The organism is Planifilum fimeticola, from assembly GCF_003001905.1.
Lineage (GTDB): Bacteria > Bacillota > Bacilli > Thermoactinomycetales > DSM-44946 > Planifilum > Planifilum fimeticola.
The window spans coordinates 57,672-114,013 of the sequence record NZ_PVNE01000008.1 but is presented as its reverse complement, the minus strand read 5'-3'; the positions used below and the strand labels follow the sequence as shown (position 1 = coordinate 114,013).

Annotated in this window: 60 protein-coding genes, 1 riboswitch and 1 other annotated feature (2 of these 62 cut by a window edge); of the genes, 47 read left to right on the top strand and 13 right to left on the bottom strand. The window is 59.3% G+C overall.

Translation table 11 applies throughout. The annotated features are described in order from the left end of the window. Positions 1-275 carry the 3' end of an acyl-CoA dehydrogenase family protein gene (locus CLV97_RS07020; RefSeq protein WP_106344815.1) on the top strand. 922 nt of this gene lie to the left of the window's left edge, so 275 of the gene's 1,197 nt are visible here — the last part of the coding sequence; the start codon falls outside the window, past its left edge; its stop codon occupies positions 273-275. 147 nt (positions 276-422) lie between these two features. Further along, positions 423-761 (top strand): DUF3870 domain-containing protein, encoded by a 339-nt coding sequence (locus CLV97_RS07015; RefSeq protein WP_106344814.1) that lies wholly within the window; start codon positions 423-425, stop codon positions 759-761. 121 nt (positions 762-882) lie between these two features. Here CLV97_RS07015 and CLV97_RS07010 read toward each other — a convergent pair whose 3' ends face one another. The 3 genes from CLV97_RS07010 to CLV97_RS07000 form a co-directional block, all read right to left on the bottom strand. After that, complete coding sequence (locus CLV97_RS07010; RefSeq protein ID WP_106344813.1) at positions 883-1,101, bottom strand: hypothetical protein; 219 nt, start codon at positions 1,099-1,101, stop codon at positions 883-885. A 461-nt stretch (positions 1,102-1,562) separates the two neighbouring features. Beyond that, positions 1,563-2,756, bottom strand: a complete 1,194-nt coding sequence (locus CLV97_RS07005; protein WP_106344812.1) for an ornithine--oxo-acid transaminase — start codon at positions 2,754-2,756, stop codon at positions 1,563-1,565. A gap of 200 nt (positions 2,757-2,956) precedes the next feature. After that, positions 2,957-4,309 carry an FAD-binding oxidoreductase gene (locus tag CLV97_RS07000; RefSeq protein WP_106344811.1) on the bottom strand — a complete coding sequence of 451 codons (1,353 nt, stop codon included), beginning with the start codon at positions 4,307-4,309 and terminating at the stop codon, positions 2,957-2,959. Between the two features lie 369 nt (positions 4,310-4,678). Beyond that, positions 4,679-4,788, top strand: a riboswitch (SAM riboswitch). A 74-nt stretch (positions 4,789-4,862) separates the two neighbouring features. Here CLV97_RS07000 and CLV97_RS06995 point away from each other — a divergent pair. From CLV97_RS06995 to CLV97_RS06955, 9 genes are all read left to right on the top strand, one after another. After that, positions 4,863-6,164, top strand: a complete 1,302-nt coding sequence (locus CLV97_RS06995; RefSeq protein ID WP_106344810.1) for a homocysteine synthase — start codon at positions 4,863-4,865, stop codon at positions 6,162-6,164. Positions 6,165-6,238: 74 nt separating this feature from the next. Continuing rightward, complete coding sequence (locus tag CLV97_RS06990; RefSeq protein WP_106344809.1) at positions 6,239-7,438, top strand: aminotransferase class I/II-fold pyridoxal phosphate-dependent enzyme; 1,200 nt, start codon at positions 6,239-6,241, stop codon at positions 7,436-7,438. Then, positions 7,401-8,564, top strand: a complete 1,164-nt coding sequence (locus CLV97_RS06985; RefSeq protein ID WP_106344808.1) for a trans-sulfuration enzyme family protein — start codon at positions 7,401-7,403, stop codon at positions 8,562-8,564. Before CLV97_RS06990 ends, CLV97_RS06985 begins: the two co-directional genes overlap by 38 nt. Positions 8,565-8,800: 236 nt before the next feature. After that, positions 8,801-9,358: a dCTP deaminase gene (gene dcd, locus CLV97_RS06980; RefSeq protein ID WP_106344807.1), complete on the top strand. Its 558-nt coding sequence runs from the start codon at positions 8,801-8,803 to the stop codon at positions 9,356-9,358. Positions 9,359-9,621: 263 nt separating this feature from the next. Beyond that, positions 9,622-11,127 carry a carboxypeptidase M32 gene (locus tag CLV97_RS06975; RefSeq protein ID WP_245891416.1) on the top strand — a complete coding sequence of 502 codons (1,506 nt, stop codon included), beginning with the start codon at positions 9,622-9,624 and terminating at the stop codon, positions 11,125-11,127. Between the two features lie 155 nt (positions 11,128-11,282). Beyond that, positions 11,283-11,975 carry a DNA/RNA nuclease SfsA gene (gene sfsA / locus CLV97_RS06970; protein ID WP_106344805.1) on the top strand — a complete coding sequence of 231 codons (693 nt, stop codon included), beginning with the start codon at positions 11,283-11,285 and terminating at the stop codon, positions 11,973-11,975. 382 nt (positions 11,976-12,357) lie between these two features. After that, positions 12,358-13,605: an MFS transporter gene (locus CLV97_RS06965; protein ID WP_146130426.1), complete on the top strand. Its 1,248-nt coding sequence runs from the start codon at positions 12,358-12,360 to the stop codon at positions 13,603-13,605. Between the two features lie 150 nt (positions 13,606-13,755). Next, entirely contained in the window at positions 13,756-16,185 is a 2,430-nt protein-coding gene (locus tag CLV97_RS06960) for a DNA internalization-related competence protein ComEC/Rec2 (RefSeq protein WP_170070393.1), read from the top strand. Between the two features lie 25 nt (positions 16,186-16,210). Further along, the gene (locus CLV97_RS06955) at positions 16,211-16,405 is read left to right on the top strand and encodes a hypothetical protein (protein ID WP_106344802.1); all 195 of its coding nucleotides are present in this window, start codon (positions 16,211-16,213) and stop codon (positions 16,403-16,405) included. A gap of 66 nt (positions 16,406-16,471) precedes the next feature. Here the strand turns inward: CLV97_RS06955 and CLV97_RS06950 are convergent, their stop codons facing one another. Both CLV97_RS06950 and CLV97_RS06945 read right to left on the bottom strand, forming a co-directional pair. Further along, complete coding sequence (locus CLV97_RS06950) at positions 16,472-16,987, bottom strand: DinB family protein (RefSeq protein ID WP_170070392.1); 516 nt, start codon at positions 16,985-16,987, stop codon at positions 16,472-16,474. A gap of 14 nt (positions 16,988-17,001) precedes the next feature. Next, on the bottom strand, positions 17,002-17,418 hold the full coding sequence (locus tag CLV97_RS06945) for a RidA family protein (RefSeq protein WP_106344800.1): 417 nt from the start codon (positions 17,416-17,418) through the stop codon (positions 17,002-17,004). Positions 17,419-17,629: 211 nt separating this feature from the next. Between CLV97_RS06945 and CLV97_RS06940 the strand changes: the two genes are divergently transcribed. From CLV97_RS06940 to holA, 3 genes are read left to right on the top strand one after another with little or no spacing between them, the layout of a single operon-like run. Next, positions 17,630-18,172, top strand: coding sequence for an RNA polymerase sigma factor (locus tag CLV97_RS06940; RefSeq protein WP_106344799.1), 543 nt, complete (start codon positions 17,630-17,632; stop codon positions 18,170-18,172). Further along, the gene (locus CLV97_RS06935) at positions 18,169-18,942 is read left to right on the top strand and encodes an anti-sigma factor family protein (protein ID WP_170070391.1); all 774 of its coding nucleotides are present in this window, start codon (positions 18,169-18,171) and stop codon (positions 18,940-18,942) included. The genes CLV97_RS06940 and CLV97_RS06935 overlap by 4 nt, the downstream gene beginning before the upstream one ends. After that, positions 18,939-19,985 carry a DNA polymerase III subunit delta gene (gene holA, locus CLV97_RS06930; RefSeq protein ID WP_106344797.1) on the top strand — a complete coding sequence of 349 codons (1,047 nt, stop codon included), beginning with the start codon at positions 18,939-18,941 and terminating at the stop codon, positions 19,983-19,985. Before CLV97_RS06935 ends, holA begins: the two co-directional genes overlap by 4 nt. Positions 19,986-20,038: 53 nt before the next feature. On the opposite strand, the gene CLV97_RS06925 is transcribed toward holA, so the two are convergent. Then, on the bottom strand, positions 20,039-21,052 hold the full coding sequence (locus CLV97_RS06925; RefSeq protein ID WP_106344796.1) for an MBL fold metallo-hydrolase: 1,014 nt from the start codon (positions 21,050-21,052) through the stop codon (positions 20,039-20,041). A 136-nt stretch (positions 21,053-21,188) separates the two neighbouring features. Here CLV97_RS06925 and CLV97_RS06920 point away from each other — a divergent pair, with 136 nt between their 5' ends. Further along, positions 21,189-21,683 carry a 2-thiouracil desulfurase family protein gene (locus CLV97_RS06920; protein WP_106344795.1) on the top strand — a complete coding sequence of 165 codons (495 nt, stop codon included), beginning with the start codon at positions 21,189-21,191 and terminating at the stop codon, positions 21,681-21,683. 50 nt (positions 21,684-21,733) lie between these two features. Here the strand turns inward: CLV97_RS06920 and CLV97_RS06915 are convergent, their stop codons facing one another. Together CLV97_RS06915 and CLV97_RS06910 are read right to left on the bottom strand one after the other, a co-directional pair. After that, complete coding sequence (locus CLV97_RS06915; RefSeq protein WP_106344794.1) at positions 21,734-22,243, bottom strand: CcdC family protein; 510 nt, start codon at positions 22,241-22,243, stop codon at positions 21,734-21,736. 251 nt (positions 22,244-22,494) lie between these two features. Continuing rightward, positions 22,495-23,100: a nitroreductase family protein gene (locus CLV97_RS06910; RefSeq protein ID WP_106344793.1), complete on the bottom strand. Its 606-nt coding sequence runs from the start codon at positions 23,098-23,100 to the stop codon at positions 22,495-22,497. Positions 23,101-23,295: 195 nt separating this feature from the next. Beyond that, positions 23,296-23,528, top strand: a binding site (T-box leader). 55 nt (positions 23,529-23,583) lie between these two features. Between CLV97_RS06910 and trpS the strand changes: the two genes are divergently transcribed. Together trpS and CLV97_RS06900 are read left to right on the top strand one after the other, a co-directional pair. Then, positions 23,584-24,573 (top strand): tryptophan--tRNA ligase, encoded by a 990-nt coding sequence (trpS, locus tag CLV97_RS06905; RefSeq protein WP_106344792.1) that lies wholly within the window; start codon positions 23,584-23,586, stop codon positions 24,571-24,573. Positions 24,574-24,618: 45 nt separating this feature from the next. Continuing rightward, entirely contained in the window at positions 24,619-25,077 is a 459-nt protein-coding gene (locus CLV97_RS06900) for a PaaI family thioesterase (RefSeq protein ID WP_211295696.1), read from the top strand. Positions 25,078-25,263: 186 nt separating this feature from the next. Here CLV97_RS06900 and rpsT read toward each other — a convergent pair whose 3' ends face one another. Continuing rightward, positions 25,264-25,530 (bottom strand): 30S ribosomal protein S20, encoded by a 267-nt coding sequence (rpsT, locus tag CLV97_RS06895; RefSeq protein ID WP_106344791.1) that lies wholly within the window; start codon positions 25,528-25,530, stop codon positions 25,264-25,266. A gap of 151 nt (positions 25,531-25,681) precedes the next feature. On the opposite strand from rpsT, the gene gpr reads away from it, so the two are divergent. From gpr to CLV97_RS06880, 3 genes are all read left to right on the top strand, one after another. Next, entirely contained in the window at positions 25,682-26,812 is a 1,131-nt protein-coding gene (gene gpr / locus CLV97_RS06890; RefSeq protein ID WP_106344835.1) for a GPR endopeptidase, read from the top strand. A 96-nt stretch (positions 26,813-26,908) separates the two neighbouring features. Further along, complete coding sequence (spoIIP, locus tag CLV97_RS06885; RefSeq protein WP_106344790.1) at positions 26,909-28,081, top strand: stage II sporulation protein P; 1,173 nt, start codon at positions 26,909-26,911, stop codon at positions 28,079-28,081. A gap of 38 nt (positions 28,082-28,119) precedes the next feature. Then, a complete protein-coding gene (locus CLV97_RS06880; protein ID WP_106344789.1) occupies positions 28,120-28,479 on the top strand; it encodes a DUF3679 domain-containing protein in 360 nt (119 codons plus the stop codon). Between the two features lie 142 nt (positions 28,480-28,621). Here CLV97_RS06880 and CLV97_RS06875 read toward each other — a convergent pair whose 3' ends face one another. Together CLV97_RS06875 and CLV97_RS06870 are read right to left on the bottom strand one after the other, a co-directional pair. Beyond that, a complete protein-coding gene (locus CLV97_RS06875) occupies positions 28,622-29,344 on the bottom strand; it encodes a Crp/Fnr family transcriptional regulator (RefSeq protein WP_106344788.1) in 723 nt (240 codons plus the stop codon). Between the two features lie 201 nt (positions 29,345-29,545). Continuing rightward, entirely contained in the window at positions 29,546-30,709 is a 1,164-nt protein-coding gene (locus CLV97_RS06870) for a radical SAM/SPASM domain-containing protein (RefSeq protein WP_106344787.1), read from the bottom strand. A gap of 250 nt (positions 30,710-30,959) precedes the next feature. Between CLV97_RS06870 and CLV97_RS06865 the strand changes: the two genes are divergently transcribed. From CLV97_RS06865 to deoC, 23 genes are all read left to right on the top strand, one after another. Next, positions 30,960-31,154, top strand: coding sequence for a cytochrome c oxidase subunit 2A (locus tag CLV97_RS06865; RefSeq protein WP_342749776.1), 195 nt, complete (start codon positions 30,960-30,962; stop codon positions 31,152-31,154). A gap of 15 nt (positions 31,155-31,169) precedes the next feature. Then, the gene (locus CLV97_RS06860) at positions 31,170-31,637 is read left to right on the top strand and encodes a cytochrome c oxidase subunit II (protein ID WP_106344785.1); all 468 of its coding nucleotides are present in this window, start codon (positions 31,170-31,172) and stop codon (positions 31,635-31,637) included. 36 nt (positions 31,638-31,673) lie between these two features. After that, positions 31,674-33,344 carry a b(o/a)3-type cytochrome-c oxidase subunit 1 gene (locus CLV97_RS06855; protein WP_106344784.1) on the top strand — a complete coding sequence of 557 codons (1,671 nt, stop codon included), beginning with the start codon at positions 31,674-31,676 and terminating at the stop codon, positions 33,342-33,344. A 73-nt stretch (positions 33,345-33,417) separates the two neighbouring features. After that, positions 33,418-33,783, top strand: coding sequence for a c-type cytochrome (locus CLV97_RS06850; protein WP_245891415.1), 366 nt, complete (start codon positions 33,418-33,420; stop codon positions 33,781-33,783). A gap of 148 nt (positions 33,784-33,931) precedes the next feature. Then, positions 33,932-34,690 (top strand): hydrogen peroxide-dependent heme synthase, encoded by a 759-nt coding sequence (gene hemQ, locus CLV97_RS06845; RefSeq protein WP_106344782.1) that lies wholly within the window; start codon positions 33,932-33,934, stop codon positions 34,688-34,690. Between the two features lie 256 nt (positions 34,691-34,946). Further along, entirely contained in the window at positions 34,947-35,480 is a 534-nt protein-coding gene (locus CLV97_RS06840; RefSeq protein ID WP_245891414.1) for a Rieske (2Fe-2S) protein, read from the top strand. Between the two features lie 232 nt (positions 35,481-35,712). Next, positions 35,713-35,967 carry a hypothetical protein gene (locus CLV97_RS06835; RefSeq protein ID WP_106344781.1) on the top strand — a complete coding sequence of 85 codons (255 nt, stop codon included), beginning with the start codon at positions 35,713-35,715 and terminating at the stop codon, positions 35,965-35,967. Beyond that, entirely contained in the window at positions 35,942-36,151 is a 210-nt protein-coding gene (locus CLV97_RS18930) for a GNAT family N-acetyltransferase (RefSeq protein ID WP_106344780.1), read from the top strand. Before CLV97_RS06835 ends, CLV97_RS18930 begins: the two co-directional genes overlap by 26 nt. Before the next feature lie 776 nt (positions 36,152-36,927). Continuing rightward, the gene (gene lepA, locus CLV97_RS06820; protein ID WP_106344833.1) at positions 36,928-38,751 is read left to right on the top strand and encodes a translation elongation factor 4; all 1,824 of its coding nucleotides are present in this window, start codon (positions 36,928-36,930) and stop codon (positions 38,749-38,751) included. Positions 38,752-38,795: 44 nt separating this feature from the next. Further along, a complete protein-coding gene (gene hemW / locus CLV97_RS06815; RefSeq protein ID WP_106344778.1) occupies positions 38,796-39,956 on the top strand; it encodes a radical SAM family heme chaperone HemW in 1,161 nt (386 codons plus the stop codon). Positions 39,957-40,044: 88 nt separating this feature from the next. After that, positions 40,045-41,070 carry a heat-inducible transcriptional repressor HrcA gene (gene hrcA, locus CLV97_RS06810; RefSeq protein ID WP_106344777.1) on the top strand — a complete coding sequence of 342 codons (1,026 nt, stop codon included), beginning with the start codon at positions 40,045-40,047 and terminating at the stop codon, positions 41,068-41,070. A gap of 95 nt (positions 41,071-41,165) precedes the next feature. Further along, positions 41,166-42,716 (top strand): TCP-1/cpn60 chaperonin family protein, encoded by a 1,551-nt coding sequence (locus tag CLV97_RS06805; RefSeq protein WP_106344776.1) that lies wholly within the window; start codon positions 41,166-41,168, stop codon positions 42,714-42,716. A gap of 12 nt (positions 42,717-42,728) precedes the next feature. Beyond that, complete coding sequence (gene grpE, locus CLV97_RS06800; RefSeq protein ID WP_106344775.1) at positions 42,729-43,334, top strand: nucleotide exchange factor GrpE; 606 nt, start codon at positions 42,729-42,731, stop codon at positions 43,332-43,334. A 41-nt stretch (positions 43,335-43,375) separates the two neighbouring features. Beyond that, positions 43,376-45,223, top strand: coding sequence for a molecular chaperone DnaK (dnaK, locus tag CLV97_RS06795; RefSeq protein WP_106344774.1), 1,848 nt, complete (start codon positions 43,376-43,378; stop codon positions 45,221-45,223). Between the two features lie 209 nt (positions 45,224-45,432). Next, positions 45,433-46,566 carry a molecular chaperone DnaJ gene (gene dnaJ / locus CLV97_RS06790; RefSeq protein WP_106344773.1) on the top strand — a complete coding sequence of 378 codons (1,134 nt, stop codon included), beginning with the start codon at positions 45,433-45,435 and terminating at the stop codon, positions 46,564-46,566. An 86-nt stretch (positions 46,567-46,652) separates the two neighbouring features. Beyond that, positions 46,653-47,585 (top strand): 50S ribosomal protein L11 methyltransferase, encoded by a 933-nt coding sequence (gene prmA, locus CLV97_RS06785; protein ID WP_106344772.1) that lies wholly within the window; start codon positions 46,653-46,655, stop codon positions 47,583-47,585. A gap of 64 nt (positions 47,586-47,649) precedes the next feature. Next, positions 47,650-48,396, top strand: a complete 747-nt coding sequence (locus CLV97_RS06780) for a 16S rRNA (uracil(1498)-N(3))-methyltransferase (protein WP_106344771.1) — start codon at positions 47,650-47,652, stop codon at positions 48,394-48,396. Continuing rightward, entirely contained in the window at positions 48,393-49,736 is a 1,344-nt protein-coding gene (mtaB, locus tag CLV97_RS06775) for a tRNA (N(6)-L-threonylcarbamoyladenosine(37)-C(2))-methylthiotransferase MtaB (protein ID WP_092035594.1), read from the top strand. The genes CLV97_RS06780 and mtaB overlap by 4 nt, the downstream gene beginning before the upstream one ends. 337 nt (positions 49,737-50,073) lie before the next feature. Then, on the top strand, positions 50,074-50,523 hold the full coding sequence (locus tag CLV97_RS06770; protein ID WP_092035593.1) for a GNAT family N-acetyltransferase: 450 nt from the start codon (positions 50,074-50,076) through the stop codon (positions 50,521-50,523). Continuing rightward, a complete protein-coding gene (locus tag CLV97_RS06765; RefSeq protein ID WP_245891413.1) occupies positions 50,524-51,069 on the top strand; it encodes a GNAT family N-acetyltransferase in 546 nt (181 codons plus the stop codon). 125 nt (positions 51,070-51,194) lie between these two features. Further along, positions 51,195-51,353 carry a hypothetical protein gene (locus CLV97_RS18070; protein ID WP_170070389.1) on the top strand — a complete coding sequence of 53 codons (159 nt, stop codon included), beginning with the start codon at positions 51,195-51,197 and terminating at the stop codon, positions 51,351-51,353. Positions 51,354-51,577: 224 nt separating this feature from the next. Then, positions 51,578-52,012: an NUDIX hydrolase gene (locus CLV97_RS18555; RefSeq protein ID WP_425440551.1), complete on the top strand. Its 435-nt coding sequence runs from the start codon at positions 51,578-51,580 to the stop codon at positions 52,010-52,012. A gap of 54 nt (positions 52,013-52,066) precedes the next feature. Next, a complete protein-coding gene (gene deoC / locus CLV97_RS18550; protein ID WP_245891411.1) occupies positions 52,067-52,726 on the top strand; it encodes a deoxyribose-phosphate aldolase in 660 nt (219 codons plus the stop codon). A 42-nt stretch (positions 52,727-52,768) separates the two neighbouring features. Here the strand turns inward: deoC and CLV97_RS06755 are convergent, their stop codons facing one another. Both CLV97_RS06755 and CLV97_RS06750 read right to left on the bottom strand, forming a co-directional pair. After that, a complete protein-coding gene (locus tag CLV97_RS06755; protein ID WP_106344770.1) occupies positions 52,769-53,731 on the bottom strand; it encodes a Na/Pi symporter in 963 nt (320 codons plus the stop codon). Between the two features lie 146 nt (positions 53,732-53,877). Next, positions 53,878-54,249, bottom strand: a complete 372-nt coding sequence (locus CLV97_RS06750; protein WP_106344769.1) for a hypothetical protein — start codon at positions 54,247-54,249, stop codon at positions 53,878-53,880. A 153-nt stretch (positions 54,250-54,402) separates the two neighbouring features. On the opposite strand from CLV97_RS06750, the gene CLV97_RS06745 reads away from it, so the two are divergent. The 4 genes from CLV97_RS06745 to CLV97_RS06730 all read left to right on the top strand — a co-directional run. Then, positions 54,403-54,744: a histidine triad nucleotide-binding protein gene (locus CLV97_RS06745; RefSeq protein WP_106344768.1), complete on the top strand. Its 342-nt coding sequence runs from the start codon at positions 54,403-54,405 to the stop codon at positions 54,742-54,744. A gap of 237 nt (positions 54,745-54,981) precedes the next feature. Continuing rightward, on the top strand, positions 54,982-55,155 hold the full coding sequence (gene rpsU, locus CLV97_RS06740) for a 30S ribosomal protein S21 (protein ID WP_106344767.1): 174 nt from the start codon (positions 54,982-54,984) through the stop codon (positions 55,153-55,155). A gap of 16 nt (positions 55,156-55,171) precedes the next feature. Beyond that, the gene (locus CLV97_RS06735; RefSeq protein ID WP_106344766.1) at positions 55,172-55,615 is read left to right on the top strand and encodes a GatB/YqeY domain-containing protein; all 444 of its coding nucleotides are present in this window, start codon (positions 55,172-55,174) and stop codon (positions 55,613-55,615) included. 176 nt (positions 55,616-55,791) lie between these two features. Further along, positions 55,792-56,342: the start of an NfeD family protein gene (locus CLV97_RS06730; RefSeq protein WP_106344765.1), read on the top strand. Its footprint extends 796 nt past the window's final position; only the first 551 of its 1,347 coding nucleotides appear in the window; it begins with the start codon at positions 55,792-55,794; its stop codon lies beyond the right edge, outside the window.

Genomic DNA, 56,342 nt, shown 5'->3' with positions numbered 1-56,342 from the left:
ACCGGGGGATGCGCAACACGCGGGAAGTTTCGCTGGCCAAGTGGTTTGCCTGTGATGTCGCCTTTCAGTCCGCCGTCGACGCTGTTCAGATTCACGGGGCCAACGGCTATTCCCACGAATTCCCCGTGGAGCGCTACCTTCGGAATGCCAAAGCTCCCGTCATCTATGAGGGAACCCGCGAGATTCACCAGATCATGCAAGGGGAGTACGCGCTGGGTTACCGAAAGGACAAGCCTCTCCGCAGGAACCTGCCCAAATGGCCCTTCGAGGAATGAGACGTTTTTCTGCCCGCCCCTTCCAGGCGGGCTTTTGCGCGAGTCCCAATTGCTGACAAAGGGACGGCCCCCGCGTTTGTCGAAAGGTGGAGAAAACGAAAAGACGCCCGGGATGTTCCGCGCGAAGAGACTCGAGGGGGGAATCGGATGGGAAAGACGATCATGCTGGCGGGACATGCCAAGCTTCCCCAGGGGATGGCCGCGAAAAGCGTGTTTGAGACCTTGACGATCACGGCGGAGATCGACCGGAAATACGGAGTGATCGTCCAAGCTTCCTGCACGCTGGCCACAAGCCACGCCCAGGCGTTTATCGGGGAACTTTTGAAGGGATACAGCTTGCTGGACGGCATCGATCCGATTCTCGATGCGATCAGGGAAGCGTATCAAGGAAAGGCGAAACAGGCTCTCGTTGCGGCCGCGAAGGATTTGTACGGACAATTTTTGCTGTACCGGGATAAGGAAGGGGTACATGGGAGGCAAAATTGACGCGCAACCTTGGCCCTGGGGTAGGTGTGGAAAAAGGACCTGATGAAGTCCCGCACCGGACCAAAGGGAACGCAGATGGCGGAAGGAGGTGAAGCGGGGCGCCAAACTACCCCCGATTCCTTCAGGCGGGCATCAGCGGCTCGACCGGTTCCTCCTCGAGCCTTTGGTTCATCAGCAGGCGCACGGCATCGTTGATGGGAAAAATGTTGATCAGTTCACCGCGCGCATTCATCACCCGGTAGTTGAGGGATGATCCCACCCGTTGAACCACATAATTTCCCATGCGGATGCGGTTCGAACCCTGGAGACTCATCAATTGCCGGCGGATCGCGATTTTCATACGCATTCCTCCTTTGAAGCGATTTTCTTTTTTGACCCTTGAATCTGTTCTGTTGGTCGCATTCCATTTCGCTCATGGCTAAACTCCTTCTTCCCGCAGTTTTTTGACGCTTCGGACATCCCCGCCGTTTGGAACTCAGTGACTCCTCTTCTCAGACGCGGTGTATCGCCTCCCGCCGCCGATTATAAAAACACAATACGATAATATAAAATTGTAGATTATTGTGATTGTCCTGGTTCACCCTGCCCGTTGTCTGGGCAAGGGCAACCAAGGATGATGGTGTTTGATGAGGTATGGGGGTAGCTTCACTTATCTTATAACCGCAATGATCTTTTTGTAAACATTTCTTTTTTATTACAGGAATGGGATTCCGCTTTTTCTCGCCGGATTGCGCATAAAGACAAAAACCTCCCCTGCACCAATGCAGGGGAGGTTTTTCGGTTGTCCGGCGGACCGAAATCTCAGGCAGACATGACTTTCCGGATCCGCTCCAGGGCCCAGTCGAGCTCTTCCCGGGTGATGGTGAGGGGAGGGGCGAAGCGGATTGTATTTTCATGGGTTTCCTTGCACAGGAGCCCGGCTTCCGCCAGCCGCTCGCAATGGGGGCGGGCCGGTTCGTAAAGTTCCATCCCGATAAACAGTCCTTTGCCGCGCACTTCCTTGATGATCGGATTTTGGATCTTGAGAAGTTCCGAGCGGAAATACTCGCCCAGTTCCAGGGAGCGCTCCGGCAGGCGCTCGTCCAAAAGCACCTCCAGCGCGGCGACGGCCACGGCGCAGGCCAGGGGGTTTCCACCGAAGGTGGATCCGTGGGAGCCCGGTTCGAAAACCCCCAGTACATCCCGGTCGGCGGCCGTGGCGGAGATGGGCATGACGCCTCCTCCCAAAGCTTTTCCGAGGATGTAGATGTCCGGCTTGACCCCTTCCCAGTCACAGGCGAACAGTTTTCCCGTCCGCCCGAACCCGGTTTGGATTTCGTCGGCGGCAAACAGGATGTTATGCTCCCGGCACAGCTGGTAGGTTTCCTTCAGGAATCCCTCCGGCGGGACGATCACGCCGGCTTCCCCCTGGATCGGTTCCATCAGGACCGCGGCGGTGTGAGGGGTGATCGCCTTGCGGAGGGCATCGATGTCTCCGTAGGGGACGACTTTGAAGCCGGGGGTCAGCGGGCCGAATCCCCGCTGATATTCTTCGTTGGATGAAAGGGAGACGGCGGTGATGGTCCTTCCGTGAAAGTTGTTCTCAAAGACGATGATTTCCGCCTGATCCCGCGGGATTCCCTTCACGTCGTATGCCCAGCGGCGGATGGCCTTGATGGCCGTTTCCACCGCTTCCGCCCCGGTGTTCATCGGCAGAACCATCTCTTTACCCGTCAATTCCGCCACCTTTTGGTAAAATTTACCTAATTGGTCGTTATGAAAGGAGCGGGAGGTGAGGGTGATCCGGTCCGCCTGCTCCTTGAGGGCGGCGATGATCCGGGGGTGACGATGGCCGTGGTTGAGGGCCGAGTAGGCGCTCAGCATGTCCATATACCGATTGCCATCGGCGTCTTCCACCCAGACGCCCTCTCCCTTGGAAATGACGATCGGAAGGGGGTGGTAGTTTTTGGCTCCGTAGTGCTCCGTCAGTTGGATAATCGCTTCGCTCGTGGTCATGGCGTCCTCCTTTGTGGGCATGTTCCGCAAGTCACTTATCCACATTGTAGTCGGAAGTGGCGGTTGAAATCAATGATCGACTTCATTTACAGAAAACCCATGGGTACTCTTTTGCAGGAGGTTGGCGCCGCTTGTTCCGATGCAGGAGGGAATTGGCAAAGGAGGGACGTTCCGCGAGGGAGGGGGTGGGGATTCTGAACTTATCTCCGGAAGGCAGGGGGGATGCTTTGGGGGAAGCGAAACACATTTTCGGGATCGTATTTGGCTTTTACCCTTCGCAATCGGGGGTAGTTTGCTCCGTAGTAAACCGGCCCGGAATTTTTAATTCCTTGGTCCGGAACGTTGATATAGGACCCGACGATGAAAGGCTGGAGCTTCCGGCGCGTGTTGCGAACAAGGGCGATATTTTTGGCGGCTTCGGAACGCTTGATCCATGAACTGTTCCACTCGACGTAAAATTTGGCTTTCCGCCAGAAGAACGCCGTCGCCTCAGGGGGGATGCGGCTTACAGCGCCGCCCCAGTTGAGGAAAAAGAAACCTGCGGGGGATCCGGGTGTCGCTTTCTCTAAAAATTGGCGCATGACCTGAATCGCCCTTTCCGGGAACGGGCGCATCGCGAAACCGGAAGAGAACTGGTTGCTCCACCTTTGGGTAAGGACCGGATCGGGAGGCAACAAAAAGTTTACGGCTTTCGGGTATGGCAACCACCGGATGATCTTCGTCGTGGGAGTGCCGACGCTCAATACAGGCTTCAACAGGCGTACGGCCTCCCTTTTTGGTCCCAGGAACAGCCCCTGCATGGTGACACGGCCTCCGATTTTCGGGCCGATTTCCAAGTAGGTGCCCAGCCTCGTATCGACGGAAGGAGCCCATCGCTGCCATACTCTGAATACCTTTGCGAACTGATTCCATGGCCAGATGATGCGGAATACTGTCGCCCTGGCCGGGGCGCGATGCACTTTGAATTTGTATTTGGTATATATCCCGAAGTTTCCGCCGCCACCTCCGCGGGTAGCCCACAGGAGGTCCGCGTGACGATTTTGGTCTGCGCGAATCACCCTTCCCTTCGCATCCACCATTTCCACTCCGATCAGGTTATCGCTGAGAAGGCCGATCGATCGCTGGAGAGGCCCGATTCCCCCGCCGGGTGTGATGCCGCCGATCCCGACAGAAGGGCTGTCGCCAAAGGGGGACATAAATCCTTGCCGTGCGAGGGTCTTCACGATTCTTCCCACGGTGTTGCCCGTCTCAACGATCGCAATTCCCTTTTTTTTATCCAACCAAATCTTTTTCATACCGCTTACATCGATGACAATCCCCCCGTTGACCTGGGAGAGATTCGTTTCCAACGCATGCCTTCCGCTCCTGGCGCGGATGGGGACGCGATTCTCACGGGCCCATCTGATGGCGTTTGCTACATCTTGCGTCCTTTGGGCAAACACAAACACTTTGGGAAACCTGTTCGTATGGGGATCCCAATTCTTGCGCGCCCGTTCATAGCCTGGATCTCCTCTGAAGATGACCCGCCCGGTCAGCCGCGCTTTTGATTTCAACCTTTCCAACCTCCTTTGAGCGAACGTTGCAAATTATCCTATGTGGAACATCGGGGCATGGCGTGGACCGATATATCGGCAGAAATCTTTTTTTCTATCGTCGGGCTCGTGCAAAAGGTCGTCCATCGCGAACACATGGTGAATGGAACTTTTTTTTGCCGTTGAAAAGCGGAAAGGCAACCCTTATTCATCGGGAGGGTCGGCCGGGAGGAGGGGGGTTTCAACGCATCCGATTTCGCCGGACGGTGGATCGTCGATGCTTCGGGTGCGGATTTTTTGAAAAAAGATTGTTGACGGAATTCTGGGGAATCCCTTATAATTAAATACAAGTTTTCTGACGGGAATGACAAGGAAATACCGCATGCAGCACTCTTATCCAGAGCGGCGGAGGGACTGGCCCGATGAAGCCCGGCAACCCCGGAATCATTCCGGAAGGTGCCAATTCCTGCGGAAACCTTCGGGTTTCCGAGAGATAAGAGGAGAGCGGCATCACCGAGCCTCTTCTCCTGGATAAGGGAAGGGGCTTATTTATTTAAAAAAGGGGGATTTATCGATGGCGGAAGAGAAGCAGTATCGGCCGGAGACGCTGGCGGTGCACGGGGGGCAGGAACCGGATCCCACCACCCTTTCGCGGGCGGTGCCCATCTATCAGACGACATCTTATGTTTTCCGCGACACCGAACACGCGGCCAATCTGTTTGCGCTGAAGGAGTTCGGCAACATCTACACGAGGATCATGAACCCGACGCAGGATGTGTTTGAAAAGCGCATCGCCGCCTTGGAAGGCGGTGTGGGGGCGCTGGCGACGGCCTCCGGCCAGGCGGCCATCACCTACTCCATCCTGAACATCGCCAAGGCGGGGGATGAAATCGTCTCCTCCAGCAGCCTGTACGGAGGAACTTACAACCTGTTCCATTATACCCTGCCCAAGCTGGGCATTACGGTGAAATTCGTCGATCCCTCCGACCCGGAGAATTTCCGCAAGGCGATCACCGATCGGACGCGGGCCGTCTTTGGGGAGATCATCGGCAATCCCAAGTTGGATGTGCTCGATCTGGAAACGGTGGCTGCCATCGCCCATGAAGCGGGGATTCCGCTCATCGTCGACAACACCTTCGCAACCCCGCACCTGTGCCGGCCCTTTGATTTCGGGGCGGATATCGTCATCCACTCCGCGACCAAATTCATCGGCGGCCACGGCACGTCCATCGGGGGCGTGATCGTCGATTCGGGGAAATTCGATTGGACGAACGGCAAGTTCCCCGAATTGACGGAACCGGATCCCAGCTATCACGGCGTTTCCTACACCGAAGCGGTTGGTCCTCTGGCCTACATCATCAAGGCGCGGGTGCAGCTGCTTCGGGACATCGGCGCGGCGCTGTCGCCCTTCAACGCCTTCCTGTTCCTGCAGGGGCTTGAAACGCTGCACTTGCGGATGGAGCGGCACAGCGAAAACGCGCTGAAGATCGCCCGCTACCTCCGGGAGCACGACGCGGTGGAATGGGTCAGCTATCCGGGATTGGAGGATCATCCGTCTCATGAATTGGCGAAGAAATATCTGCCCAAGGGGCAAGGCGCCATCCTCACCTTCGGAATTCGGGGCGGTCTGGAGGCCGGAAAGAAACTGATCGAAAACCTGAAGCTGTTCTCCCACTTGGCAAACGTCGGCGATTCCAAATCTCTGGTGATTCACCCCGCCAGCACCACGCACCAGCAACTGACGCCCGAGGAGCAGGTTTCCACCGGGGTGACGCCGGATCTGGTCCGCCTGTCGGTGGGTACGGAAGCGGTGGAGGACCTGATCGATGACCTGGACCAGGCGCTGAAAAAGAGCCAAAGCGCAGTGGGCGTCTAAACCCTGAACAGGGTGGATGATCCGCGGCTGTCCGGCCGTTCTCGGACACGTACACGCATCTGGGAGGGATCGGCGTGCATCTCGACTCCCGATTGGCACAAATTGGAACGAAGAAGGAAAAAAGCACGGGAGCAATCAGCTATCCCGTCTACCATGCGACGGCCTACCGCCATCCCGCCCTCGGGGAAAGCACCGGTTACGATTATTCCCGGACGGCCAATCCCACCCGGGATGTGCTGGAAGAAGCGATTGCCTCCTTGGAAGGGGGAGACGACGGTTTTGCCTGCAGTTCGGGGATGGCGGCGATCCAGACGATGATGGGTCTCTTTTCCCAGGGGGATCACCTGGTCGTTTCCCTGGATTTGTACGGCGGGACCTACCGGCTGTTTGAACAGGTCCTCACGGGCTACGGCCTTTCCTTCAGCTATGTCGACATGCGGGATCTTCCCGCCGTCATGAAGGCGATTCGATCTCAAACAAAAGCCCTGTTCGTGGAAACGCCGACCAATCCGCAGCTGCAGGTGGCCGACCTCCGCGCCTTGGCCGAAACGGCCCGGCGCCACGGATTGATCCTGATCGTCGACAACACCCTCATGACCCCTTATCTGCAGCGGCCGCTCGCGCTGGGGGCGGACATCGTCATCCACAGCGCCACCAAGTATCTGGGGGGCCACAACGACGTGCTGGCGGGCCTGATCGTGACCAAAGGGGAGGAACTGACGGAGAGGATGCGGTTCCTTCACAACTCCATCGGTGCGGTGCTCGCTCCCCAGGATGCCTGGTTGCTGATGAGGGGGATGAAGACCTTGGCGCTCCGGATGGAGCGCCATCAGACCAATGCGGAAGCCTTGGCCAGAACCTTGGCGGAGCATCCGCTCGTGGAGAAGGTGTATTATCCCGCCCTCGATCCGGAGGCGAAGGCGGTGCAGAGCTCCCAGGCGGCCGGATTCGGGGGGATGCTCTCCTTTCGGGTCACGGATCCCGGTCTGGTGGCTCCCTTCCTTCGCTCCCTCAAGCTGATCTCCTTTGCGGAGAGCCTGGGTGGTGTGGAAAGTCTCGTCACCTATCCCGCCACCCAGACCCACGCGGACATGCCCGAGGAGAGGCGGCGACAGGCGGGGGTCTGCGACCGGCTGCTGCGGCTTTCCGTCGGCATCGAGCATCCGGAGGACCTGATCGAGGACGTGAACCAGGCGTTGGCTAGGGCGGAACGGATCCTGAAAGGAGGGGGAACCGGTGGAATTCGGAACCCGGCTTCTTCACAACGGCAATGAGGTGGACCCCCATACCGGGGCGGCGAGCATCCCGGTGTACCTGGCCTCCACCTACCATCAGTTTGATCCGGCCCGGCCGGGCCGGTTCGATTACGCCCGATCCGGCAATCCGACCCGGCTTGCCCTGGAGCGGACCATCGCAGAGCTGGAGGGGGGCGTGCGGGGCTTTGCCTTTTCCTCGGGGATGGCCGCGATTTCCACGGTGTTCCTCCTGTTTTCATCCGGCGATCATCTCGTCGTTTCCCGGGATGTGTACGGCGGGACTTACCGGGTGCTGACCCAGGTACTTTCCCGCTTGGGGATTTCCTGCACCTTCGTCGACACCGCCGATCTGGAGCAGGTGGAGGCGGCGATCCGTCCGGAAACCCGGGGATTGTTCGTCGAGACGCCCTCCAATCCCACGCTGAAGGTGACCGATTTGGCCGGGGTGGCCGCGATTGCCCGCTCCCGCGGCCTGATCCTGATCGTCGACAACACCTTTTTGACCCCATATTTTCAGACACCCCTTGAGCTCGGAGCGGACATCGTGGTACACAGCGCCACCAAGTTTCTCGGAGGTCACAGCGACGTGGTGGCCGGTCTGGTGGTGGCCAAGGAGGAGGAGCTGGCGGAACGGATCGGGACGCTGCAAAACACCGTCGGCGCCGTTTTGGGGGTGCAGGACGCCTGGCTGCTTCAGCGGGGAATGAAAACCCTGAAGGCCCGGATGGATGTCTCGACGAGGAGCGCGGCGCGGATCTCCGAATGGTTGGCGGATCACCCGGCGGTCCGGCGGGTGTATTACACCGGCTTGCCCGGCCACCCCGGTTACCGCCTGCAGGCCAAGCAGGCCCGGGGGCACGGGGCCGTTCTGTCCTTTGACGTGGGGAGCCGGGAGAGGGCGATGCAGGTCCTGAAAAGGGTGACCCTCCCTCTCGTCGCCGTCAGCCTGGGAGCGGTGGAAAGCATCTTGTCCCATCCGGCCACGATGTCCCATGCGTCGATGCCCCGGGAGGAACGGGAGCGCCGGGGCATCACCGACGGGCTCCTCCGCCTCTCTGTGGGGCTGGAGAATGCCGAAGACCTGATCGCCGACCTGGCCGAAGCGCTGGCGGAAAAAAAGGTGTTCGCCGTGGGCGGCGGATGAAAAAAAGCCTTTGCCTGTCAAAAAACGTTTTATGCCTGTCTGGAAGACGGGCGTTTTTTTTTGGGAGGCGTGAGAGAGGGGTCTGCACGAAAGAAAAAAGCGGATGTTGCGGACCTCTTCTTCCGGCCTTCCGGTCTACCCCGGTTTTTTCGGCCGGGTTTTGGGGGGCATCATGACGCATTTCCGGACATGTTGTACAATGGGATAGAAAAAGGGTTGAAAAGGAGTATTTGGCGATGACGATCAAATCGGACAAATGGATCCGTAAGATGGCCCTGGAGCACGGGATGATCGAGCCGTTTGTCGATCGGAACGTGGGCAAGGGGGAGGCCGTCAGCTACGGATTGAGCAGTTACGGCTACGATCTGCGCGTGGCCGACGAGTTCAAGATCTTTCACAACGCCCTCCATACCGTGATCGATCCGAAAAACATCGATTCCAATTCCTTCGTCGACTTCAAAGGGGATGTGTGCATCATCCCTCCCAACTCCTTCGCCTTGGCTCGTTCCGTGGAATATTTCCGCATTCCGGAAAACGTTCTCACCATCTGCGTCGGAAAATCGACGTATGCCCGCTGCGGAATCATCACCAACGTGACCCCCTTCGAGCCGGGATGGGAGGGGTACGTCACGCTGGAGATTTCCAACACCACCCCTTTGCCCGCCAAGATTTACGCCAATGAGGGGTTGTGCCAGGTTCTCTTCTTCGAAAGCGATGAACCCTGCGAAGTTTCGTACCGGACCAAGCAGGGCAAATACCAGAATCAGCGGGGAATTACGCTGCCCCGCGTGTAAAGAATGCTTCCGCCCTTGAGAAAGAGCCGCCGATCAATTTTTTTGGGCGGGAGAAAAAGGGGATTCTTTCTTCCCCGTTGAAAAGAGACTAAAGATGGAAAGTTTCCCCTGCGAAAGGGGATTTTCTTTCCCTTGGGACACGAGCCGGGGATGGAAGAGCTGTTCCAGCCGCCGGAAAATCCTTGATGCCCCCGCATACTCTTATTTGCGGGGGCTTCGAGGAATTTTTCTCAGATTAAGATTAAACAGTGAGGAGGCATCCTGTGAAAGAAAAACTGGAGCAACTGCGAAGGCGAGTGCAGGAAATCAATGATTTGGAATCCATTTTGTCGCTCGCGTTTTGGGATCAGGCGACTTACATGCCTTCGGGAGGCGGCGAGGCGCGGGCCCGCCAACTGGCGACCCTGGGGAGGATTTCCCACGAAAAACTGACGGATCCGGCCATCGGACAGCTGCTGGAGGATTTGCGGGAGTATGAAAAGGAGCTCCCGGCCGATTCCGACGAAGCCGGGCTGATCCGGATCACGCGACGGATGTACGAGAAGGCGGTCAACATCCCGTCCGATTTCATCTCCGAGTTTTACAAACACCAGTCCGATTCGTATCATGTGTGGATGAAGGCCCGGGAGGAAAACGACTTTGAGGTCGCCCGGCCCAATCTGGAGAAAACGCTGGAGTACAGCCGCCAGCTCGCCGATTTCTTCCCCGGGTATGAGCATATCGCCGATCCGCTCATCGATTATCGGGATCCCGGCATGACCGTGAGCGTGATTCGCCCCCTGTTTGCCGAGCTGCGCAAGCAGCTGGTCCCCCTGGTGGAGGCGATCACCGAAAAGCCCGAGGTTTCGGATGCCTGCGTCCGGCAAACCTTTCCTCAGGATAAACAGCTGGCTTTCGGTCTCGAGGTGATCAAACGCCTGGGTTACGACCTGGACCGGGGCAGGCAGGATCTGACGGCGCATCCCTTCATGATCAAGTTTTCCCTCGGGGATGTGCGGATCACCACCCGGGTGAAGGAGGACGATCTGAGGGAGGCTCTGTTCAGCACCATCCACGAGGCGGGCCACGCGATGTATGAACAGGGGATCAACCGGGAATACGAGGGAACTCCCCTGGCCGACGGCGCCTCCTCCGGAGTGCACGAAAGCCAGTCCCGCCTGTGGGAAAACATCGTCGGCAGAAGCCGGGGTTTCTGGAACTACTTTTATCCCCGCCTTCAGAAGGTTTTCCCCGGCGAATTGGGTTCCGTCGACCTGGACACCTTCTACCGGGCCATCAACAAGGTGGAGCGTTCCCTGATTCGGACCGATGCCGACGAAGTGACCTACAACCTGCACGTAATCATGCGCTTTGATTTTGAGCTGGATCTTCTGGAGGGGCGGCTCGCCGTCCGGGATTTGCCGGAGGCGTGGCGGGAGCGGATGAAGGCCGATCTGGGAATCGAACCGCCGGATGACAAAACCGGCGTCCTTCAGGATATGCATTGGTACCAAGACATGATCGGCGGGATGTTCCAGGGATACACCCTGGGCAACGTCCTGAGCGGTCTCTTTTATGAAGCGGCCCTCAAAGACCACCCGGAAATTCCCTCCGAAATGGAGCGGGGAGAATTCGGGACGCTGCGCCGCTGGCTGACCGAGAACATCTACCGGCATGGATCGAAATACACCGCCGGGGAGCTGGTGGAGCGGGTCACCGGCGGGCCGATGACCATCGAGCCCTACATGCGGTATCTCCGGTCCAAGTACGGTGAACTGTACGAACTTTGACACTGTCTCTCCGGATCGGACGGGGCAGGCTTTTGCCGAAGAAACCGGCTTCCTTTTTCCGCACCGGTTGATATTTCCGGCCGGGGCGGATTTTCTTTTTGAGCCGGTTTCCCGCAACCGATTGCGGCGGGGCTTACAAGTGAAGGAGGAGAAGGATGGTTATCGAAGGGAGACTCGTTCCGGCCGTTTTTCTGGAGCGGCTCAACCGTTTTGAAGCATTGGTCCGCCTCGGAAAGCGGGTGGAGAGGGTGCACGTTCCCAATACGGGAAGGCTGAAGGAATTGCTGCTGCCCGGTGTCGAGGTCAGGCTCCTTGAGTCGGATAATCCCCGTCGAAAAACCCGGTACAGCCTGGTCTTCGCCCGGAAGAAGGAACACTGGTTCTGCATCGCCTCCGCCTGGGCCAATCGAGTGTTCGCGGAAGCGGTGAAACGGGGCGACGTCGGTTGGCTGTCCGGGGAGGTTCGGGGGGAAGTCCGCCGACAGGGGAGCCGGATGGATTTTTTGATCGGCGGCAATACCTGGGTGGAAGTGAAGGGCGTCACCTACGAGGAAGAAGGGATCGCCCGGTTTCCCGACGCGCCGACGGAGCGGGGAAGGCGCCACCTGGAGGAGTTGATCCGGCTCAGGAGAAGCGGCGCCTGCTCCGCCGTCGTCTTTGTCGCGATGATGGAGCAGGTGACGCGCTTTGAGCCCTTTGCCCGGATCGACCCGGCCTTCGCCGGGAAGCTGAGGGAAGCGGCGGCCAGCGGGGTATGGGTCCGGGCCTACAAATGCCGCGTCCGACCGGAAGAAGTCGTCCTGGCGGAAGAACTGCCGGTGGATTTGTTTGTCGGGGATTCCTCCTGAAGGGAGGGGGCCGCGCTTTTCCCCTTGCCTGCGGGGTGTTTTGTGTGTATGATTTTGTGTGTATGATATTATCATCTTTCTTCTGAAATGAGGGGATTTTCGTTGCCCACCGTGTTCTGTCAGTGAATTTGCAAGACATGAGCAGTGGAAAAACCTGGCGTTGGTCAGGTTTCTTTCCCGTGCCCATGTTTTCCGGTTTTGATGAACACGGTGGCATTTCCATTCTCCCATCCGAAAGAAAGGCCATTTTGCCGGCACCGTTCCGGTGATGGCTTCGAGAAAAGGGCATGGATGAACACCGGTTCGTCCATGCCCTTTTGAATTGGGACGGAAATCGCCCTTGTGTTCGAACGGCATCAAAAACCTGAAGGGGGATTTCCGGATGAAGAACCCGTTTGCCTATCGGATGTACCTTTTATATAGTGCCGTCGTCTCCTTTGCCATGGCGTTGATGTCGACGGTGGCCAGCGTCTATTACATTCGAACCGTCGAGATGGACGCCTTCCAGTTGCTGATGACCGGTTTTGCCCTGGAGATGTCCGTCTTTCTCTTCGAGATTCCCACGGGGGTTGTGGCGGATCTCTACAGCCGGAAGCGGTCTATGGCGATCGGGCTTTTGCTTGTCGGATGCGGGTTTATGCTGGAGGGGATGATCCCTCTGTTCACCGTCGTCCTGGCGGCGCAGGTGCTGTGGGGGGTGGGTTACACCTTCCTGAGCGGAGCGGATCAGGCGTGGATCGCCGACGAGCTGAAGACGAAGCGGCTGGAGGGGGTGCTTCTGCGGGGAACGCAGATCGGACAGATGTTTTCCCTGCTGGGGATGCTGGCCGGCGTTTTGCTGGCCAATATCACCTTGAATCTGCCGCTGATCATTTCCGGGCTGTTGCTGATCGGGTTCTCTCTCTTTGTGGTCCTCTTGTTCCCCGAAACCGGGTTCACCCCGTCCCCGGCCCGGCGCCGGCACCCCTGGCGATCGGCCTGGGGCACCTTTCAAACCGGGCTGGGGGCGGTGCGGAGGAGCACCATCCTGCTGGCCGCTCTTTGGATCAGCCTGCTCACCGGGTTGTACAGTGAAGGGTTTGACCGCCTGTGGACCCTTCATCTGCTGGAAAACTTCACTCTGCCCGGAATCGGGAATCTGAACGAAGTGGTCTGGATCGGCTTGATCAACGCCGGGGCCCTGGTGTTGAACATCCTGGTCGTCGAGGGCATCCGGCGCCGGATGGACCGGACAGGGCGTCTGGAGAAAGTGTGGGTGCTCCTGATGCTGAACGGTCTGTTGGTCTGCGCGATCGTCTCCTTTGCCCTGGCCGGTCAGTGGTGGTTCGCCCTGGCTACCTATTGGGCGGCCGCCGTCTTGCGGAAAACCAACGAGCCGATCTACAGCGCGTGGCTCAACGAACAAATCAGGGATTCCCGCCTCCGGGCCACCATCCTTTCGACCCAGGGGCAGGTGACTTCTCTGGGGGAGATCTTCGGAGGCCCCCTGGTGGGAGCGGTGGTGTGGAAGGGAACCGTTTCCGCAGGTCTGATCGCCTCCGGCGTCATTTTGGCTCCCGTCGTCTTTTTGTACCTGCTCCTCTGGAGGAAGAAAGCGGCAAAGCGAGAGGTTCCTTCCCGGAGCGCGTAAGGATGGTCGGGACCGGAACGCATCGTTCCGGTCCCCTTTTTTGCTTCGCCACCGGAGACCGGGAGAAGGATGTGCCGATCCGGTTGGAAATGGAGGAATTTTGTACCTTTTTGTCGAACCTGTTCCCAGCCTCGGCGGGTGGGATGGGAAGTGCGACGTCGCTTGGTGGTTTTTGTTTCGGGATGGATTTTCGGCATCGCGCTGGCGTCGAAGGTGTCCGTAGACTGGCGCCTCTGGGCGGGAGTGTCGGTTCTCCTGGCCGCGGCCGGATGGATGGAACATCGCTATTTCCGACGCCTTCTCCCCCTTACCCTGTTTTTTGTCGGCCTCTTCGCAGGAGGTGCCCATCTGGGGTGGACGGAGGAGGGAAACCGATCGGCGATTGCCGAGGCGGTGCCTCAGGATGCAGGGGAAGTGCGGGCGTTTGTCGCCGGGCGGATCGCATCGGTGCCGGAGATGGACGGGGATCGGCTGCGCTTTACCCTGGAGGTGCGCTCCTTTGCCGTCGAGGGGGCGCGTCCCCGTTCGATTCCCGGCGAAAGGGTGGCGACCCGGGTGATGCTGCGAAGCGCCCGGGAGCAGGACTTCGTCCGCGGGTGGAAGAGGGGGACGAAAATTGTGGCCCCCGTCATCCTGGAACGCCCCTCTCCCGCCCGCAACCCGGGCGGCTTTGATTACCGCCGCCATCTTTACCGGCAGGGGATCCATTGGACGGCCCGAATCGACGGGCTGACGCGGGTGACGGCGGCTCCGGATCCCTCTCCGGGTTTCCGGGGGGCTATCGACGATCTGCGCCGATGGTTGAGAGAGCGGGTGGAGGCCCTTTACCCGGAAGAGACCGCCGGCCTGGTACGCGCAATGATCCTGGGGGAGCGGGAAGCCGTCCCCCCGGATGCGGAGGAGGATTTCGCCCTCCTCGGCCTGGCGCATCTTTTGGCCATCTCCGGCCTGCATGTCGGGGTGTTTGTGGGCTCCATCTACGAAATGTTGAAGGCAATCGGCCTGACCCGGGAAAAAGCGGCGGGGGCAGTGCTCCTTCTCCTGCCGCCGATGGCGCTGTTGACCGGGGTGGGAGCCCCGGTGGTCCGGGCGTCCATCATGGCGGGCTTGGCCCTTCTCGCGGTGATCCTCCGCCGCTGGCGGGACGGCCTCACCTTTTTGGCGGTGGCGGCCTGGATACTGCTGCTATGGAATCCGTACCAGCTGTTTCAGCCGGGATTTCAGCTTTCCTTCGCCGTCACCCTGGCTCTGCTGGTGGGAGCGGGTCCGGTCGCCGGAATCATGCCCTTTCCCTGGACATGGCTCAACCGGATCGCCGCCGTCACGTTGGTGGCCCAACTGGCCTCGTTTCCCCTGATCATTTTCCATTTTTACGAGTTTTCCTTCCTCTCCTGGGGAATCAACCTGGCGGCCGTTCCGGTTGTCAGCCTTCTGGTCATCCCCCTGGCAATGCTTGCCTTGGCCCTGGGGTCGGTGCACGAAGGGCTGGCCTTTTTCCCTGCGCTTTTGTCCTCCTCCGCGCTGTCGGCGCTGTTGAAGGGGACCGACTTCCTTGCACGATGGAGTTGGGCGCATCCGTCCTGGTCTCCGCCGCCGGTCTGGTGGCTGGCGGCCTACGCCGTCGTCTGTTTCCAGGGGCTGGTCGCCTGGACCGGGGATGTTCGGCGGAAGGCTCTTCACCGGACCGCCTTCCTGCTGATGATGTTCGGCCTCGTCGCCTATGCCTGGGCGCCGGAGGTCTTCGTGCGGGAGCGGGAGGTGCGGATCGCGTTTCTGGATGTGGGGCAGGGGGATTGCGCCGTCATCGAAACCCCCGGCGGGCAGGTGATCCTGGTGGACGGGGGAGGGCGGCTTCCGCTGCCCCGGCAGGATTGGCAGAGGCGGCGAAAGGAGCATGACGTGGGCCGGGACGTGGTGGTTCCCTATCTGAAATACCGGGGCATCCGGGAAATCGATTATCTCGTGATCACCCACGGCGACGCCGACCATGTGGGGGGACTTGCGGCGGTGGCCGAGCGCTTTCCGGTGCGGCGGGTGATCCGCAATCCCCACGCACCGGGTTCGGAGGTGGAGCGTCGGCTGATGCGGCTGCTGGAGGATCGGGGAGCGGCGGTGTACACGGCTCCGCGGGGGAGCGGTTGGTCCCTGGAGCCCGGAGTCGCCTGGCAGTTTCTCCATCCCGAGCGGGAGGTTTCGCCCGGGGAGAAGACCAATGACGATTCCGTCGTCTTTCTCCTCTATGCCTACGGGCGGACGGTGCTGATGACCGGGGATATCGAGAAGGGGGCGGAGCGGGAGATCGCCGCCGCCTGGAATCTGCCTCCGGTGGACTGGCTGAAGGTGGCCCACCACGGAAGCCGAACCTCCACCCATTCCGCTTGGTTGAAGGAGGTGCATCCCGCCCAGGCGGTGATCTCCGTGGGGGAGCACAACCGCTTCGGACACCCGGCTCCGGAGGTGCTCCGGCGGTTGGAGGAGCGGGGCGTCCGGATCTGGCGGACGGACCGGCACGGAGCGGTGACGGTGCGAATCTCCCCTTCGGGGAGGATGCGGGTGGAAACGATGCTTGCAACGGATTAAGAGGAGCGGATGAGGAGGGAATTCTGTGGGATTTGTCGCTTTTATCATCGCTTTGATCTACACGATATGGTTTGTCAATTGCATGGAGAGGATCGCCGCTCACTTGAAAGGCATCAGTGAATCCCTGGAGCGCGTTCAAATTCAGTTGGGAAACATCAAGGAAACCATGAGAAGGGAGCAGGCGAAAAAAATTTGGTCCCAGCGGGAGGAGAAGGAGTGAACCGGTGACGTTTTGGAAGGGATAAAAGGAAAGCCCCCGGGTCATGCCCTACGGCCCCGGGGAACCTCAACGGAAACTCTTACGCGATTCAGTTTCAGGGCCGTTCCACGATCCGTCGCGGGTGCGGAGAAAGGCTTCAATTTGTTTTCGATGATGTTCATCGTGGTCGGCCAATCCTTTGAGATAATCCGTCAGTGTCAGGGAGCGGTTCCGGATCGAGAAGGGGGCGTCCCGGTCTGTTCCGGGAACCGATTCCAGGCGCTTGAGCAAACGGGTGCGGGTGTGATGGAAGGCGGCCAACACTTCCTCCCGGGTGGCCTCTTCCCGGGCCCACCGGGCGGCCCGTGCGTTTAAATCGTCCGCTCTTACCGAGGTGGGGGGCACCGTCTTGCCGGGCCGGAGCTGATCCAGCCGTTCGTTCAGCAGGAACCGGTCCCACTCCATCAGGTGGGCGATGATTTCCCCCGGGGACCACTTTCCCTCGGCGATCGGCATCAGCCACCATCTTTCCGGGATCCCTTTCAAGGACTGCACAAAATCGTTCATCTTCCGAAAACGGATGAGTATGCTTTCATAGGACACGGACATCGCCTCTGTCAGCTTTCATCCTCTTTTTCGGCGGATTCCCATCTTGCCGCCCATGCCTCCACTTCCACCTTGAGGTGGGGAAGGGCCAAGGAGGAGACGAAGCCCAGGGTCATCGCCGGGGGCGTTCCCCCGTGGAACCGGCCGAAAATCTCCTTGAAGCGGCTCCAATCGATGGGTTCGGTCAGCCAGATATTGAGCTTGATGATATTGTCGGCGGTGACGCCCTCGCTTTCCAAGATGCGCCGCACATTGTCCAAGGCGTTTTCAAATTGAGATTCCACATCGTCCGGAAAGTTTCCCACGGCGTCGTTTCCCACCTGGCCGGAAAGGACGAGCAGATCGGCTCCCCGGGGGACGACGGTGAGATGGGTGTAGGTTCCGATGGGAGGCGCCACGGTTTCGGGATTTGTGCGGGTTACTTTCATCGCGTTCCCTCCCGTACTGGAAGATTGAGACATGCCAGTCAAGTATATAACCGGGAGTAAATTTTGTCAATTTCGCGATCAAAAGTGTCCGGCGAAGCGCCGGGTTCCGGCCATGTCGCCGCCGTCTTGTGGTACAATGAAATCACTGCCAATGGGTGTGCACTGCAACTTTGGGCAGGCGGAAAACGTCTGAGGTTCAGGAGGGATCGGAGTGGTCGAAGCGGAGTGGGTGAAACGGGCGCAGGCCGGCGACCGGGAAGCGTGCATCCGGTTGCTGCGGGAGGTGGAGGCGGCGGTGTACCGTACGGCCTATTACCTGTTGGGAAACGAACACGACGCCCTCGACGCAACCCAGGAGGCGCTGCTGCGCATTTACAACCGTCTTTCCTCCTACAAGGGGCAGTCCCGTTTTGAAACCTGGGCACAGCGGATCGTTGCCAATATCTGCATCGACCACTTCCGCAGAAAAAAGCGGGAAATCCCTTATCCGGAGGGGATTAATCCGGCGGATCCCAAGGCGGGGACCGCCGTGGAACGTCCCGGCGTGGTGATGGATCTTCAGCAGGCGCTTCGGAAACTTCCGCCTCCCCAACAAACGGCTGTCGTATTGCGGTATGTTCACGATTTCAGTTACGAGGAAATCGCCGAGGCGATGGATATACCGCTGAACACGGTGAAGTCTCACCTGTTCCGCGCGAGAAAAAAACTGCAGGAGTGGTTGTCCGAGTATCAGGAAGGCGGTGTGGCCCCGTGAGATGCGAAGAAGCGTTGGAGTGGATTCAGAGGGAGTTGGACGGCGATCTGACTTCCGAAGAAAAGTTGTTGCTCCGGCGCCATCTGTCCACCTGCAGCGGATGCGCCGCCGAGGCGGAGAGGCTCAAACGCTTGTCTGACGGCTTGTCCCGGCTTCCCCGGGTGACACCGCCCCACTCCGTGGTGGACCGCTTGATCGAATCGGGACAGCTTCCCGGCGGGGGAGCGTCCCGGCAAAGGGAAGGGATCAAGCGGCGCCGGTTCGGGTGGTGGTTCGGCGGAGGAGCGGCGGCGGCCGTGCTTGTGTTCGTCTTCGTCGGCCTTTGGAAAGGCTGGTACGGAGCTCCCGAGCAACCCGTCGACAATCGGACCCTCATGATGAACTCCGAGAAAAGGGAAGATGCCGTCTCCCCGTCCGGAAACATGACGATGAGCGCACCGGAGTCCGAATCCCCCACCTCCTCCGCTTGGTCGCCCGATGGCCGGTTCCGGGCGGAGGTGGAGAAAAATCAGGTGGTGATCCGGACGGCGGACGGAAAGGAATGGTTCCGTTCGAAGCCCTGGAAGGAAGGAAAGGAGTCCTCCGTCCAGTGGATCTCTCCGACGTCCCTTCAGGTGGAAATCGCTCCGCCGGAGGAAGGAGAAGAAATGGAAACGGAAGAAAAGGAAACGGAGGAAAAGGCAGAGGAAGAAAATCGGGAAGTGCGGATCATCGACGTGGAAGCGAAACGGGAATTGGAAAAGGACCGCAGCCGGGGTGACGGCGGATGATCAACGCTCTGATGCGGGAAGTCGAGGAGGGGATCCTGGCGCCCGTCTATTTGTTGTACGGCCGGGAACCCTTTTTGATGGAAGAGATATGCGGTGCGATCCAGGAGAGGGCTTTGGACGGCGGGGACCCCTCCTTCAACAAAGTGGTCGTGGACTTGGATGAAGTGGCGGTGCAACAGTTGATCCGGGAGGCGGAATCGCCGCCTTTCTTCGGTGAGAGACGGATTGTCATCGGCCGAAACGCGCGGTTTTTGTCGACGGCCAAGGCAAAGCAAAAGGTGGAGCATCGTCCTGAGGAGCTCCTCCGATACGCTCAGGAACCCCTGCCGACGACGGTCGTGGTGTTGCTGGTTCCGGAGGAGAAGCTGGACACCCGGAAAAAGGTCGTCAAGATGTTGGAGAAGGCGGCCCGAACGGTTCGCTGCGACCCGTTGGACGGAAAGGAACTGGAAAAGTGGGTGCTGGACCGCTTTCGGAGGCACGGCGTAAAGGCCCAGCCGGAAGTGGTCCGGCGGCTGATCCGGCAGGTCGGAAGCGATCTGCGCCTCCTTCACAACGAATGCGCCAAACTGGCCGTTTATGCGGGGACCGGCGGAACGGTATCCTCCGAGGATGTGGACCGCATGGTTCCACGGACGCTGGAGGAGGATGTCTTCAAGTTGATGGACCGGGCGGCCGGGCGCAAGGTGGAGGAAGCCTTCTCCATATTGTACGATTTGCTGAATCAACGGGAGGAACCGATACGCATCCTGGCGCTGATGATCCGCCAGTTCCGCATCTTGTTGCAGGTGAAACTGTTGGCCGCCCAGGGAAAATCGGAGCGGGAGATCGCTTCCCTACTGGGTCTTCACCCCTACCCGGTGAAACTGGCCCGCAGACAGGGGAAAGCGTATTCGGAGCGGCAATTGCGTCGGTTGCTCCTATCGGCGATTGAGACGGACCAGGCGATCAAATCGGGAAAAATCGACAAAACCCTCGCCCTGGAGCGCTTTCTGTTCCAACTTGGCCAGGACCATGCGGCGGCGGCCGAAAGGGGGAGGTGAGGAGCCGGGGAGGAAGCGCACCTTCGAAACTCGCCGGCAGTGAAAAGCCCGCTTCATCGCTTTGATGAAACGGGCTTTTCCGTGTTTGAAAGGACCGGGGCCTCGCGCTCCGCCTCCCTTTGGGCACTTTTGTCGTCCGCTCTGCCGAAGCGGAACACGTCCCCCTGTTTCCGGGTGACGATCCGGTCCTCTTCCTTTCCGGCCGCGGCCAGCAGGCGTTTCAGCGGTTCCTTCACCGGTTCCTGGGAAAGGACGAAGGTGTCGTAGTGAATCGGCATCAGCCACCGGGCCCCGGTGTCGAGGAACATCGCCCACGCCTGCTCCGGGGTACAGTGGTTTCGCTGGAAGGAATCCGGAGAGTAGGCGCCGATCGGCATGAAGGCCAGATCGATTTTTCCCCGCCTTCTCAATTTCACAAACTCCGGCGTGTAGGCGGTGTCGCCGGGATAGAACAGGCGGACGCCGTTTTTTTCAATGAGATAGCCGGTATATCCGTAGTCGGTGTTCCAGGGGAACCGGTTCCCCCAGTGGCGGACGGGGACCGCCTGCACCCGGACGCCGAGATCGGTCAGGGTCACGCTTTCTTCCCCGTGAAGTTCCACCACTTCGCCAAAGGGCATATGCCTGAGCAGCCGGGAAGTTTTCTTGGCGGTGATCACCCGCGTCCGCGGTCCGGCCAGTTTTCTGAGGGTGGGCAGATCGAAATGGTCCATGTGCGCGTGGGACAACAGGATCAGGTCGACCCGGTCCAGATCCTCGAGGCGCAGGGCCGGGGCGGTGTGTCTCATCGGACCGATCTGCCACGGGCCCAGTTGCACTCCGATCTTGGGTCCCAGAACCGGATCCGTCAGAATCCTCAAACCGTACAGATTGATCAGCACCGTGGAGTGACCGACCCAGCCGACGGTCACCTCGTCATCCCGCCACTCACGGGGTTTCAGCCGCCGCTCCGGTTCGCCGGGCGACCGTTTCGGAAAGCGGCGGCGCATGCGGAGCCATATCCCGAGGATGAGCAGGATCGGCAGAGCGACCAGAGTGAGCAGTACGGTGAACAAAATCTTCATCATGGTTTCGCTTCGACTCCTACTGTGACATCATTTTCAATATACCCTATCCCGGCTGTGATTTCCTGCCGGAGCGGACGATCGACCGCCGGAATTGTGGTATCCTATCAATAAATGAACAAGGTTGGGGGGAGATCCCATGAAAATCGTCAGCGCCTGTTTTGCCGGAATTCACTGCCGGTACGATCAGCGGCACAACGCCTTGGCGGAAATCCGCCGGCTGGTGCGCGAAGGAAAAGCGATTCCCGTTTGCCCCGAGCAGGCGGGCGGTCTGCCCACCCCGCGCAACCCGGCTGAAATTGTCGGCGGGGACGGCGAGGATGTCCTGGACGGAAAGGCCCGGGTCATCGACAATCAGGGCAACGACGTGACGGAGCAGTTTCTCGCCGGAGCCCGCAAGACCCTCGCCGTCGCCCAAGCCGTGGGGGCGAAGCAGGCGATTTTGAAGGAACGAAGCCCCTCCTGCGGAAGCTGCATGATCTACGACGGCACCTTCAGCGGCGGGAAGAAGCCCGGCGTCGGCGTCACGGCGGCCCTGCTCCGCCGACACGGGATTGAGGTGGTGTCGGAAGAGACGATGGAAGATCGCAGCGCCCAAGAGCCCGGGAAGGACGACGGGCCGGCGAAGGGTTGAAAAACCCGGCTTGAGGAAGCCGGGAATGCTGAACACGAGTTTTTTCGTTGTCATCCCTGTTCCGTGTTGGCGGGCGCGGCAAGGGATTGGCGGAGGCGGCGGTATCGGAGATACATGCCCACCCGCCAGGGCAGGATCATTCCGAAGGCCAGCGTGAAAAACAGGCCGGCCGTCTGGGGAATCGAGATGTATTGTTCCACGTAACCGTGCAGGAGAAGGCGCACCGAAAGCAAGGTCAACAGGATCACGATGAAAGAAAGGGATCGTTTCAAATAGATTTCCCCGTTCACCACTTCAAACCGGGACGTCATGATCAGGGGAGTGGCCAAAAAGACGGCTCCCGCCGCAAAGGCGATCAGTCCCCACCAAACCGGAAAATGGGTGGACGGGTGGAGAAACATCAGAAATCCGGTGCTCATCCCCAAGGGCGGCATGATGATCCCCTTGGGCGTTACCGGCCGTTTTGTCGCTCGAATTCTGAGGAAGATCACCATCAGCGCCATCGTGGCGACACCCAGCGTGAAGGCGATCTGCGGGTGGAGGGCGATTGCATGCGTCATGGACGGATCCTCCAATGCGCGCGGTTTCTGTGGCAAACCCGCTCGGCGTTATTGGGAAATTACCTCTTTATTTTAGCATAATCTTACCCGACATGCCCGTCACGTACAAGTCGGTGAAAGGGACGCGCACCGGCCTTCCCTTATCTTGGCTGCGCGAGCGGCGGAAGATTCATCGTCGAGGGGCTGCATCACCGCGCCGGGCAAAAAAAGAGGGGGACCGGCAGATTCCCCCGCGCATGGGCGCGTCGCCCTTACTCTTTCCCCGCCGGCTTCCGCCCAAACACTCCTTCGTGCACGAAGGAACTCAGCGGCCGGCGCTGGGACGGTTGCTCCCGTTCCTGCAGTCCGTCCGGCAAGGCTTCCCGCGGCCCTTGGTATCCGATGGCGATCAGGGCCTGGATGGCGTACTCGTCCGGAATGCCCAGCGTTTCACGGGCTTTCGCCATATCGAACCCGGTCATCGGGTGGGTGATCAATCCCTTGCGGACGGCCTCCAACGCCAGGAAGCCCCAGGCTGCCCCCGTGTCGAAGGCGTGGGAAAGGTTGTCGCCGCGGTCGGACACCCGTTGGGACAGTATCAGGACGAGAACGGGCGCCTTGCGGCACCAGGCCAGGTTGAACTCGGAAATGAAAGGATAAAACTTCTCCCGGTCCTCGGGCGTGCGGGCGATCACGAACCGCCACGGCTGCAGGTTGAAGGCGGAAGGAGCCCACCGCGCCGCCTCAAAGAGGCTCCAGAGCACATCTTCCGGTACATCCTTGTCCAGAAAGGAACGCGGCGACCAGCGGTTCAGATAGACCGGATCGATATCGTATTCCGCTTGCCGATACAAGGTGGATGTCGGTGCTTTGCTCATGGTTTTTTACCTCTCCTTTCGGTTTGCACAGTTCGATATTATATCACATATTTCATTCCGTTCGATTCAGCCGGACGGAGCGGTGAGCCCGGGACACGGATGCTTTAAAGGGTTCGGTGCACCTTGCCCTTTTTCCATTTTTCAGGTATGATAATGAATATTCCTATGATCGTCATGTCTCATCCTGAAAATACAGGAACCGCGATGAAGAAGAGGAGTAGCGCGGCACGGGTCGTTTCAGAGAGTCGGCGGATGGTGCGAGCCGATCGCCTCCCGCGTGAATGGACTTCGGAGCAGTTCCCCGAAACGGCGCTCCGATGCTGCGCCGGTGTAGGCGGAACCGGTGGCGGACCGTTATTTCCGTAAAAGCGCGTCTCCTTACGGAGTCGAAGTAGGGTGGCACCGCGAGGCGATCCCTCGTCCCTGTCCGGGATGGGGGTTTTTTGTTTAGACAAAGGACTCGGGAGAAAGGAGCGATAAGTGATGAAACGGATTTTGTCGGGCATTCAGCCCACGGGAAATCTTCATCTGGGCAACTATCTGGGTGCCCTCAAGAGATTTGTCCAGCTTCAGCATGAAGCGGATTGCTATTTCTGTGTCGTCGATCTGCACGCGTTGACGGTACCCCACGATCCGGCGGAACTGCGGGAGAAAACCATGGAAGTGGCTACGTTGTATCTGGCGGCTGGGCTGGATCCGGATAAAATGACGATGTTCATTCAATCCCATGTCCGGGCCCATCCGGAAGCGTCTTGGCTGTTGGAATGCGTCGCCCGGGTCGGAGAACTGGACCGGATGATCCAGTTCAAGGAGAAGAGCAAGGGTTCCGACAGCGTGTCCGTCGGCCTATATACCTATCCGGTGTTGATGGCGGCGGATATCCTCCTTTATCAGGCCGATGCGGTGCCCGTGGGCGAAGACCAGAAACAGCACTTGGAATTGTGCCGCGACTTGGCCGAGCGGTTCAACCGGCAATACGGCGACGTGCTCACGGTGCCGGAGCCTTTGATCGGAGAAGTGGGTGCACGGATCATGGGACTGGACAATCCCCGGAAGAAGATGAGCAAATCCGCCGGAAGCCCCGCCAACTTCATCGCCCTTTTGGATGATCCCGACACGATCGTGAAGAAGATCAAGCGGGCGGTGACCGATTCGGAAAATGTGATCCGTTACGATCCGGATGAAAAGCCGGGGATCAGCAACCTGTTGGTCATTTACAGCCTGTTGTCGGGCGAATCCATTCCCTCTTTGGAACAAAAATACCAGGGAGTGGGATACGGTCAGTTTAAGCGGGATCTGGCCGAAGTGGTTGTGGAGCACCTGACCCCGATTCAGGAGCGTTACAGGGAATTGCGGAAGTCGGGAGAGGTGGAGCGCGTGTTGGCGGCCGGAGCGGAACAGGCCAGCCGAGTGGCCGATGAAACGCTGAATAAGATGAAGGAATCGATAGGGCTGCTTCCCCGGCTGGGTTGAGAGGATCCGGCCTGTTTGCCCGAGAACGGAGGGAGGGGGAAAGCGGTGACGAATTCGGCGGATGAACGGCGTTTCCTTCCGCCGGAGCGGGTGGAGCGGTTTCGCCAGGACCCCTTTGCCCGGCGGATGGGTTTCGAGCTCGTCGAAGCCGCTCCGGGTTACGCGCGGGTGGCCGTGGAACTGACGGAGGATCTGTTCAATTTCGCCGGAACGCCCCACGGCGGTTTGCTGTTCAGCCTGGCCGACTATGCCTTCGCCGTGGCCAGCAATTCCCACGGGCGGGTCGCCCTGGCCACCAATGTGTCCATTCAGTTTATGGCGGCGGCCGAAGTGGGGGATCGGTTGTACGCCGAGGCGAAGGAGAGCCATTTGACCCGCCGGGCGGGCTTTTACGACATGACCGTCACGACGGAATCGGGTCGGCTCGTGGCCCGTTGCCTCGGCGTGGTGCATCGGACAAGCCGCTCCCTGGACGGGGATGAGCCGGATCCGAGGGGCGGCTGACAAGGCAAAAGCCCGGAACCTAAAAAGGTTCCGGGCTTTTTCGCGCTTTCGGGGGTTCAGGGGACCCTCAAGGATGCAACTGGAACGAACATCTATCGCGTATGGATCACCGCGGATCACGGAAATTCGTTCGGCAGCCACGATCAAGAGGGATTACCTCGCCCGGCGGCTTCAGGCCGGGGGAATTCAACCCTGAAGAGCGTTCCACTTTTTCATCAGGCGGGATTTTTGACGGGCCGCCTTATTTTTATGGATCAGACCTTTGGTGACGGCTTTGTCCAGTTTTTTGGTCGCTTCGCGGAGCAGGGGAAGGGCTTTTTCCTTGTCCTGCTGTTCAACGGCCACCAAGAACTTCTTCACCGCCGTCCGCATGGCGGATTTTTGGGCAGCCCGGAGGCGGCGCCTCTTTTCGTTCGTTTTGGCCCGCTTCTTCGCCGATTTGATGTTGGGCATTCTTTCACCTCCCGGATCAATAGGTGCGACCTGATTGAGCAACATTCATGATTTTAGCACGGAGGCTGTGAAAAAGCAAGGAACAGGAATAAACTGTCCCGCGGGAGGGCAACAATGGGGAATAATCGGATAAAAGGGGATGAAGTCGGGGATGAACTGGGAGTCGGACGGAAAGCGATCCGCGGAGGGTAGGGGAATCAACACAGGTCCTTTCCAGGTGAGGACGGACCTGGCCCGGGAGGCGCACGATCTCGCCCTCGAGAAGCGGACCGACGGAAGCGCCATACCCGGAGTGCGAATCGAGGAGGATGAGGACGGCGGCATCCGCGTCAGCTGGATCTGGGTGGAAAGCGAAGAAGGGGCCCGGGAACTGGGAAAGAAGCCGGGCACATACTTGACCCTGGAAGTTCCCGGCCTCCGGAGCAAGGACTCCAAATTGCAGCACCGGGTGGCCGCCCGCTTTGCCGAGGAGTTCAGCCGCTTCCTGAAGGAGACGGGCGTGTCCGACGACGCCAAGGTGCTGGTCGTCGGCCTGGGGAACTGGAATGTGACGGCCGACGCCCTGGGGCCCTTTGTCATCAAGCATATCCTGGTGACCCGCCACCTGTTCGAGCTGATGCCGGAACAGGTAGAGGAGGGTTATCGGCCGGTCAGCGCCGTTTCGCCGGGAGTGTTGGGGATCACCGGGATCGAGACGAGTGAAATCGTCCACGGAATCGTGGAGAAGACCCAACCCGACCTGGTCATCGCCATCGATTCCCTGGCTTCCCGCGCCCTGACACGGGTCAACACGACCATCCAGGTGGCGGATTCCGGAATCAACCCCGGAGCGGGGGTGGGCAATCGGAGAAAGGCTCTGACGAAGGAAACCCTGGGGGTTCCGGTGATCGCCGTGGGAGTTCCCACGGTGGTCGATGCGGTCACCATCGTATACGACACGCTCAATCTGGCATTGGCCTATCTGAAGCGGGAGATGGGAAAAGAGAAGACCGGCCATCCGTTGGATCCCGTCAACCTTCCGGATTTGCGCGAGTTGGAGGGGCAAGAGATCACCCCGGAGCTGAGAAGCCGGTTCCTCGGCTTGATCGGGGGGCTCTCGCCCGAGGAGAAGCGGCAGTTGATCCACGAGGTGTTGACGCCCCTGGGGCAGAACCTGATCGTCACCCCCAAGGAGGTGGACGCCTTTGTGACGGACATCGGCAAAGTCGTGGCCGATGGCCTCAATTGCGCCCTGCACGAGGCGGTGACCATGGACAATGTGTCCTCCCACACCGGGGGATGAAGGCGGTCGGCGGAGGAGGTGCGGGAGGTCTCTCGTTCTATGATTCTCTCTCTCCACATATACCTGTGATGAGACAAGCTCACAGGGGGGAGAGGGATGCACCACGGTCAACACCGGTTTGCCGCGCTGAACATGTCGGGTCCCCGCGTTCGACAGATGTTCGTCTTCCTTCTCCTGGGCACGGCGATCATCTTCATTTTCACCGGTTTTTTCGCCATGATCCGGGCGAAGCAAAACTCCCGTTCATCGGATATCGGCCGATTCACCTCCGGGTTGTCCGCCGAGACGATGGTGGAAGTCCTGGCCCGGGAGATTCCCTATCTGAGAAGCAGCGTTCAGATTCCGCAAAAGGAAGGAATGGCATCCCGGTTGACCTTTGAGTTGGCGACCAGCATCGACCCTCGGGATCCCCGGACTTTTCTCGGCCGCGAATTGCCCGGTTTCGCCCTCTTTGACACGGAGATCGTCGTCGCCGGGCAAGGGGTGGATTACACGGATATCCCGGTGGAATCCGCGCCTCCTCCCGATCTGGAGGAAAAATTGGCCAAAGATGCGAAGCCGTCGAAGGATTCCGGAAAGCCGGGTTCCAGGGAGAAGCAAGCGGCCGCCGGGGGAAAGGAGATTACGAAGACCAAGCGGGTGTTCATTTACCACACCCATTCGACCGAGTCGTACCTGCCGGAACTGTCGGGAGAAAACTCCCCCGAGCGGGCCTATGACAACCGAAAAAACATCATGATGGTCGGCAGGCGGCTGGGCGAAGAGCTGGAGAACATGGGCATCGGCGCCGAGGTTTACACGAAGCCTTTTCAGGCGAAGTGGAACCGCCTCTATCAGGCTTCGAGGAAAACGGTGGTCGAGGCCATGAACCAAAACGAAGATTTGAAGTATTTCATCGATGTGCACCGGGACTCCAAGAGGAGAAACAAAACCACTCACCACATCAACGGAAAGCCTTATGCGACGATCGCCTTTGTGGTCGGCACCGCCAACGACAACTGGGAGGAGAACGAAAAATTTGCCCGTAAGGTGCACAACAAATTGGAAGAATTGTATCCGGGGCTGTCCAAGGGGGTGTTCCGCAAGAGTCGGGCCCAGGGAAACGGAGAGTACAACCAATCCCTTTCACCGCGGAGCATTTTGGTGGAGATCGGCGGAGTGGACAACACCTTTGAAGAGGCGTACCGGACGGCGGAAGCCTTGGCCCGGGCCATCGCCGAGATTCATTTTGAGGCGACGCCCGTCGACGCCAAGCCCCAAAATCCCTGACCTCCCCGGTTGCAGATTCTTGAGGCAGGTGGGAAAAAGTGCGTCTTTTTCTGCAAGTGACGGCAATGACGATGATGCTTCTTTTGGGCATCTTTCTGGGAATCGACTCTGCGGAGCGCAACATCCAGAAGATGGAGGGAGCGCAGGGAGCACCCCGGGCGATTCACATCACACCGGAAAACGGGCGGGTGGAAATCGCCGTGCTCGGGGAGGTGTACGATGCCGAACCCTCCGCCGGTTCTCCGGAGCCGGAGCAGGTGAAGGAAGAGGTTCGGGAGGTTGCCGCATCGGGGAAAAATCTGTTGGGCCAGGTGGGCAATCAAGTGGGGCACGGGATTCGCCTCGGCACGCGAAAGGCGCTGGAATTGGTGGTCGGTTGGCTGGAGCCGGGCGAATGATCGAGGGGCTCATACGGCGGCCGGGGATTTTCACCCCGGCCGCGTTGCTTTACAGGCGGGATCAGGATCACAAAGGGAAGATTCGCCCGCCCATCCGCCCGATTTCGCGGGCCATTTGGCGTGCGGGATCGATCCGCCGTTTCTATATCACGCAGACTTCGAGGGGACAATCTTCGCAACGGGCTTCATCTTTCAGCCGCTCCATGTTGTGGATCACCAGGTGGCCGTGGTCGAGGGAGATCACGCGCTCCGATTTCAGCCGGCACAAGACGCGGTTGACGCTTTCACGGGTCGCGCCGATCAGGTGAGCCAGTTCCTGGTTGGTGAGGCGGAGGGAGATTCGGATGCCGCGGTCGGTCGGTTGTCCGTAACTGTTGGCGAGGCGGATCAGAATGGAGCAGAGGGCGCCGGGTTTTCCATAGAGGACGATGTCTCGGAGGATGGTTTGCATGATCCGTTGTTCCAGGGCCATCCATTGCATAAAGGCCAGGGACAGGGAAGGATATTGCACCAGGAGGGCGTCCAGGTCGTTTTTATGGATAACGCCCAACAGGGTGTCCGTAAAGGCGACGGCGCTGTGCCCGTAGGTTTGGACGGTATCGGACAAGACATCGGCAAGTCCGATCAGGTCGCCGCCTCCCTTGAGGCCGAAAGTGATTTCCTGACCGTCGGAGGTGGTCTTCATCGTTTTGACACACCCCTGTTCGATATAGAAAAGAAACTCCGCCGGATCTTCGGCTTGAAAGACCGGCGAGCCGGCCTCAACGGTTTTCCACATCATTTGATCCTTGAGATGCTGGAGCTGATCCGGCGACAAGAAGCGGGTCAACCGGTTTGAACGGAGATTGCAGCAGGATGTCGCCATGATCCATCCTCCTTTTCGGATGGGAACGTTCAATCTTTCACTTATTATTGTAAGGGTTCCGGGAAGGATCGGCGACGAAAAATAGAACGATTATGGAAAGGTTTTGTTAAGATTGTGTGGCATCACGGCAAATGATTTGGGAAAAGGGATCGGCCGCCTCGGAGAAAGCTCCGGGCGGCCGATCTGCCGTTTGGGGGATGTTCAGGAAATTTCTTCGTCGGTCAGGTAGCAGGCGGGATCTTCCGCCCACAGGTCGTGGTGGACGGCCAGGGCGCGTGCCCGGAAATTGCCGTTGCAAATGTCCAGGAAGCGGCACTTGGCGCAGCGCCCTTTTAAGCGGGGTTTGCGGTCCCGCAGGGCGGCGAGGACGGGATGGCTTTCATCGCTCCATATTTCGGAAAACGGCCGTTCGCGCACATTGCCCAGGGCGATCGTGGGCGTGAACTGGTCGGGATGCACGTTGCCCAGCGGATCGATGTTGGCGATGGCGATTCCCGAGCGGTTTCCGCCGTTGTTGCGCAGTTTTTCGAGGATGATCTCCGCCTTTTCGGGATTTTGCCGTTTGACCCGAAGGTAGAGATAGGGCGCGTTGGTGTGGTTGTCCACGGTGAGAATCTCCTTGACGATTCCCCTCCGGGCGAAATCCTCCGCCTTGTCGAAGATGAAATCCAGGATCCTGCGGGTTTCCTCGTGGGATATGTCATATTGGACGCTGGCGCGGCCCGAATAGACGAGGTGATAAAAACAGGCCCGTTGAATCCCTTCCTTTTCCATCAGATCAAAGATGGCGGGAACCTGGTCCGCGTTATGCCGGTTGATCGTGAAGCGCAAACCCACTTTTTGCCCTTGACGCAGGCAATTCCGGATGCCCCGCAGGGCCCCGTCAAAGGCTCCCTTTTTGCCGCGGAACCGATCGTGAATCTCGCCCACGCCGTCGAGGCTGATTCCCACGTAGCCGACCCCGATTTCGCGGATCTGGCGGGCCGCCTCTTCGGTGATCAGGGTACCGTTGGTGGAAAGCGTGACCCGGATTCCCTTGGAAACGGCGTAACGGGCCAGATCCAAAAGGTCGGGTCGGGCGAAGGGTTCGCCTCCCGAAAACAGGATGACCGGTACGCGGGCTTGTGCGAGATCGTCGATGACCCGGATCGCCTCCTCCGTGGAGAGTTCCCCGGCGTATTTCCGGTTTTCCGACTGCGAGTAACAATGCATGCAGCGGAGGTTGCAGGTGCGGGTGACATTCCAGACGACCACGGGTCCCGCTCCCCGGTGCGTGCCCGAGCGGTGTCCGACGGAGCGGCGGGTATAGCGAAGAGCGTCACCGTAGGAAGCAACATCCGTCAACAGATGGGAAACGGCCAACATGTTCTATCCCTCCGAATCATGATTCGTTGCGACTTAATATTGATCTTAACCGTGATTTGAGGCGAAAGGTGTGATAAATGTCACGATTTGCTTTGAAGGGGGCTTTGATGAGGGGAAGACGGATTGTCAATTAGATGTGAAACTCCTTATAAGGCGGGAATTTGGGACCGGAGATGTCCAAAATATGAAGTTTCGGTGAAAGCGGATCTAGTTGTGAAAAAGATCACACTTTCAGGAAAAAGCCGGTGGTATGTTTAAAACAGAATCTCACTGGAGGTGGAAAGCGATGGAAGCGCAGGTTGATCGACGGGAACCGGATCGCAAAGGCTCCCCGAACGAAGAGAACCCCTCCCTGAAAGGCACGCTGACCGGTGTTTTGTTCATCGGTGGATTTATTGCGGTGACGTGGTTTTCGATCTTTTTCCTTTTCCTGAGTCGAAATTGAGAAGGAGGATGAAGGATGCACCTTCACCGATACGAACGGATCTGGCTGATCATCGGCGGAGCCACCCTGGTTTTGTTCCTTTCGATCGTCGGTGTGCAGGCCTTTGCCACGGACGCCCATCCGCCGGGCAGCTTGGTCACGGTGGATCCCAAAACGGTCACCCAGGAGGCGCCCTTTAACAAGCCCTCCCTGACGCAGGTGGGTCCGAAGGAGTACAAGGCCGTCATGGTGGGCCGGATGTTCACCTTCCAGCCTGGAAAAATGGAGATTCCGGCGGGATCCACCGTTCATTTCCAAATCACCTCTCCCGACGTGGTACACGGTTTTGAAATCGCGGGAACCAACGTCAACATGATGGTGATCCCGGGACATATCAACCGGGCCACTTACACCTTCAATCATCCCGGGGAATATCTCATCGTCTGCAACGAGTACTGCGGCACGGGCCATCAGGTGATGGCAGGCAAGATTGTCGTCAAATGATGGAGATCCAACTCTGAAAAAAGGAGTGCGTTTTCTATGGAAAGGGCACAACCGGGAGCGGCGGCATTTCGATTTCAACCGAAGGATTCCCGATTGATTCTCGCGCATATGGCCGTCGCCTTCACCGCCATCTTTCTCGGCGCCATCGCCGGGTTGCTTCAGGGATTGGTCCGGGGCGGCGTCATCGATCTGGGGCCGGTGAATTATTACCAGCTGTTGACCGCCCACGGCGTCTTGATGGCCTTGGTGTTTACCACCTTTTTCATCGTCGGTTTCCTATATTCGGGTCTTGTCCGCACCTGCGGCGGGACGCTGACGGATTTCAGCCGCCGTCTGGGATGGATCGGCTTTTGGCTGATGACGGTGGGTACCGCCATCGCGGCTTTTCTCATCATCGCCAACAAGGCCACCGTTTTGTACACCTTTTACGCACCGATGAAAGCGTCTCCCTTCTTCTACATCGGCCTCGCCCTGGTGGTGGTGGGCAGCTGGCTCGGTGCCTGGGCCGTTTTTGCCCAATATCGCTGGTGGAAGAAGGAGCATCAGGGAAAACTGTCGCCGCTGTTTGCGTTTATGGCGGTGGCGACCATGGGCCTGTGGCTCATCTGCACCATCGGTGTGGCTGCGGAGGTGCTGTTGCAACTCATCCCCTGGTCCTTCGGATGGGTTGATACGATCAATGTGGCGCTGAGCCGCACGCTGTTCTGGTATTTCGGCCACCCCTTGGTCTACTTCTGGCTGATGCCGGCCTATATTGTGTGGTACGTATGCATACCCAAGATCATCGGCGGAAAGATCTTCAGCGATGGTTTAGCCAGACTGGCCTTCATCATGTTCCTTCTCCTGTCGACGCCCGTCGGTTTCCACCATCAATTGATGGAGCCGGGAGTCGCGTCGGGATGGAAGTTTCTCCAGGTGGCGCTGACCTTCTCGGTGGCGATTCCGTCGCTGATGACCGCCTTTGCCGTCCTGGCCACCTTTGAAAGCGCCGGACGGGCCCGCGGCGCCAAAGGGATCTTCGGATGGATCCGCATGCTTCCCTGGAAGGACGTTCGTTTCGTCGCTCCCCTGGTCGGGATGCTGACCTTCATTCCCGGCGGAGCGGGAGGAATCGTCAACACCAGTTACCAGCTCAACCAGGTAGTTCACAACACCCTGTGGGTGACGGGCCACTTCCACCTGACGGTCGGAACGGTTGTGATCCTGACCTTCTTCGGAGTCAGTTACTGGCTGATCCCCGCGTTGACGGGCCGCAAGCTGACCGCCGGACTCAACAAGCTGGGACTGGTCCAAACGGGGCTTTGGGCTCTCGGGATGGTACTCATGTCCGGTGCGATGCACGCGGTCGGCCTTTTGGGCAGCCCGCGCCGTACCGCCTTTACCACCTACGGAGATGATCCGATCGCCCTCGGCTGGCTCACCTATCAACAAGTGATGGCGATCGGTGGCGTATTCCTGTTCATCTCTGCTATGCTTATGGTGTGGATCGTAATCCGTCTGGCTTTCTTCGCACCCCGCACCGAGGAGGGTGTGGACTACCCCATCGGCGAGGTGGCGGAAGAGGCGGCCTCCACACCGGCGATATTGGAACGCTGGCCCCTGTGGGTGACGGTGGCGATCTGCTTGATCCTGGTCGCCTACACCATTCCCATCGCCCACATGATCCAGTATTCGCCTCCCGGATCGCCGCCGTTCCAACCCTATTGATTCGGTCTGTCCGTAAAAACAAACTGGAGGGATTGAATTGAGGAATCGGAGGATTATGCAAAAGGCAGCGGTAATGCTCGGATGTTTGGCACTGTTCTTCATGGTGGGGTGCGGTTCCCAGTCGACCGATCCCGGAACAACGGATTCCGGGTCCCAACAGCCTGCGGAGGAGCCGGCGGATTCCGGAAACGATTCGCAGGATAAAGCTGCGGAAAATGTGGCCTATGATGAAGAGAAAGCGAAGGCCGCTTACCAGCAGTCCTGTGTCGGGTGTCACGGACAAAATCTGGAGGGGGGCGTTGGCCCGGCACTGAAGGGGAACAATCTGGACGAAAAGCAAATCCTTGAAGTGCTCGAAAACGGAAGAGGACAAATGCCCGCCGGATTGGTCAGCGGGGAGGACGCCAAGAACCTGGCCGCCTGGTTGGCCGATCAGTAAGTTGCTGTCTGCTTGACGGAGGGATGAGGAACCGTTTTTCTTCAAACCCTTCGGGAAAACTGGTAAAATGGTTGAGGGACGGGGTTGTGCCGGAGGTGGCGGCGCAACCCCTCTCCGGTTGATAACGCCGTTCAGAGGATGTGAGACCATGAGCGAAGCGGTGAAAACCTACGAGGGATGGTATGCCTATCACGATTTTCGCAAAATCGACTGGAACCGGTGGAAATCGCTTTCCCCCGAGAAAAGGGAAGAAGTGACCCGGGAGCTGTTGGAAGTCCTCCGGGAATTTGCGTCCGTGGAGGAAAAAGGCGGCGGCAGCTTCGGACAGTATGCCGTTTTCGGCCATAAGGCGGATCTGCTGTTCATCCATTTCCGCCCCACCCTCGACGAGTTGAACGAGGTGAAGTGGCGATTTGACAAAACGGCCTTTGCCGATGTGACGTCCGCTCCCACTTCCTTCATTTCGGTCGTCGAACTCAGTGCGTACACCGTTCCCCCGGGGACCGATCCCTTGAGCGATCCCGCTTTCCGGGAGCGGCTGCAGCCGAGCATGCCGAAAGCGAAATACGTCTGCTTCTATCCCATGGACAAGCGCCGGCACCTGAGCGACAACTGGTACATGCTCCCGATGGAGGAACGGCGGAAAATGATGAAAAGCCACGGGATGATCGGCCGTTCCTATGCGGGAAGGGTTCGCCAGATCATCACCGGTTCCATCGGCCTGGACGATTGGGAGTGGGGAGTTTCCCTCTTCGCCGACGATCCCCTTACCTTTAAAAAGATTGTTACGGAAATGCGATTTGATGAAGTCAGCGCCCGGTTCGGGGAGTTCGGCCCCTTCTACACCGGTGCCCGTTTGACCGAAGAGAAGCTGGTTTCCCTGCTGAAGGAACAAATCAGCGGGTAAAAGAGTCGGCATTGGAGCCCGGCGATTTTTTCGCCGGGCTCCTTTTTTCGGTTTCGGCTCAAAAGTTTCATTTATTGTAAACATTTCCTAAATCGATTCGGGAATCAATTGGATCAGAGGCGAAACCGGATCGAAAAGGAGGGGATTGCTTGCTCCGGATGGAAGGCGAGCGATTTTGTCTTGCGGTGGTCTAGCGGTTGCTGGAGCCTCGGATATTCTCACGACCCGGTGCGCAATTCAAGGGGAGGTGGGATTCGTGGGTGACAAAGAGAAGGGGCGTCGAAGCGAAGGGATTTCCCGCCGCCGGTTTCTCACTTACACCCTGGGGGGAACGGGGGCGTTTCTCGCATCAACCGCTTTGTATCCGATGGTCCGTTTTTCCGCCGACCCCTTTCTGAAGCGGGAGGAGGAGAGAGCGTCCTTTGTCGATGTCGGCCCCGTCGACCAATTCAGTGAAACCTATAAGTTTGTCCGGTTTTTCGTCAAAAGGAAGGACGGATGGTACCATCCCGAAAAGGGATTTGAAAGGACCGCCTGGGTTCGGAGGAGCGCCTCCGGCGACATCCTCGCCCTCTCGCCGGTCTGCAAGCACTTGAATTGCACCGTGAAGTGGGAGGGGAACCCCCGTTTCAAAAGCGAGTTTTTCTGTCCGTGCCACGGCGGCCGGTATGACGAGAACGGGGTGAACATCCCCGGCACACCGCCTGCGGCTCCCTTGGACAGGTACGAGACGAAGGTGGAAAAGGGAAGGCTTTACCTGGGCAAAATCGTGCCGCGAACAAGGGGGTAGTCGGTGCTTGGAGCCCTTTTGGCGGTGATGTGAAGCCTTCCCGGGTGTTGTAGGGGGGACCGCTCGGAGGCGACGGTGAAGGCTCCCTGCGGTCCCCCTTCATTTCGCCCGAGGGACGCGACGGAAGCTGCGGAGGGAACCGGACGGGGCACAAGACAGGAAAACGGCGTGTTTGAATCGTAAAACGTTTTCAGGGATGCATAGCGCATCCCGCAAAGGCGGGTGAAGGAGCATGTTGGTGGTCCGGGAATTCACCATGAAGGATATCGAGGCGGCGGCCGAACTGATGGCGCATTTGGGCTATTCGACTTCCGCCGAGTCCATGACCGGCCGGATGGAGCGAATCTGCTCCGATCCCATGTATCGCACCTGGGTTGCCGAGTATCAGGGGAGAGTCGTCGGGTTGGTCGGGGCGCGCAAGGTGATCCTTTACGAAAGCGACCAAATAGCCATTCAAATCGCTGCGTTGGTCACCGATCCCGGATAGGGGAAGGGGGATCGGAAGAGCGCTTTTGGGGCAAGCGGAAAAGTGGGCTGAGCAAGAGGGCGCCGCTCTCATTTATCTGACCAGCGGCAACCGGCCCGAGCGCCATGATGCGCATCGGTTTTACACGCAGGCGGGGTACGAAGTCACCGGATTCCGGTTTTCGAAAAGGGTCGGGCGAAAATAGCGGCGGAGGATGCTTCCTGCGCGAAGGGTGTTTGAACATTTGTCACAGATTCCCCCCACGGGTTGCCCCTGCATTCAATTGAAGGGCGCCGCCGAATCCGATATACTGATTTAACGTGATTTCATCGGCCCATCGTCGATTTGTCCGTGTGCAGGCGGTTTGAAACAGCTATAATAATATATGTGCCACGGTCGGCGAATCAGGTATGATATAAACAGCAGCACCGCGTTGGAACCGCGATGGCGGTCTTTGCAAAATCGGGCACGGGGAACGGATCGATGACAGTCGGAGGCGCATCCCCCGGAAAGTAGAAAAGAAGTCTTCGCCTAGTACGCGGCACCCCCTTAAAGGATACGCATCAAGCAGGACCCGGCGGGGGAAAACCTGGGCGCGGGAGAACCGCTCCCGGATTCCGTTTTTTCGACCGGAAACCCGAGGGGGAACAGCACCGGGAATCGGGGTCTTCCTCGAGGCCCGCCCCGGGAACCGAAGGGCCGCACACGACGGGATGTGAGCGGACGGGGAGAAGGATGACGCAATCCGAACCCCCTTCGATCGCGAAACAGACGGTAAAACCCGCAGGCGCCGGCCGCCCGAGGATGACGTTTCCCGTCGGAGTTCTGCCGATCTCCCGGCCGGGCGGGAGTTTCGAGCCGAGGTCACCCGTCCTGTCCGCAGGGGGAAAACCCAACAGCCGAAAGGAGGCGAATGCCTGGTCGGAAGGCCGGTCTGCTTGAATGCACGACTCGAGCGGATTTTTTGAACCAGGGAAGGAAATGGATGTTCGGAAACGGCAGCAATCGATTCGCAATTTTTCCATTATCGCACATATCGACCACGGCAAATCCACCTTGGCCGACCGGATTCTGGAACATACCGGGGCCCTGTCGGAAAGGGAGCGGATGGACCAGTTCCTCGACCAAATGGATTTGGAACGGGAGCGGGGCATCACCATCAAGCTGCAGTCGGTCCGGCTCAAATACCGGGCGAAGGACGGGAAGGAATATGTCCTGAACTTGATTGACACTCCCGGCCACGTGGATTTCTCCTACGAAGTCTCCCGCAGCTTGGCCGCATGCGAGGGCGCCCTCCTGGTGGTGGACGCCGCCCAGGGGGTGGAGGCCCAGACCTTGGCCAACGTTTATCTCGCGCTGGAGAACAACCTGGAAATCATCCCGGTGATCAACAAGATCGATCTTCCCAGCGCCGATCCGGATCGGGTGAAGCGGGAGATCGAGGAGGTGATCGGGCTGGACGCCGGCGATGCGGTGCTGGCGTCGGCCAAAGAGGGCATCGGCGTGGAGGAGATTTTGGAGCGAGTCGTAAGCGACGTGCCACCTCCCGAAGGCGATCCCGATGCGCCGCTGAGGGCGCTCATTTTTGATTCGGTCTACGATTCCTACCGGGGTGTGATCACCTATATCCGGGTGGTGGACGGCTCGATCAAAAAAGGGATGAAGATCCAGATGATGTCCACCGGGAAAACCTTCGAAGTGACGGAGGTGGGGTCCTTCACCCCCCGTCCCGTCGCGATGGATGCCTTGTCCGCCGGAGAGGTGGGGTTCGTCGTGGCCGGGATCAAAAACGTGAAGGATACCCGGGTGGGGGACACGATCACCGACGCCCTGCGGCCCGCCGAGGAGCCCCTGCCGGGTTACCGGCGGGTGAATCCCATGGTGTACTGCGGAATGTATCCGGTGGACTCGTCGGATTACGACGATCTGAAGGAAGCCCTGGAAAAGCTGGAGCTGAATGATGCCTCCCTCCGCTATGAACCGGAAACTTCCACCGCCTTGGGATTCGGTTTTCGTTGCGGGTTTTTGGGCCTGTTGCACATGGAGATCATCCAGGAGAGGATCGAGCGGGAATTCAACATCCCGCTGATCACCACCGCTCCCAGCGTGGTCTACAAGGTGTACCTGACGAACGGGGAGGTGAAGGAGATCGACAATCCCACCCACATGCCTCCCCAGCAGAAGATCGATCACATCGAGGAGCCGTATGTCCGGGCTTCCATCATGGTGCCGAATGATTACGTGGGAGCCGTGATGGAGCTGTGCCAGTTCAAGCGGGGAGAGTATATCGACATGCAGTATATGGACGCAAACCGCGTCAATCTCGTTTACGAGCTGCCCCTGTCGGAGATCGTCTACGATTTCTTCGACCAGCTCAAATCCGGAACGCGCGGTTACGCTTCCCTCGATTACGAGCTGATCGGATACAAGCCCTCCCAATTGGTCAAGATGGATATCCTGCTGAACGGGGAGCCGGTGGACGCCCTCTCTTTCATCGTTCACCGGGACAAGGCGTATCACCGGGGGCGCCAGCTGGTGGAGCGACTGAAGGAGCTGATTCCCCGTCAAATGTTCGAGGTGCCCGTTCAGGCGGCCATCGGCAACAAGGTGATCGCTCGGGAGACGATCCGGGCGATGCGGAAAAACGTTCTGGCCAAGTGTTACGGCGGGGATGTCAGCCGGAAGCGGAAGCTGTTGGAGAAACAGAAGGAAGGGAAGAAGCGGATGAAGGCCGTCGGAAATGTGGAGGTGCCCCAGGAAGCCTTCATGGCGGTGCTGAAGGTGGACGATTCCGGCAAGAAGTGAGGCATTGCCCGGCGGTTGAAAGGGTGAGGGAAGGAGGGGGACGGATGCCCCCCGAAGCGGTCTATATTCACATCCCCTTTTGCACCAACAAATGCCATTACTGCGATTTCACCGCCTACGTGGTGAAGGGGCAGCCGGTGGACGAATACCTGTCGGCACTGGAAAAGGAGATGGAGATGTGGGTGCGGGACGTTCCGCCCGGCCCCATCCGGTCCGTCTTCTTTGGCGGGGGAACCCCGACGGTGCTGACACCGGCCCAGATGGAGCGGCTGCTCTCGGCAGTCCGGCGTTTCTTTCCGGAGTGGTCCGGTGATCTGGAGTTCACGGCGGAAGCCAATCCCGGCACGACGGGGCCCGAGCTGTTGCGCGTCATGCGGGAGGGCGGGGTGAACCGGCTCAGCCTCGGCGTGCAGACCTTCCGGCCGGACCTGCTTGTGCGGATCGGACGGATCCACACGGTGGAAGATGTGCTTCGCAGCGTGGAACAGGCCAGAGACGCCGGGTTTGACAACCTCTCCTTCGACCTGATCTTCGGGCTGCCGGACCAGCGGGTGGAGGACATGGAAAGCTCCCTGGAGCAGGCCCTCTCCCTGAAGCCGGATCATTTGTCCGTCTACAGCCTCAAGGTGGAAGAAAACACGCTTTTTCACGTTCTGTACGAGCGGGGCCGGCTGCCCCTCCCCTCCGAAGACGAAGAACTGGCCATGTACCAGTTGACGCGGCGCCGCCTGGCCGAAGCGGGGTTTGTCCACTACGAAATCAGCAATTTCGCCCTCCCCGGCCGGGAAAGCCGCCACAACCGCACTTACTGGCTGAACGAGGAATATTACGGGCTGGGGGCGGGAGCCCACGGCTATGTGGGCGGTTGGCGTCACGCCAATGTGCGCGGCATCCGCGAGTACATCCGGCTCTGTCGGGACGGGCGCCTTCCGGTGGCCGAACGGAACCCGGTGCCGGAGGCGGAGGCGATGGAGAACGAGATGATTCTCGGACTCCGGCTGCTTCAGGGGGTGGATCCTTCCCGCTTTTTCAGGCGGTTTGGACGGAGGGTGGAGGAGGTCTTCGGCGGGGTGCTGGCGCGCCTGTTCGAAAGAGGGCTCCTTGCGGAGAGGGATGGGCGTCTGGCCCTCACCGAGCAGGGGCTGCTCTTCGGAAACGAGGTGTTCGCCGCCTTCGTGGGAGAGGCGGAACAAGCCGGCGGATAAGATTGACATCGCCTTTTCCTTCTGGTACTTTTAAATTGTGTATTTTTAGCACTCGAAGGCTTGGAGTGCTAACAAGGAGGTGGGGCAGATGTTGACCGAGCGGCAGAAAAAGATCCTCCAGGCCGTGGTGGATGACTACATCCTGACCGCGGAACCGGTCGGTTCCAGGACGGTCTCGAAGCGGAAAGGGGTGGGGTTCAGCGCCGCCACGATCCGCAACGAGATGGCCGACCTGGAGGAGATGGGTTATCTGGAGCAGCCGCACACATCTGCCGGCCGTATTCCTTCCCACAAAGGCTACCGTTATTATGTGGATCATCTCCTTCCGCCGCTCCGACCGCGGACGTCGGACATTCGGATGCTCAAGCGCCTTTTCACCATCCAGATGGACGAATTGGAGCAGGTATTTCAGGAGACGGCTTCAATTCTATCCAAGCTGACCAAATATACCACAGTCATTCTCGGACCCATGGTCTACGAGGATAAGCTGCGCCATTTGCAAGTGGTGCCGTTGTCGGAAAACAATGCGGTCGTCGTCATTGTGACCGATGCGGGCCATGTGGAAAAGAGGAGGTTTACCGTTCCGGAAAAGATTTCCCTCTCTTCGATCGAGAAACTGGTCAATCTGCTGAACCACCGGTTGAAGGGACTCCCTCTCCATCGGCTGAAGCAGACGGTTCAACAGGAATTGCAGGATGAGCTGGCGCGTTATGTGGACCAGTACGAATACCTCATGACCATGATCGACGAGATGCTCCGGAGGGAACAGGAGGAACGCATCTATTTCAGCGGAACGACCAACATTCTCAATCAGCCGGAATTCCGCGATGTGGAGAAAGTGAAGCGGTTGTTCGATCTCTTTGACCAGACCGACGTGGTTCTCCAGCTGTTCGGAACGACGGACAGCGGGGTCCAGGTTCGGATCGGAAAGGAGAACCGCTGTGAAGCGGTCGACAATTGCAGCATCATCTCAGCATCTTACACGGTCAACGGACGGTCCGTCGGAACCATCAGCGTATTGGGACCTACCCGGATGAACTACAAAAAGGTGATCAGTCTTCTTGAAGTGCTGGCCATAGACTTCTCCGACCATCTGCGCCGGTTGTTCGGGTAGGCCCGATCCGGCATTGGTGGGGAGTGAATGGATACTGGATCGGGGGTTCGAAGGAGCCCCCTATCCCTATGTAACAAAAGAGAGGAGCCGCATCCATGGAGAGTCAGAAGGAATTTGCCGGACCCGACAAGGGAGATTCCCGATTGAGCGCCCTCCAGACCAACACCAGTGCTGTTCGGGCCATCGCCTCCGCGGTGGAGGGAACGTTGGGCCCCAAGGGACTTGACACCATGCTGGTGGACAACCGGGGGGAAGTGATCGTCACCAACGACGGCGTCACCATTCTGGACCGCATGGAAGTGAAGCATCCTGCCGCCCGCATGCTGGTCAACGTGGCCAGAGCCCAGCAGGAAGAGATGGGGGACGGGACGACGACGGCCACCCTGCTTGCGGCCGCGTTGGTGGAAGAAGGGGCCAAACAGGTTTTCCGGGGTGTGCCGGTGGCAAAAGTGATCGCCGGCATCGGAAAGGGCGTCCGTTTCGCCCTGCAGAAGATGCAGGAGATCGCCCGTCCCATCTGGGAGCTGGATGACGAATGGCTCCAACGGATCGCTTTCACCGCCGGCAGGGAAAACGAGGACATCTCGGAATTGGTCATCGAAGCGGCTCAGATGGTCGGCCGGGAAAAGCTGATGGAGAAGAACTTCAAACTCTGCGATTGCGTGGTTGCCCACCCGCGGGCCGAAAGTGAAGTGTTCGCGGGGATTCTGATCAACAAGGGGCGGATGAACCTGCAAATGCCGGCATACAAACATGATGTCCGCGTGCTTGTCGTGGGGGACGCCCTGGAGCCGGAACCGGTGGACGAGGAAGCCCTCGCCACGGAGGCCGGCTTTGCGCGGCAGATGGAGTTGAAGGATGAATTCCTTCAAGTGATTGAAAAGTTGATTCAGATGGACATCGGACTGATTGTCGTCGATCGCGGCGTCGACCCGGTGGCCGAAGAGATGTTGACCGATGCCGGGGTGATGGTGGTTCAACGGGTTTCCCATCACGATCTCGCCAAAGTGGCGGATCACACCGGCGCTCGGATCATCAAGCGTTCCGCTCTGCGGAAAATGCCGGAGGAATTGGAGACGGTGATCGGCCACTGCGATGAAGTGGAGGACCACGAGCCCTATCAGCGGATTCGGGTGAGCGGCGGCCGGGGCAAACCCTTTGCCACCATCCTGGTGGGCGCTTCCACCGAGGAAGTGGTTGGCGAGCGGGAGCGCATCTGCAAGGATGCCGCCTCCGCCGTACAGGCTGCCGTCCGCGGCGGTTTCCTTCCCGGAGGCGGTGCCGCCGAACTGGCCCTGGCCCGGGAAGTGGAAAAATACCGCGATTCCGTCCAGGGCATGGAGCGGTTTGGAGTGGCCGCCGTGGCCGAGGCTCTGCACCGCCCGATGGTTCAAGTGGTGGCGAATGCCGGTTTCAACCCCCTCGAAAAAGTGGAGGCCGTGAAGGCGCTCCAGTTGAAGCGGCAGTCCGATTCCCTCGGAATCGATTGTGACCGGGGAAATGTCGCCGACATGATCGAAATGGGCGTCGTCGATCCGGTGCCCGTCAAGTATCATGCCCTTCAGGCGGCGGGTGAAGTAAGCGCTGCAATCCTTCGGATTCATACCATTGTGAAGATGAGAGATCTGCCCGATTTGATCGAGTAGGAGGTGACCGGCGTGAACGAAGGAAAGGATGAACTGGCATCCGAGGAGGCGGTGGAAGCTTCTCGGCCTGTGACGCAGGGAGAAAAGGCGGAGCGTCAGCCGAATCCGGAAAGCGTTGATGGGGACGTGGCGGAGGAATCCCCAAAACAGGAGGATCCCTACGAGCAGCTGGAGAAAGAACTGGAGAAGTGGAAGCGGCAGTCAGAGGAGCATTACGAGATGTTCCTCCGAGCGCGGGCCGATTTGGAAAACTACCGCCGGCGAGCTCGAAAGGAGCTGGAGGATACGGCCCGTTACGGAGCGGCCAACTTGGCGGAGGCGCTCCTGCCGGTGTTGGACAATATGGAGCGGGCTTTGGCCGCAGGACGGGATTCGAGCGGGGAAGCCTTCTATCAGGGCGTGGAAATGGTTTACCGCCAGCTTTTGCAGGTGCTGTCCGATGCGGGGTTGTCCCCGATCGAGGCGGTGGGCAAGCCCTTTGATCCCCATTTGCACAATGCCGTCATGCAGACGGAGAGTGACAAATACGAACCCGGCACAGTGGTGGAAGAGCTTCAGCGGGGGTACCGGTTCAAGGACCGCGTCCTCCGGCCCACGATGGTGAAAGTGTCCAAATAAGAAACAGAAACAGCATCTCCGGCAAAAGGGGGTATTCTTCGATGGGCAAAGTGATCGGAATCGATTTGGGAACCACCAACTCATGTGTCGCTTTCATGGAAGGGGATGAAGCCGTCGTCATTCCCAATGCGGAGGGGGGTCGCACCACTCCCTCCGTCGTTGGTTTTTCGAAAAACGGTGAGCGCCTCGTCGGAGAAGCGGCCAAGCGGCAGGCCATCACCAACCCGGAAAAGACGATCATTTCGATCAAGCGGCACATGGGTAGCGACCATAAAGTGAAAATCGACGGCAAAGATTACACGCCCCAGGAAATTTCCGCCATGATTCTGCAGAAGCTGAAGGCGGACGCCGAAGCATACCTGGGTGAAAAGGTGACCCAGGCGGTGATTACGGTCCCCGCCTACTTCAACGACAGCCAGCGGCAGGCGACCAAAGACGCCGGCCGGATCGCCGGACTGGAAGTGCTTCGGATCATCAACGAGCCCACCGCTGCAGCCCTCGCCTATGGGCTGGATAAGGCGGACGACCAGACCATCCTGGTGTTCGACCTGGGCGGCGGGACCTTTGACGTGTCCATTCTGGAGCTCGGGGACGGCCTGTTTGAAGTGAAGGCCACCAGCGGAAACAACAAGCTGGGCGGGGACGATTTCGACCAGGCGATCATCGATTACCTGGTGGAGGAGTTCAAAAAGGAACACGGCATCGACCTCACCGGCGACAAGATGGCGATGCAGCGGCTCAAAGACGCGGCGGAGAAGGCGAAAAAGGACCTGTCCGGCGTGTTGAGCACCACCATCTCCCTTCCTTTCCTCTCTGCCGACGAGACCGGTCCGAAACACCTGGAAGTGACCCTGACCCGGGCCAAATTCAACGAACTGACCGCCCACCTGGTGGAAAAGACGATGGAACCGACCCGCCAGGCCTTGAGGGATGCGGGATTGGAACCGAGCCAGATCGACAAGGTGATCCTCGTCGGCGGTTCGACCCGGATTCCCGCGGTTCAGGAAGCGATCAAAAATCTGATCGGCAAGGAACCGAGCAAAGGGGTCAATCCCGATGAAGTGGTGGCCATGGGTGCGGCCATTCAGGCCGGGGTTCTCTCCGGTGAAGTGAAGGATGTGGTCTTGCTCGACGTCACTCCCCTTTCCCTGGGAATCGAGACCCTCGGCGGGGTGTTTACCAAGCTGATTGAACGGAACACCACCATTCCCACCGAAAAAACGCAGATGTTCTCCACGGCGGCGGACAACCAGACGGTGGTGGAGATTCACGTCCTGCAGGGCGAGCGGCCGATGGCCAAAGACAACAAATCCCTCGGCCGGTTCCACCTGCACGGCATTCCACCGGCTCCCCGCGGCGTTCCCCAAATCGAGGTGACCTTCAAGATCGACGCCAACGGGATCGTCAATGTGTCGGCCAAGGATAAGGCGACGGGCAAGAGCCAGGCGATCACCATCCAGTCTTCCAGCGGCCTGTCCGAGGAAGAGATCCAGCGCATGATCAAGGAAGCCGAGGAGCACGCCGAGGAGGACCGCAAAAAGAAAGAAGAGGCGGAGGTCCGTAACCGGGCGGATCAGCTGATGTTCACCGCGGACAAAACCCTTCAGGATCTGGGCGACAAAGTGGAGCAGGCGGATAAAGACAAGGTGAACGAAGCCAAGGAGAAGGTGAAAAAAGCCCTTGAGGGCAATGACGTCGAGGAGATCAAAAAGGCTTCGGATGAGCTGGAACAGACGGTGCAGCAACTGGCGGTGAAGATGTATCAGCAGCAGGCCCAGCAGGCCCAGACGGCCGGATCGGAGGCCGAAGCTGATTCCAAGGAGGAAAAGGATAACGTCGTGGATGCCGAATATGAAGTGGTAGATGACAAAAAAGAAGACGAGAAGTGACTTTTCCTTTTCCCCGACAAAGCCGGAAAGGCTTTCCGGCTTTGCCTTTTTCATATCGGATCACCCTAGGGATGGAGGGTGAATACATGAACAGCAGAGGGAGCGTGCCGTATCAGTCCTGCCATCTAAGCGCAGGCGAAGCGGTGCCTCCCCTTCGGCCCACATTGAGCCCCGAGGGGCATCGGCCTGCATGAGAAGGAGGTGACCCGGTGAGCAAACGCGACTATTACGAAGTGCTGGGTGTGAGTCAGACTGCTTCCGCTGAAGAGATCCGCAAGGCGTACCGAAGGCTGGCCCGCAAATACCACCCGGACGTGAACAAGGAGCCGGACGCCGAGGAAAAGTTTAAAGAGGTGAAGGAAGCCTACGAGGTCCTCAGCGATCCGCAAAAAAGATCCAATTACGATCGTTTCGGCCACGCGGATCCCGGTGCGGCTGCCGGGTCGGGTAGCGGTTTTGGCGGATTCGGCGGAGCGGGTGCCGATTTCAGCTTCGGCGATATCTTCGACATGTTTTTCGGCGGGGGACGGCGAAACCCTCACGCCCCACGACAAGGTGCCGATCTGGAATTTCACATGGAAGTGGAGTTCAAGGATGCCGTTTTTGGAAAGGAAACGGACATCTTCGTCCCCCGGACCGAAACCTGTTCCACCTGTGGAGGCAGCGGGGCCAAACCCGGCACGCAGCCGGAGCGCTGTCCGCTGTGTCGCGGAACCGGTCAGGCGGAGACCGTGCAAAACACGCCCTTCGGCCGCATTGTGAACCGGCGGATCTGTCAGCAGTGCGGCGGTCAGGGGCGGATTATCCGGGAGAAATGCTCCACCTGCGGAGGATCGGGTAAGCAGAAACACCGGAAGAAGATACACATCAAGATTCCCCCCGGGATTCACGACGGCGCCCAACTGCGCGTCAGCGGAGAGGGCGAACCGGGAATCAACGGGGGACCTCCGGGCGACTTGTACATTCACATCCGCGTGAAGCCCCATGAACTGTTCAGACGGGATGGGGACGACATCGTCTGTGTCCTGCCGATCACCTTCGTGCAGGCCGCCCTTGGCGATGAAGTGGTGGTTCCCACCCTCGACGGGCGGGCGAAATTGAAAATCCCGGCCGGTACGCAGACGGGAACCGAGTTCCGCCTGCGGGGGAAGGGGGTTCCCCGACTTCGGGGTTACGGCCAAGGGGATCAGCGCGTCAAGGTGCGCGTGGTGACCCCCACCCGTCTCACCGAGAAGCAAAAAGAAGTTTTGCGGGAGTTCGGCCGGTTGAGCGGGGATTACATCCGGGAACAGTCCGAGGAAACCTTTTTCAACAAGATGAAGAAGGCCTTTATGGGAGAATGAACCTTTGAAGGAAGAATCGCTGGGGAAATGGATCACCCATTGTCTTCGCGGGCGTCGGGCCCGCGTTTTTCTTGGGGGGTGTCGGTGTGAATTGGCTGGAGATACGCGTCCATACGAGTTCGGAAGCGGTGGAGGCGGTCAGTTCCATCCTCATGGAATTGGGGGCCGGAGGAACCGTGATCGATGATCCGGAAGTATTCTCCCGCTCCTGGGACAGTCCCTTCGGTGAAATCGTCGAACTGGACCGGCGGGATTATCCGGAAGAGGGAGTGGTGGTGAGAGGTTATTTTCCCGAGTCGACACCGGAGGGAATGCTGGCGGGACGCATCCGGGATCGGCTGGCCAAGCTTCCGGACTGGGGTCTGGACCCGGGACCGGCGGACGTGTCCTGCCGGATCGTCGCGGAGGAGTCCTGGGAGAGCGCCTGGAAAAAGTATTATAAGCCCGTCCGCGTGACGGAGCGTCTGACCGTATGCCCCGTGTGGGAGAAGGCGGATTCCGGGGAAGGCGAGACGGTCATCCGCCTGGATCCGGGGATGGCCTTCGGCACGGGGACCCATGCCACCACGCAAATGTGCCTCCGCCTCCTGGAAAAACACCTGCACCCAGGCGATCGGGTGATCGATGTCGGTTGCGGCAGCGGCATTCTGAGCATCGCCGCCGCCAAACTGGGGGCCGGATCCGTTTTGGCCGTGGACCTGGATGAGGTGGCCGTCCGGAAGACCCGGGAAAACGCCATCCTGAACGGCGTACAAGATCTCGTTGTCGTCCGGACGGGGGATTTGCTGACAGGGGTGACGGAAGAGGGAGACCTGATCCTGGCCAATCTGTTGGCTCCCATCATTCTGCGCCTTGCCCGGGACCTTCGCCGGGTTCTCCGACCGGGCGGCCGCCTGATCGCCTCGGGAATCGTTTCCGACCAGGTTCGAAGTGTGCAAAAAGCCCTGGAGGATGCAGGTTTGGAGACGGTGGAAACGATTGGCGAGGGGGACTGGGTGGCGCTGGTGGCAAAAAGGTGATAAAATATACGTTCAGCATGAAAGTCGATCCGACCGGTCCGATTGTTGTGGAAGGAGCACGGGGATGCAGCGTTACTTCATTTCTCCGGAGCAGGTCGAAGGGGAGCAGTTCGTCATACGAGGAGACGATGTGCATCACATTCGGCGCGTCATGCGCTTTCGTCCCGGCGATCAGCTGATCGCCTGCGACGGTGAGGGTACGGATTACATCGGCGAATTGATGGAAGGAACCGGGAATGAGGTGACCTGTCGCATCCTTCGGCGGGAGCCGTCGGCGGGAGAGCCCGGCCTGCAGGTCACTTTGGCCCAGTCCCTGCCCAAGGGTGACAAATGGGAGTTGGTGTTGCAGAAGGGAACGGAGCTGGGAGCCACCTCCTTCTTGCCCTTCACCTCCCGTCGAACCGTGGTGAAATGGGACCGGGTCAAGGCCGAAAAGCGCCGGGTCCGTTGGAAGCGGATCCTCAAGGAGGCGGCGGAGCAATCCCACCGCGGGCGCATTCCCACGGTTTCCCCGGTGACCGACTGGAACGGGTTGCTCGAGGCGATCGCGAGGGCGGAGTTGGCGCTCATCGCCTACGAGGGCGGCGGTGAGCCCTTGTCCGCCGCCCTGGCGAGGAAAAGCTTCTCCCGCCTCCTCCTGATTGTCGGACCGGAGGGGGGATGGGAGGAGGAGGAAGTCCGCCAGGCCCGGGAAGCCGGGGCGGTCCCCGTCAGTCTGGGATCGCGGATCCTGCGGACGGAGACGGCGGCGGTGGCGATGCTCGCCTGCGCGATGTTTGCAAACGGTGAAATGGGAGGTGAAACCCTGTGAACACGGTGGCTTTTCACACCTTGGGCTGCAAGGTGAACGCATACGAGACGGAAGCCATTTGGCAGTTGTTCAAGCGGGCCGGTTATCAGCGGGTGGATTTCGACAGGAAAGCGGATGTTTACGTGATCAATACCTGCACGGTGACCAATACCGGAGACAAAAAGAGCCGCCAGGTGATCCGCCGGGCGATCCGCCGCAATCCGGACGCCGTCATCGTCGTCACCGGATGTTATGCCCAGACCTCGCCGGCGGAAGTGATGGCCATCCCCGGGGTCGATATCGTCTTGGGCACCCAGGGTCGGGAACGTCTGCTGGAATACGTGGAACAGTACCAGCGGGAACGGCAGCCGATCAATGCGGTGAAAAACATCATGAAAACGCGGGAGTTCGAGGAGTTGGACGTTCCCGCCTTTTCCGACCGGACGAGGGCGTCCCTCAAGATCCAGGAAGGCTGCAACAATTTCTGCACCTTCTGCATCATTCCCTGGGCCCGGGGGCTTCTCAGGAGCCGCAAGCCGGAAAACGTGTTGAAACAGGCGCGCCAGCTGGTGGAGGCCGGATACAAGGAGATCGTCCTGACCGGAATCCACACCGGCGGTTACGGCGAAGACCTGGAAGACTACAGCCTCGCCGATCTGCTGTGGGATCTGGACAAGATCGACGGGCTGAAGCGGATCCGGATCAGTTCCATCGAGGCGAGCCAGATCGACGAGCGGATCCTGGAAGTGTTGAATGCGTCGGACAAAATGTGCCGCCATCTGCACATTCCCCTGCAGGCGGGGGACGATGAGGTGCTGAAGCGGATGCGGCGCAAATATACGGTGGACGAATACCGGAAGAAAATCGAGCGGATCCGCGAAGCGATGCCGCAGGTGGCCATCACCACCGACGTGATTGTCGGCTTCCCGGGCGAGACCGACGAGCAGTTCGAGAACACCTACCGGTTGATCGAGGAGCTCCGGTTTGCCGAACTGCACGTGTTCCCCTATTCCAAACGGACGGGAACCCCCGCCGCCCGGATGGAAAACCAGGTACCCGAACCGGTGAAGCAGGAGCGGGTCAAAAGGCTGATCCGGCTTTCCGAACGCCTTTCCCTGGAATACGCCCGCCGGTTTGTCGGCGACGTGTTGGACGTGATTCCGGAACGACCCTACAAGGAAGAACCGGGAAGCGGTCTGTATGTGGGTTACTCCGACAATTACCTGCAGCTGGTCTTCCCCGGCAATGAGCAGTTGGTGGGCAAGGTGTGCCGCGTCCGCCTGGACGAACCCGGCCCGGAGGTTTGCCGCGGCACCTTCGTCCGCGTCCTGGATGACGCCCCCCGGACCGAGGCCGTTTGAAGAGCGATCCGGGAAATCGCCCGGTCCGGCGACAAAGGATCGAGGGGAGGCGTCTTAACGCTTGGAGGCGGCGGAACCTCTTCCTGCTGCCGGATTTTGGGCTTTGTCAGCCGTCACGGCGATCCGAAAGGATATCCGAAAGGATCGCTTTTTTTATCTTGCCCCTTTTCCGGTCTGCGCTTTTGGGGGATGGATGCCGAATGACGGTGCCGGTTGACCCGCTTGTGACGGATGCTTGAAACCGGCTGCAACCATTTCGCCGCTTTTTCGCTATAATGGGCCCGTGGCCGCATGTGACCGGCGTCAAATGCGATTCCGTACAAAGGAGAGATGCCCAATGATTCGTGAATTGACCCGAAGGGAAGAGTGGGTTGAAGCCTTTCCGCTCTTGAAGGAACTGCGGACCCATCTGGATCTGGACACCTATCTGTCCCTGCTGGAGGAGATGCGCCCGCGGGGTTACCGGCTGTTCGCCCTGGAGGAAAGCGGTCGGATGCTGGCCCTGGCCGGCGTGGCGGTGATGGTCAATCTGTACAATGGCCGGCATCTTTTCATTTACGACCTGGTCACGAAGGAGGAAGAGCGGTCCAAGGGATACGGGGCCAAGCTTCTCCGATACCTGGAGGACTTCGCCCGGGCCCAGGGCTGTCGTCTGGTGGAGCTGACCTCGGGGGTCCGGCGGAAGGAGGCCCACCGTTTCTACGAGGAGAAGATGGGTTATACGAGAAACAGCTGGGTGTTCAGAAAGCGGCTTTCCCCTGAGGGGAAGGAGGAGGGAGTGAAATGAGTGGGGTTTGAGCAGGTGTCAACCTTGCCCGATGGGCGAAGGCTGGTCCTTCGGGAGGCCGTTTTGGAGGATGCGGAGGAAATGATTGTCTTTGTTCAGAAAACCCTTGGCGAGTCCGATTACCTGCTTTTCGAACCGGGAGAGTTTCGCCCGTCAGTGGGCGAACAGCGCCAATTGCTGGAACAGTGCGCCCGATCCGACACCCATTTGTATTTGATCGCCGAGGTGGACGGAGAGATGGCCGGCATGCTTAATTTTCAGCCGGGGAAACGGAAGCGCAATGCCCATGCCGGCGAATTCGGCATCAGCGTCCGCAAAAAGTACTGGGGGATGTCGATCGGAAGACAGTTGCTCCAAGCCTTGCTTCAATGGGCCCGGCAAACCGGGAAGATCCGGAAGATCAACCTGCGGGTCCGGACGGACAACGAACGGGCCATTCGCCTGTACCGTTCGGTCGGCTTCAAGGTGGAGGGAACCATCTCGAGGGAATTTTGCATCGACGGTCGGTTTTACGACGCTCACTGGATGGGAATCGAGTTGGACTGAATCCGGTATGAACGGTCTCTCCCCCGTGCAGGATACCCCTAGAAACCAATAAACCGGACAGGACCGGAGGGATGCCGAACGGCATCCCGATGGTTCGGCGGTGAAGGGGTGAAGGAGGGAAATCGATGAAACAGGGAAAACGGAAGCGCGATCAGGAGCCGACCGTCGCGCCGGGGATGGATGACCGGGAAGAGCTGGAGCAGCGGGCGTCCGAGGAAGAGATCCGGGAAGGCGAGTATACGGAAGTGACCACCCTGTCATGGGACGAGGCGGATCCCTCTTGAACGGAGTCGGGAAATGCGGTTTGTCCGTCGGGGGCTTTTCCGCATTTTCCCCCGCGGACGGAGGATTTGTCCTGCCATCCACATTTCCGTTGTGTTATGCTAAAATCGCGGCGTTCAGGACAGAGGAGCATTTGCAGACGTAAGATCGGGAGCGGAAGAAAATCGCCCGGGAAAGCGGAGCGATTCCGATCTTAAAACACCAGGGCGGAAAGGTTGTGGACGGATTGAAGGAAGTATCGGCCGGCGGGGTGGTGTTCCGCCGGAAAAATGGCCGAACGGAAATTCTTCTGATCGAGGACAGGTATTCCCGGTGGACGCTTCCCAAGGGAAAGAGGGAGAAGGGGGAAACGAACGAGGAGACCGCCCTGAGGGAAATCCGGGAAGAGACGGGGGTTTCCGGGCGAATTCTTCGCCCGTTGACATCGGTTCATTACCGCTATTTTCACCCCGATCACGGAGATGTGGAAAAAGAAGTGCACTATTATCTGGTGGAGGCGACGTCCGAGGCGCTTCATCCCGCCCTGTCCGAAATCGGCGGGGCCCGCTGGTTGCCTCCGGAGGAAGCCTGGCGGCTCATGCAAGGGGAAGGGTATGACAACAACCTCCCCGTGATGGAGGAAGCCTACCGACATCTGGGGCTTCTCGCGGGCGAATCCTGATGCCTCTATCACCTTTATAACTTGTCAAGCGGATGCGCGTTTGGAGGGAGAGCCATGACGGTAACAAATCTCGCATCGATCATCGATCACACCCTGTTGAAACCCGAAGCGACGGCGTCGGACATCGACCGTCTATGCCAGGAGGCGTTGGAGTCCGAGTTTGCCGCGGTCTGCGTGAATCCCTGGTGGGTATCGCGGGCGGCGGAACGGCTGAAGGAATCCGACATCCAGGTATGCACGGTGGTCGGTTTTCCCCTCGGGGCCACGACCACGGAGGTCAAGGCGGCCGAAACCAAACGGGCCGTCGCAGACGGGGCTTCCGAAATCGACATGGTGATGAATATCGGAGCCTTCAAGTCGGGAGACCGACAGGGAGTGGAAGAGGACATCCGCGCAGTGGTCCGCGCGGCCGGGGGGCGCACAGTCAAGGTGATCCTGGAGACCGGACTGCTCGATGAGGGGGAGATCCGTCTCGCTTGTGAACTTGCCAAGGCGGCCGGAGCCCATTTTGTCAAGACCTCCACCGGGTTCGGGCCCGGCGGGGCGACGGTGGAAGCCGTCCGCATCATGCGCGAGGCGGTTGGCCCGGAGATGGGGGTGAAAGCCTCCGGCGGGATCCGCAGTCTGGCCGCTGCGAAGAAGATGATTTCCGCCGGGGCGAATCGGATCGGCACCAGTTCCGGTGTCGCCATCCTGGGGGAGTTGGGCGAGTGAGCGCTCTTTAAGGACTTTCCTCTTTCGCTGCGGCGACCGGACTCATCTTTTTCGCCCTTTGCCGATTCGCCAAACGATCACTCCGTCCGGAACGAGGGCGGTGACGAGCTGGGCAAAGGGGCGGGCAAAGGGCAGGGCGACCAGGGAGCAGAGGATGTTGAACAGGGTTTGGACATGGGCCACCTGGGCGGCCGGGTCGCTGTCCAACAGGCGGGCGGCGTCGGCGATCCAATGGACGACCGGAGCGAAGAGAAGGACGCCGACCACATTCAGAATCAGGTGGGCGACGGCCACCTGTTTGGCGGACCGGCCCGTTCCGATGGCGGCGATCAGGCCGGTTACACAGGTGCCCACATTGCTGCCGAGGACGATCGCGACGGCGACGGGCAGCGACAACAGACCCGAGGAGTAAAAGCCCATGGTCATGGCGACGGCGGCGCTGCTGCTCTGGATCACCGCCGTCAGCAGCGTTCCGGCGGCGATGCCCGTCCAGACCGGATCTCCCCCCCGCTCCAGGATCCAATGAATCCATCCCCGCTCCTTCAAGGGAATGGACAGCCATTGCATCGCTTCCATGCCGAGAAAGATGCAGCCGAAACCGGCGACGGCCAAGCCTGCGCCCTTGAATCCTTTCCAGGGAAGAAGATGCATGAATCCGCCGACCAGGAGCATGGGAAGGGCGAAATCCTCGATCTTCAGGGCGAGGATTTCCGTGGTGACCGTCGTGCCGACATTGGTGCCCAGTATGATGCCAATGGTTTGGGGAAAAGTGAGAATCCCGGCGTCCACCAGTCCGATCGATAAAACGGTTACCGCACTGCTGCTCTGCAGCAGGGATGTGACCAGAAGGCCGGTAAGCATCCCGCGGGTGGGTGTGCGGGTGAAGCGGAGGAGAAGGGACTCCAGGCGATCGCCGGCCAGGATTCCCAATCCGATGCGGATCAATTGCATCCCGAACAAAAAAACGGCCAAACCCGTTGCAAAGGGTATCAATATTTCCTTCACAGGCACCGCCCCCTCTCCCATGTATATGGCCGGAGGGGGACAGGCATGACGAGACGTGGCAAATTCGCGCGGACAGCGACCCGCCATGAAGGTGCCGAGGGTTGATGGCCGACATGGATAAAGCCCCCAGGGAGGGGCTTTATCCGTCATTTGCGCCGTTTGGGAATGTAGGGCGGGTTGTCGAGCTCCGATTCCAGGTCCGGCGTGTAGGGACCGGGCCATTCGGGGTAGCGGGGGGGTTGTTCCGACCGCGCCGATTGTTTCCGATTCGGGTCCGGTTGAGCGGGGCCGAAGCTGGCCCAGGGGGGGTGATCCGGGGACAGGTCACCCTGATCGAACGGATCGGGATAGCCGCGGCTTTCATGAAGATCAGGCCTTCCCGCCATCTCGGGATGGAAATCCGGGTCTTGCTCCATCCATTCGGAATCGTCCATGCTCTGCATCCGCTGCATTTCTTCCCTGACGATTTTCCGTATCATCTGCCGCAGCTGGGCATCATTTGCCTTCTTTTTGGACACGGCTCTCGCACTCCTTTCTTTGAGGGTGGGCGGTCGTTCTATTATATGCGCCATCTTTCAGGAGGTGTGGGACGAACGCCGGGGCGGGGACGCCTTTCGCAAACCGGCCGGTTCTTGATATAATATCGCCAGATCGGACAAGGAGGGTTGTATGTGGCGGATTGCATCTTTTGCGGCATCGTCGAGGGGAGCGTTCCCTCCGACAAGGTGTACGAAGACGACAGCGTCCTGGCTTTTCGGGACATCAATCCCGCGGCGCCGGTTCACGTGCTGATCATCCCCAAAAAGCACGTTCCGTCCCTTCTGGATGCGGAGGAAGAGCCCGAGTTGATGGGGAAGGTTATCGCGGCGGCCTCCAAGGTGGCCAAGGAGTTGGGACTGGCGGAAAATGGGTTCCGCCTGGTGAACAATTGCGGCAAACACGGACTGCAGACCGTCTACCACATCCATTTCCACTTGATCGGCGGGCGCCAGCTTTCCTGGCCTCCCGGATGATTTTGACATCCTCTTTTGGGCTGAGGTATAATAAATGTTGACTTACTGCGCATCATCCGACTTTTTTGGATGAAATTCGGGCGGTGTTGGGCCGAAGCGTTTCCATGCAGGTGTTTGGTTTTTCCGTCCCCTGTGGGACAGGGCCGCTCGCTTGCGTGACCTGACCGTGAAGGTTTTTGCCTTACCCGGCTCCATTCGTCCGGGCGGCTCACCTGACCCGCGGAGGGAGGGAAAAGCATGGCTGAAGTTCGCGTTCGCAAAAACGAATCGCTGGACAACGCTCTCCGCCGTTTCAAGCGCTCCTGCGCCAAAGATGGGCTTTTGGCCGAGGTGCGCAGACGCGAGCATTACCAGAAGCCGAGCGTCCGCCGGAAAAAGAAATCCGAGGCCGCTCGCAAGAAACGCAGGTAAAGAGGTGCCAAACAGGATGAGCTTGACCCAGCGGCTGGAACAGGACATGAAGACCGCACTCAAGAATAAAGACAAGACGAAATTGAGCGTCATCCGCATGGTGCGATCTGCCATCAAAAATGCGGAGATCGAAAAGGGACGTCCCCTCGAGGAAGGGGAAGTATTGGACGTCCTTTCCCGGGAGTTGAAACAGCGCAAGGAATCGCTTCAAGAGTTTGAAAAGGCGGGACGGAGCGAGCTGGCGGAGAAGGTGAAGGCGGAGATCGCCGTGGTGGAAGCCTATCTGCCCGCTCCGCTGTCCGAAGAGGAGCTTCGAGAGTTGGCCCGGCAAGTGATCGGCGAGGTGGGTGCTTCATCCCCTGCGGATATGGGCAAGGTGATGAAGGAGATCATTCCCCGCGTCAAGGGACGAGCCGACGGGAAAGAGGTGAATCGGATCGTCCGCGAGTTGTTGGGCTGACAAACGTGCATTTGCTGCAGGGCTGTTGACGCAGGAGCGAGGTCAACAGCCGCTTTTTTTCGGAGAGCGGATCCACCTTCAAGCGCCGATGGAGGCGAACGGTCCGCAAAGCCCGAGCGCGTCTCACAGTCAATGGCAACTCGAGGTGGTTGAAACGGAACGGAGGGATTCCCCCGGTGAAGCGGGTTGCTTTTCTTTTGATCGGAGCGGCACTCCTTCTGATGTGCTGGCCGGTTTGGTCTTCGGCGGCGCCCCCGGCCGCCGGCAAAGCGGTTTACTGGATCCCGGTGGAACAGGAAGTGGAGCGGGGGTTGTCCACCTTCCTCGAACGGGCGTTGACCGAAGCGGAAGAGGCCAAGGCCGAGGCCGTCGTGCTGGAAATCGACACCCTGGGCGGAGAGGTGACGGCAGCCCTGGAAATCGGAAAGCTGATCCGACGTTCGTCGGTTCCGGTGATCGCCTACATCCGGGGAGAGGCCATTTCCGCGGGGGCCTACATCACCCTCAACGCGGATAAGATTCTGATGTCGCCGGGAAGCGCCATGGGCGCCGCTGAGCCCCGCACGTTTTACGGTGAGGTCGCCGATCCGAAAACGGTTGCCTTCTGGGCTTCCAACATGCGTGCCGCCGCTGAACAGGGAGGGCGGAACGGCGATATTGCCGCCGCCATGGTGGATCGCAACGTGGAAATCAAAGGGCTGAAAAAGAAAGGGGAACTGCTCAGCCT

Bases quoted from the DNA above. Each gene is read 5' to 3' on its own strand.
- CLV97_RS07015 (WP_106344814.1), top strand. From the start codon at position 423: ATGGGAAAGACGATCATGCTGGCGGGACATGCCAAGCTTCCCCAGGGG.
- CLV97_RS07010 (WP_106344813.1), bottom strand. From the start codon at position 1,101: ATGAAAATCGCGATCCGCCGGCAATTGATGAGTCTCCAGGGTTCGAAC.
- CLV97_RS07005 (WP_106344812.1), bottom strand. From the start codon at position 2,756: ATGACCACGAGCGAAGCGATTATCCAACTGACGGAGCACTACGGAGCC.
- CLV97_RS06995 (WP_106344810.1), top strand. From the start codon at position 4,863: ATGGCGGAAGAGAAGCAGTATCGGCCGGAGACGCTGGCGGTGCACGGG.
- dcd (WP_106344807.1), top strand. From the start codon at position 8,801: ATGACGATCAAATCGGACAAATGGATCCGTAAGATGGCCCTGGAGCAC.
- sfsA (WP_106344805.1), top strand. From the start codon at position 11,283: ATGGTTATCGAAGGGAGACTCGTTCCGGCCGTTTTTCTGGAGCGGCTC.
- CLV97_RS06965 (WP_146130426.1), top strand. From the start codon at position 12,358: ATGAAGAACCCGTTTGCCTATCGGATGTACCTTTTATATAGTGCCGTC.
- CLV97_RS06945 (WP_106344800.1), bottom strand. From the start codon at position 17,418: ATGAAAGTAACCCGCACAAATCCCGAAACCGTGGCGCCTCCCATCGGA.
- holA (WP_106344797.1), top strand. From the start codon at position 18,939: ATGATCAACGCTCTGATGCGGGAAGTCGAGGAGGGGATCCTGGCGCCC.
- CLV97_RS06925 (WP_106344796.1), bottom strand. From the start codon at position 21,052: ATGATGAAGATTTTGTTCACCGTACTGCTCACTCTGGTCGCTCTGCCG.
- CLV97_RS06920 (WP_106344795.1), top strand. From the start codon at position 21,189: ATGAAAATCGTCAGCGCCTGTTTTGCCGGAATTCACTGCCGGTACGAT.
- CLV97_RS06915 (WP_106344794.1), bottom strand. From the start codon at position 22,243: ATGACGCATGCAATCGCCCTCCACCCGCAGATCGCCTTCACGCTGGGT.
- CLV97_RS06910 (WP_106344793.1), bottom strand. From the start codon at position 23,100: ATGAGCAAAGCACCGACATCCACCTTGTATCGGCAAGCGGAATACGAT.
- trpS (WP_106344792.1), top strand. From the start codon at position 23,584: ATGAAACGGATTTTGTCGGGCATTCAGCCCACGGGAAATCTTCATCTG.
- rpsT (WP_106344791.1), bottom strand. From the start codon at position 25,530: ATGCCCAACATCAAATCGGCGAAGAAGCGGGCCAAAACGAACGAAAAG.
- gpr (WP_106344835.1), top strand. From the start codon at position 25,682: ATGAACTGGGAGTCGGACGGAAAGCGATCCGCGGAGGGTAGGGGAATC.
- spoIIP (WP_106344790.1), top strand. From the start codon at position 26,909: ATGCACCACGGTCAACACCGGTTTGCCGCGCTGAACATGTCGGGTCCC.
- CLV97_RS06875 (WP_106344788.1), bottom strand. From the start codon at position 29,344: ATGGCGACATCCTGCTGCAATCTCCGTTCAAACCGGTTGACCCGCTTC.
- CLV97_RS06870 (WP_106344787.1), bottom strand. From the start codon at position 30,709: ATGTTGGCCGTTTCCCATCTGTTGACGGATGTTGCTTCCTACGGTGAC.
- CLV97_RS06865 (WP_342749776.1), top strand. From the start codon at position 30,960: ATGTTTAAAACAGAATCTCACTGGAGGTGGAAAGCGATGGAAGCGCAG.
- CLV97_RS06860 (WP_106344785.1), top strand. From the start codon at position 31,170: ATGCACCTTCACCGATACGAACGGATCTGGCTGATCATCGGCGGAGCC.
- CLV97_RS06855 (WP_106344784.1), top strand. From the start codon at position 31,674: ATGGAAAGGGCACAACCGGGAGCGGCGGCATTTCGATTTCAACCGAAG.
- CLV97_RS06850 (WP_245891415.1), top strand. From the start codon at position 33,418: ATGCTCGGATGTTTGGCACTGTTCTTCATGGTGGGGTGCGGTTCCCAG.
- hemQ (WP_106344782.1), top strand. From the start codon at position 33,932: ATGAGCGAAGCGGTGAAAACCTACGAGGGATGGTATGCCTATCACGAT.
- CLV97_RS06835 (WP_106344781.1), top strand. From the start codon at position 35,713: ATGTTGGTGGTCCGGGAATTCACCATGAAGGATATCGAGGCGGCGGCC.
- lepA (WP_106344833.1), top strand. From the start codon at position 36,928: ATGGATGTTCGGAAACGGCAGCAATCGATTCGCAATTTTTCCATTATC.
- hemW (WP_106344778.1), top strand. From the start codon at position 38,796: ATGCCCCCCGAAGCGGTCTATATTCACATCCCCTTTTGCACCAACAAA.
- hrcA (WP_106344777.1), top strand. From the start codon at position 40,045: ATGTTGACCGAGCGGCAGAAAAAGATCCTCCAGGCCGTGGTGGATGAC.
- CLV97_RS06805 (WP_106344776.1), top strand. From the start codon at position 41,166: ATGGAGAGTCAGAAGGAATTTGCCGGACCCGACAAGGGAGATTCCCGA.
- dnaK (WP_106344774.1), top strand. From the start codon at position 43,376: ATGGGCAAAGTGATCGGAATCGATTTGGGAACCACCAACTCATGTGTC.
- CLV97_RS06780 (WP_106344771.1), top strand. From the start codon at position 47,650: ATGCAGCGTTACTTCATTTCTCCGGAGCAGGTCGAAGGGGAGCAGTTC.
- CLV97_RS06770 (WP_092035593.1), top strand. From the start codon at position 50,074: ATGATTCGTGAATTGACCCGAAGGGAAGAGTGGGTTGAAGCCTTTCCG.
- CLV97_RS18070 (WP_170070389.1), top strand. From the start codon at position 51,195: ATGAAACAGGGAAAACGGAAGCGCGATCAGGAGCCGACCGTCGCGCCG.
- deoC (WP_245891411.1), top strand. From the start codon at position 52,067: ATGACGGTAACAAATCTCGCATCGATCATCGATCACACCCTGTTGAAA.
- rpsU (WP_106344767.1), top strand. From the start codon at position 54,982: ATGGCTGAAGTTCGCGTTCGCAAAAACGAATCGCTGGACAACGCTCTC.
- CLV97_RS06735 (WP_106344766.1), top strand. From the start codon at position 55,172: ATGAGCTTGACCCAGCGGCTGGAACAGGACATGAAGACCGCACTCAAG.